Source organism: Burkholderia sp. Ac-20344 (assembly GCF_017104975.1).
Lineage (GTDB): Bacteria > Pseudomonadota > Gammaproteobacteria > Burkholderiales > Burkholderiaceae > Burkholderia.
This window is the reverse complement of sequence record NZ_JAAGPP010000063.1, coordinates 1-47,692: the sequence shown is the minus strand read 5'-3', so window position 1 is coordinate 47,692 and position 47,692 is coordinate 1. Positions and strand designations below refer to the sequence as shown.

The window sequence follows — 47,692 nt, the reverse complement described above, 5'->3', positions numbered from 1 at the left end:
CGGCCACTGGCACGCCGCCGGCCCGGCCCGATGCGCCGCCCGGCCCCCGCCCACCCGAGATGGCGACACCGATGCGCAAGAAGAAATCCCCCGTCAAAGACCTGCTGCTCACCCGCTATGCGCCGATCGCCGACGGTATCGCCGCGCTGTTCTTCCCGTATGCGGAAGTCGTGATCCACGACCTGCACGACCAGACCGTGCTGTATCTCGCGAACAACCTGTCGAAGCGCGAGGTCGGCGACGATTCCGCGCTCGAGGAAATCGATCATTCCGCGCGCGAGCGCGTGATCGGCCCGTACGAGAAGCTGAACTGGGACGGCCGGCGGATGCGCTGCGTGAGCAACGTGCTGTTCGACGACGAAGGCCGCCCGGCCGGGATGATGTGCATCAACTTCAACATCGCGGTGTTCGACGAGGTGCGCGCGACGCTCGACCTGTTCATCAAGGGGGCAGGCGTCGTCGCGCAGCCGGACGAGCTGTTCCGCGACGACTGGCAGGAGCGCATCAACACGTTCCTGCACGGCTGGCTGCGCGAGCGGCAGGTCGGGCTGAACGGGCTCACGCGCGAGCACCGACGCGAGCTCGTCGAAGCGCTTCACGCGGAGGGTGCGTTTCGCGGCAAGAGCGCGGCGAACTACGTCGCGAACGTGCTCGGGATGGGCCGCGCGACGGTCTACAAGCACCTCAAGCACCTGAAGGAAACGCAGGGCGACGCGTAAGCGAACCCGCCCGCGAGTCGGTTCGCCGATTCGCCGGGAAGCGCGGCGGCGCCGGCCGGCATCGGCAATCGCTATCGGGACGCTGCTTCCGTGTCTATGCTTCGTGATACGCCGGACGCCCGTTTCACACGGCCGCCCGGCCCAGACGAAGCGTCGAAGCACAAAATGATATAGTCCCGGTTACACTTTTTTCCTGCCCGGAACCGCCCATGACGACCGCTCCCGCCCCGACTGCCCGCCCGACCCTGACCGTCGAAATCTGGTCCGACCTGATCTGCCCGTGGTGCTGGATCGGCAAGCGCCGCTTCGACGAGGCGCTCGCCGCGTTCGCGCACGCGGACCGCGTCGACGTCGCGCTGCGCGCGTACCGGCTGATGCCCGGCCAGCCCGTCGAGCCGGTCGAGGCGATGCTCGCCGGCAAGTACCGGATGTCGCCCGCGCAGGTCGAGCAGATGCTGCGCCAGGTGACCGACGCGGCCGCGAGCGTCGGGCTGCGCTACGACCTGCCCGGCACGCTCGTCGGCGACACGCTCGACGGCCACCGGCTCGTGAAGCTCGCGGAAACGACGGGCCGCGCGCACGCGCTGACCGAGCGGCTGTACCGCGCGTACTTCTGCGAGCACGGCTCGCTGTTCGATCACGCCGCGCTGACCGAATTCGCGGTCGAGGCCGGGCTCGAGCGCTCGGCCGTCGAAGCCGTGCTGCGCAGCGACTCGTACCGCGACGAAGTCGAAGCCGACGCCGCCCGCGCCGCACAGATCGGCGGGCGCGGCGTGCCGCTGTTCGTGTTCGGCGGCCGCTACGCGGTGTCGGGCGCGCAGCCGGCCGACGCGTTCGCGCAGGCGCTCGACCAGGCATGGCGCGACGGCATCGTCGAACTCGATGGCAGCGATGCGGCCGCCTGCGGCCCCGACGGCTGCGAACTGCCGGCGCGCGCGTAACGCCCGTGGCATCCATCGCGCGCCTCCCGCCCGGGCGCGCGACTACGCTTCGCTGCTGCCACAAACCGGCAGGAAGCCCGCGCGGACGGGGTCTACAATGCATCCTTTCAAATAACTATCAGAAGGCTGCAAGCCCATGACCCACGGGATCCACGGCGAGAAGCGCTGGTACGCGCTGATCGTCCTCTGCCTCGGCGTGCTGATGATCGTGCTCGACAGCACGATCGTGAACGTTGCGCTGCCGTCGATCAGCACCGACCTCCAGTTCACCGAGACGGCCCTCGTGTGGGTCGTCAACGCGTACCTGCTGACGTTCGGCGGCTGCCTGCTGCTCGGCGGTCGGCTCGGCGACCTGTACGGCCAGCGGCGCATGTTCCTCGCCGGCCTCGTCGTCTTCACGCTCGCGTCGCTCGCGTGCGGCCTCGCACAATCGCAGACGATGCTGATCGCCGCGCGCGCGGTGCAGGGGCTCGGCGGCGCAATCGTATCGGCCGTGTCGCTGTCGCTGATCATGAATCTCTTCACCGAGCCCGGCGAACGCGCCCGCGCGATGGGCGTGTACGGCTTCGTCTGCGCGGGCGGCGGCAGCATCGGCGTGCTGCTCGGCGGGCTGCTGACGAGCTCGCTGTCGTGGCACTGGATCTTCCTCGTCAACCTGCCGATCGGCATCGCGGTCTATGCGATGTGCGTCGCGCTGCTGCCGCGCCTGCGCGCGCCGGCCGGCACCGCGCGGCTCGACGTCGCGGGCGCGATCACCGTGACCGCATCGCTGATGCTGGCCGTCTACGGGATCGTCGGCGGCAACGAGGCCGGCTGGCTGTCGACGCAGACCGTCGCGCTGATCGGCGCGGCCATCGCGCTGCTCGCGCTGTTCATCGCGATCGAGGCACGCGCCGCGCACCCGCTGATGCCGCTCACGCTGTTCGCCGCACGCAACGTCGCGCTCGCGAACGTGATCGGCGTGCTGTGGGCGGCCGCGATGTTCGCGTGGTTCTTCCTGTCCGCGCTGTACATGCAGCGCGTGCTCGGCTACGGGCCGCTGCAGGTCGGCCTCGCGTTCCTGCCGGCGAACCTGATCATGGCCGCGTTCTCGCTCGGGCTGTCCGCGCGCATCGTGATGCGCTTCGGGATCCGCGGCCCGATCGCGGCCGGCCTGCTGATCGCCGCCTGCGGCCTCGCGCTGTTCTCGCGCGCGCCGGTCGACGGCGGCTTCGTCTGGCACGTGCTGCCCGGCATGACGCTGCTCGGCATCGGCGCGGGCGTCGCGTTCAACCCGATGCTGCTCGCCGCGATGAACGACGTCGATCCGGCCGATTCCGGGCTCGCGTCGGGGATCGTCAACACCGCGTTCATGATGGGCGGCGCGCTCGGCCTCGCCGTGCTCGCGAGCCTCGCGGGCGCCCGCACCGACGCGCTCGCGGCAGCGAACGCCGCGCCGCGCGACGCGCTGAACGGCGGCTACCATGCGGCCTTCGCGTTCGGCGCGGCATTCGCTGCCGCCGCCGCACTGATCGGCCTCGCGCTGCGCATCCGGCGTCAGGGTGCGGTCGAAGGCGTCGGCCCCGCTATGCACTGACCGCGGGCCGGCGGCGTCCAGCGCCGCCATCGCACCGGGGCGCGCACCATCGTGCCCTTTATATATCCGCTGGGCCCGGCACGCGCGCCCGCTTCGCCGGGCCTGTCGGGCCGACCGCCGCGTTCGGGCCGCCACCGCGCCCCATCCCGCTCAAACGCCCGTTTTGCTGCCGCCGGGTTGCCCGCCGCCCGGTTTTTCGCGACCGATTTTTAACGCAGTCGTACAACGACGCGCCACTTTTGCGACAATGGCGGACTTTGACGCGCGCGCCGCGGCCACGCGCCGCCGCCTAACGCCGCATAACCGTCGCCGCACAACCGCCTGCTTCCGATGTCGCTTCCCCATATCGATCTGCTGTACTCGTTGTCCGGCCTGTTCGTCGGCATCCTCGTCGGCCTGACGGGCGTCGGCGGTGGTTCGTTGATGACGCCGATCCTCGTGCTGCTGTTCGGCGTCCACCCCGCAACGGCGGTCGGCACCGACCTGCTGTACGCGGCCGCGACCAAGGCCACCGGCACGCTCGTCCACGGCCTGAAGGGTTCGATCGACTGGCGCATCACGGGCCGGCTCGCGGCGGGCAGCGTCCCGGCCGCGGCCGTCACGCTGTGGTGGCTGCATACGCACGGGATGAATACGCCGGGCACCGCGCGGATGATCCAGCTCGTGCTCGGCGTCGCGCTGCTGCTCACGTCGCTCGCGCTGATCTTCCGGCCGCAGCTCACCGCGTTCGCCGCGCGCAACCCGCTCGCGCCGAGCCCTGCGCGCACGCTGTGGTCGACCGTGCTGACGGGCGCCGTGCTCGGCGTGCTCGTATCGATGACGTCGGTCGGCGCCGGCGCGATCGGCGTGACCGTGCTCCTGCTGCTGTATCCGATGCTCGCGACGACCCGCATCGTCGGCTCCGACATCGCGCACGCGGTGCCGCTCACGCTCGTCGCGGGCATGGGCCACTGGCTGCTCGGCTCGGTCGACTGGTCGATGCTGCTGTCGCTGCTGCTCGGCTCGCTGCCCGGCATCGTGCTCGGCAGCCTGCTGTCGGCGCGCGCGCCTGAGCGGCTGCTGCGCAACCTGCTCGCCGCGACGCTCGTCGCGGTCGGCGTGCGGCTCGTGCTGGCGTAGCACGCGGCGCGACCGCCCTGCCTTCGACGGCGTTACGCTCTTTCCCGGCCGGCGCATGACGCGCCGGCCCATCGCCCGCCCGCAATGAAAAACAGCCCGACCGGCCTGCGCCGATCGGGCTGTCGTCCATCCGGGGCGGCGCAAGCCGCCCACGCCGCTTACTGCCCCTGCTGCTGCAGTTTCTGCTGCTTGAGCTGCTGCGTGCGCGCCTGCAGCTTCAGCACCCGCTGCAGTGCGGTGCGGTTCGCGAGGATGCCGTCGTAGAAGTTGGCGAGGTCGCCCTTCAGCGCGGTCCGCGACGCGTCGTTCAGGTAGATCATGTGGCCCGACGGGTAGTTCTTGATCGTCAGGTTCTGCGCCTTGAGCGTCGGGTCGAGCGGCATCTGCGCGAGCGTCAGCTCCGTCTGGTGGAACGGCGTGACGGCGTCGAAATAGCCGTTTGCCGACAGCACCTTCAGGTCCGGGTTCACGCTCATCGTCGACGCCAGGTCGCCGGCCGTGTACAGCGTGTTGCCGCCGCCCTTGTTCGCGCCGGTCGGATCCGTGTGGCTGAAGTCCCAGTTGTTGAAGACCTGGTCGTTCAGGTCCACGAACGACGACGTCGACGTGTACTTGAGGTCGGTGTTGATGTAGCTGTTCCACAGCACCGTGTACGCGCCGCCGACGTTCGTGATCGACGGATCGTTGCTGCCCGAGTTCGGCAGGATGTACGGCGCGATGCCCTTGCCCGTGAAGTTCGCGCGGCCGTCGTACTGGCCGATCTGCGTGCCCGGCACGAGTGTCAGGAAAAACGTGTACGGCGGGTTGTCGTCCGACGACGGCACATTGCCGAGCGCGGCCGGGTTGCCGAACGTCTGGATCAGCGACGTCGGATCCGTGCCGATGTACGCCCCCATCTGCTGCGCGGTCTGCAGGTTCAGGTTCAGCCGCACGTTCACGAAGCCGCCGTCCTGCGGGTTCGGCTTCTGGGCAAGCGGCGCAAGCGTGTTGTCCGCGTAGTTGCGGGCCTGGACCATGTACGCGTCGAGGTCGGTCGGCGTCGGGTTGAGCGTCGTCTTCTTCCAGTAGAACGCATCGGCCGCGAGCGTCGGGAACGTGCCCGGCGCGGACAGCGCATTTGCGTAGTCGAGGATCGACGACTGCAGCGTGATCCCGTTCAGGTCGATGCCGTCCTCATGCAGCACCCACGATACGACGGCGCTGCGCGCGGTGCCGTACGACTCGCCGTACAGGAACTTCGGCGAATTCCAGCGCGAGTACTTGGTCAGGTAGCGCTGGATGAAGCGGTCGATCGAGCGGGCGTCCTGGTCGGTACCCCAGAAGTCCTTGTTCTTCGCCGGGGCGATCGCCGCCGAGTAACCGGTGCCGACCGGGTTGATGAACACGAGGTCGGTGCGGTCGAGCAGGCTGTCCGGGTTGTCGAGCAGCTTGTACGGCGCAGGCGGCGTGAAGTTCGGGAACGACGACTGCAGGCGCTTCGGCCCGTACGAGCCGAGCAGCAGGTAGACCGACGACGAACCGGGGCCGCCGTTGTAGAAGAACGTGACCGGGCGCGGCTTCGACGGATCCGGATTGTCCTGCGTGTACGCGACGTAGAACATCTTCGCGTTCGGCGCCGACGTGACCGGATCGATCGTCGTCAGGTGGCCCGTGGTGGCCGTGTACTTGATACTCTTGCCGCCGATCGTCACTGCACGGTGCACGACGGCCGCCCCTTCCGTGGAATCCGTGACCGCGTCGTTCGGCCCGGTGCCGTACACGTCGGTGTCGACGTACGGCTGGTCGGCCGCGGCGGCGGCCGTTGCGCTGGTGCTGGCCGATGTGCTGCCGCTGGACGTCGCGGCCGCGGCGGCGGCCGAAGCGGCCGGGCTCGGCCCGTCGTCGCCGCCGCACCCCGTGACGAGCAGTGCTGCGGCCGCGGCTGCGGCGAGCGGCATGCCCAGTGTCGTTCCGAATAGCGCGAAACCGTCTTTCAAGGACTTCCGTGTCGTCATTATTGCCTCTCGAACAGAACGATAAATACCGCCGGTTGCAAAGGATCATTTGCGCCGGCGCTCCGCACCAGGAATGCATTCGTTATGCGACGCACTCCGAGTTTTTTACCGGATCGGCGAATACCGACCGGCACGATTTACCCCACCCATATCTTTTTGCGACCGCACAATGAAATCAACCTCATTGCGAACGACAATTCAATAATCCGCAGCAATACGAATTCATTCCTCGAATTTTCATACGCACAAAATCGACGGCAAAAACATGCCCCGCAAGGCCCAACCGGCAAGGACGCCTCGCTTCAAAAGGACGAACGATCCCCCTCGGCGAGATGCCGATTAATCGCGAAGCAGCGATCAACCGCAACTCGAGCCGATTTAATAAAATCGAAAGACTCGATTAACTAAACGGAAAGGAATATCTCGTATCTGTAATTTATTAAATTAATTGAAAATACCGGCGCATATTAGAGTTCTGATTTACCGCCGTAAAGTAACAATTTGTTACGGCGATCGCCATTCGAATAAAAGGCGGCCCGGGACCGATTCCACGCCCCCCAAAGAAAAAGCCGGACGTCTGTCCGGCTTCGTGAGGGCGACGCGGCGGGCGCCGTCAGAGCGGCACGTCGATCGCGCCGGCGCCGGTCGTGATCGCATTCGCGCCCGGCGCGGCCGAGATCGGCGGCAGGTTCGCGCTCGTCAGCGCGGGCGCGGCGCCCGGCGTGCCGCCGCGCGGCACCGTGCGGATCACCTGCGACGGCGGCAACGGCGCGCCGTTCTTCAGGTGCCGCCACATCAGGTTCAGCGCCTGCAGGTTGTAGTAGTGAACCGGCACGAAGCGCGTGTCGAAGCCCGGCACCGGCAGGAACGCGTCGAAGTGCTGGCCGTTCGTCACCTCGTAGAACACGAGCTGGCTGCGCCCGCCTTCGCTGATGCCGTTCTGCGCGACGTACGCGCGCGATGCGTGGTTCACGGGCACGAGCGCGTCGCTGCGGCCCTGCACGATGATCGCCGGCTTGCCCTGCAGGTTCGCGTTCACACGCACCGCGTCGACGTTCGCGGGCATCCCGAGCATCCCGTTCGTCCAGAGCTGGCGCAGGCACAGCGCGCCCGCGAAGCTCGCATCGGGCGTCGCGAGCCGGTGGTCGACGCCCGCGCCCGTGTTGAACACGAGGTTGATGCCGGCCGTCGGCGGCACGCCGTTGCCGACGCCGAACACGGCCGGCATCGGCGACGCGGCGGGCGCGGCGACGGCGCCCGTCGCCGGGTTGGTCGTCGCGAAACTGAAATTGCACAGGTTGTCGGTGACGCGCGAGCGCGTGTACGCGTTCGCATACGTGACCGCGATCGCCGGAATCGCCTGCGAATCCCACATCGGCGCCTGCAGCAGGTCGGAATCGGCGAGGTAGCCGGCCGCGTGGAGCTGCTCGAGCGCGTCGGCGGCCTGGCTTTGCGTATCGGCACCCGACACGAGCCCGGCCGCGGCGAGCGTCGCGCAGCGCTGCGTGCGGATCGACTGCGTGGTCGCCAGCGGCAGCGCGCTCAGGTATGGCGCGCCGGCGAGCGACGCCGATGCGGCCGCGCACGGCTCCAGCAGGTTCGCGAGCGTCGCGTAGTCGGCCAGCGGCCGGCCGAACGACGGCACGGGCTGGCCGCCCGAGCGCACGACCGCATTCGGCGCCATCCGCACGTTGATCTGCGGCTCGCCGACCACGACCGCGGTGATCCAGTGGCGGTTGTCCTGCTCGGCTGCCGCGAGCGACGCGCCGCCGCCATTGCTGACCGACGCGGCGATCGTCGTGATGTCGCCCGCGCGATAGCGCACGCCGTGATGCGAACCGTCGATCAACGGTCCGAACTGCTCGTTGAGCGCCCAGTATGCGAACTCGACCGACTGCAGCGTCACGCGCCCCCAGTCCTGCTCGGGATTCTGCTGCGAATGCGCGTGCTTGAACGCATAGCGGTTCGGGAAGCGCGAATTGAACGCGGCGAGATCGCCGCTGGTGACGTTCGCGGTGAACAGGCTCGCGGTGCCGGCCAGCACCGCGTTGGCGAGCGTGCCGTCGATCAGCGTGACGGTATCGGAACCGAGTTCGTGCGCGCCGTTGCCGCCGCCCTTGTCGTTGTAGGCAACCGCGCAGCCGCGCTTGAGCGCCCATTCGCCGGCCGCGGAAATCGCGCCGTACACGCCGCGCGAGCCCGACGACGTCGCGGTGACGATGCACGGCTGCGCGGGATTGAAGCTGGCGGGCACCTGCACGAGCAGCGTGACGTTCTTGCTGCCGCTGCCGTCGTCGGAATACGCGAGATATTCGGTGCCGGGGATCTTGCCTTCGCCGAGCGTGTCGTTGCCGTCGAGGTCGACGTTCGGCCCCCAGAAGCGGCCGTAGCCGCCGTTCGCGCTCATGTCGACGATCGCGCGGTAGTTCGACCAGATCGCGAGGCGGCGCAGCTCGGCGCTCGTCGGCCGGGCGGCATTCGCGAAGCCGGGAGCGGTCGCCAAGCCAAGGCCCGTCTTGCCGAGGCCGGCCGTCAGCAGATCGTCGCTCGCGCCGTCATAGGCCGTCGTGCGCACGCTGCCGGACACGAAACCGGGCAACCGGTTGCGCTCGGCCGAATCGTCGCCGTTGCAGGCGCCGAGTATCGTGACCGCGGTCAGCGCCGCGCCGAAAACCATCCGCCTGCCCCACCCGAGCCTCGTCATCGCCGCCCTCTCGATATCGTTATCGGTCCGCCGCCGCTTCGTGCGGCTTGCGGCCTCTCAAGTGCAAACGGGCCCCGGCACGCCGGGGCCCGCCTGAAAACGGGCGCACGCGGCGCTCGCGCGCCGCCGCCCGGCGTTACTGCTGCTGGACCGTCAGCTTGTTGCTGACCGACGTCACGCCCTGCACGCCCTTCGCCGCCTCTTCCGCCTTGTCGATCTGAGCCTGGTCTGGCACCGTGCCCTCCAGCGTGATCGCGCCGCCCTTCGAACGCACGACGATGTTCGCCACGTCGATGCCGCCGGCCTTCGTAATGGCCTTGCGCACCGCATAGCCCAGCTTGCGGTTCGCCTTCTTCGCGGTTTTCGCGGCGGCCTTCGGCGCGCTGGTCGCAGCCGCGGGCGCTTCCGTTGCCGCTGCATCGCTCGACTGCGCATACACGCTGCCCGACAGACAGGCCGCCACGGCGGCGACGCCCAACGCTCTCAACACGATCGACTTCATGCTATCTCCTTATCACTCCGGAACGGCCGTGCACAGTACGGCCGGATACCCCCAAAAACAGCCGGCCCGCGCGCGAACGGGCGGGACAGCCGGTGTTTTCCACGGCGATACGAGAGAGGCGAGACGGGCTGGCGGTCGGCGCACGCGAGAGCGGGCCGGCCGGGCCGGACAGCCGCCGGCCGGACGCGCCCGGTCTCTTTGTGTGCCGGGTCGCGCGCGAATCGGGCGCGGCTGCGTCGCACAATGTAATCCAGCGCCCGCGGAAGCGCAAAGCTTTTGACGCGGGGCCGCCCGCCACTGTCGCCGCCGTGCCGCGCCAAGCCCCCCACTCGCGCACGCACGGCGAAACCGGGTACCATCGCCGCGAGCATCGGCATCGTCCACGACAACCGTCCGGCCGTCACCGATACGTCACGCCAGCGTCATCCGCCGCCCCCATGAAGCCAGTCCGCCCTCGCCCGCCCCGCCGCATCCTCGCCCGCTTCGTCGCGGTGTCGTGGCGCGACCTCGCGCTGTCGATCGGCCCCACCGTGCTGCTCGCCGTCGCGGCCGTCTGGCTCGCGGTCAAGCTGATCCAGCCGGCGCCGCCGTCCACGCTCGTGATCTCGTCCGGGCCGCCCGGCAGCACGTACTGGAACGCCGCGCAGAAATACAAGACGATCCTCGCGAAGAACGGCGTCACGCTCGACGTCCAGTCGTCCGAAGGGTCCGCCCAGAACCTCGCGCGGCTGTCGAACCCGAACGCGCCGGTCGACGTCGGCTTCGTGCAGAGCGGCATCGGCCCGAAGGAGCGCGACGAACACCTCGTGTCGCTCGGCAGCATCGGCTACGTGCCGCTCGCGATCATGTACCGCGGGCCGGTCGTCGCGCGCCTGTCCGACTTCAAGGGCAAGCGGCTCGCGCTCGGCGCCGAAGGCAGCGGCGCGCGCGAGCTGAGCCTCGCGTTGCTGAAGATGAACGGCATCGTGCCGGGCGGCTCCACCGAGCTGCTGCCGACCGCCGGCGAGGATGCGGCCACCGCGCTGCTCGACGGCAAGATCGACGCGGCCTTCCTGTCCGGCGACTCGACGCAGATCCCGGTGATGGCGAAGCTGTTCCGCGCACCGGGCGTGCACGTCTATTCGTTCACGCAGGCCGAGGCGTACGCGCGGCGCTTTCCGTACCTGACCGCGATCACGCTGCCGATGGGCGTCTACGATCTCGGCCGCAACCTGCCGCCCGCCGACATCCACACGGTCGCGCCGACCATCGAACTCGTCGCACGCGACTCGCTGCACCCCGCGCTGTCCGACCTGCTGATCGAGGCCGCACGCGAGGTGCACGGCCACGCGACGATCCTGCAGCACGCGGGCGAATTCCCGTCGCCCGTCACGCGCGGTTTCCCGCTGTCCGACGACGCGGCGCGCTACTACAAATCGGGCAAGACCTTCCTGTACCGGCGGCTGCCGTTCTGGGTCGCGAGCCTCGTCGACCGGCTGCTCGTGGTGGTCGTGCCGCTGATCGTCGTGCTGATCCCCGGGCTGCGGCTCGTGCCGTCGCTGTACGGCTGGCGCGTGCGCTCGCGCATCTACCGCTGGTACGGCGCGCTGATCGCGCTCGAACGCCGCGCGCTCGGCGAGCACACGGCCGCGGAGCGCGTGCAGTTGCTCGACGAGCTCGACGACATCGAGGAAGCCGTGAACCGGATGAAGATGCCGCTGGCCTATGCCGGGCAGTTCTACGTGCTGCGCGAGCACATCGGCTTCGTGCGCGAACGGCTCACCGCGCACGACCATGACACGCCGGCCAGCCCGCCGGGCGCCGGCGGACCGCCGCAGACACGTGCCGAGGCCGCACCGCCGGCCGGCACGCCCCCTCGGGCGACTCCCGGTTCCGCGTGAGCGGACGATCCGCGATCATTGCCGCATGCGCGCGCCACCGCGTAACATGAAGGCCGCCACCAGGCCCGCACGCCCTACCCTCTGGAGATCGCCATGACAACCGGCCTCGACACTGCCCAACCCGCCTGGTTCTACGACTTCGTGTCGCCGTTCTCCTACCTGTTGCTCGAACAGCTCGACAAATGGCCGGACGTGCCGTTCGAACCCGTCGCGGTGTCGCTGCCCGACCTGCAGCGCCACTGGGGGCAACGCTCGAGCGCCGACGTGCCGGCCAAGCGCGTGTTCACGTACCGTCACGCGCTGTTTCGCGCCGAGCAGCTCGGTATCCGGTTCAAGATGCCGCCCGCCCATCCGTTCGATTCCGACAAGGTGTTGCGCCTCGCGATCGCGCTGCGCGCCGACATCGCGACCGTGCTGGAAATGTTCCGCTTCATCTGGCACGACGGCAACGATCCGTCGACGCCGGACGGGTTTGCCGCGCTGTGCGAACGCGTCGGCGTCGGGCACGGCGACGAACTGATCGAATTCGAGGAGACGAGCGCACAGTTGCGCCGCAACACCGACGACGCGATCGCGCTCGGCGTGTTCGGCGTACCGACGTTCTGGATGAACCAGCAGCTGTTCTGGGGCGAGGACGCGCTGCCGATGGTGCTGTACTGCGCGCGCACGCCGAACTGGCTCGAATCGCGCGAGGTCAAGCGGATCAGCACGCTGCCGAAGGGCCGTGCGTGATGGCCGGTATCACGCACGCCAACGTGTGGCTGCGGTAAGGTTACGCTTCACCCGAATCCCCCCAACCGATGGAAGACGACGACCGTACCGCCTCGCTCGATATCTGGCTCGTGCGCGTGTTGCGCACGCTGCTGCTCGAGCGCAGCGTCACGCAGGCCGCGCTGCGGCTGAACCAGACCCAGCCCGCGATCAGCACCGCGCTGCGCAAGCTGCGCGAGACGCTGAACGACCCGATCCTCGTGCGCGGCAAATCCGGGATGGTGCCGACCGAATACGGCGCGTCGCTGCTCGAAGCCGCACAGCGCGCGCTGCGCGAGGTCGACTTCATCGCGACGCCGCACGGCGACTTCGATCCGTCGTCCGCACGGCGCACGTTCCGCGTCGCCGCGCCCGATTACCTGAACGATTTCTTCATGCCGACGCTGATCGAGCGCTTTCGCGATGCGGCGCCGCATGCCCATCTGGAAATCGATTCGCTGAATCCCGCACTCGATCACGCAGGCGCGCTCGAATCGGGCGCGCTCGACCTCGTGATCGGCAACTGGCCGAAGCCCGACCCGCACTTCGCGCGCCAGGACCTGTTCTCCGATACGATCGTGTGCCTGATGCGCGATGCGCACCCGCTCGCGCACGAGCCGCTCACGCGCGAAGCGTACGCGTCGGCCGCGCACGTCGCGCCGACGCCGTACACCGGCGACAAGCGCAACGCGATCGAGATCGGCCTTGCCCGCGCGCGCCTCACGCGGCGCATCGTGACGACGCTGCCGTACTTCGGGATCGTGCCGCAGGTGCTGCTGCAGTCGGACCTGATCTTCACGACGACGCGCCGCTTCGCGACGCATTATGCGCAGTTGCTGCCGCTCGTCGTCGTCACGCCGCCCGTGCCGTTTCCGCGCATCAAGAGCTACCTGCTCACCCATCCGCAGCCCGACCGCCCGACCGACATCGCGTGGCTGTGCGCGCTGATGCAGAGCGTGTCCGACGAGCTGACGGTCGCCCGCGGCCGCAAGCGCTGAGTCGCTGCACGCAACGCGGCGCGGCCGCTCAGCCCGTGCAGAAGGTTTCCTGCAGATGGGTCCAGCGCACGACGCCCGCCGCGTCGCGTTCGAACACGGCGGTTGCGCGGCGCGCGGGCAGTTCGCCCGAGGCCGCGTGCTGCGCTTCCAGATAGGTGACCGTCGCATGCGACGCGTCGGCCGCGAGCACGCGGGTGCCCGACAGCGTGATGCGCAGCCCCGGCTTCGCGCCGGCGAGCTTCGCGAACAGCGCGCGCGTACCGTCATGATCGACTACGCGGCCGTCGGTCAGGATCATCGTGAATTCGGCGGAAAACGCGGCGAGCAACGCGTCGAGCGCCGCGGGCGCGGTATCGACGCCGGACAGCCAGCGCTCGATGGCGACGAGGCTCGCATCGAGCGTGTCGAGATAAACCTGGTGATCGGACATGGCACATGCACGGTAAGGCGCGGCCCGATGCCGCGCGTCGTCGTGCAGTGTATGCAAAAACGCGCGGCCATGCGCTGGCCGCGCGGCGCTACCGCGCGCAGGACACGTCGTCGCGCGCACGCCCGGCCGCGGCCGCCTTCGCGTCGGCCACCGGCATGCCCGAGCGCGCCTGCAGCAGCTCCGCGCACACGGCCACCGCGATCGCGCCCGGCGCCTTGTCGACGATGCCCGCGATGCCGATCGGGCACACCATCTCCACGAGCCGCGCCGGATCGACGCCGCGCGCGGCGAGCCGGCGCTCGAACTTCACGCGCTTGGTGCGCGAGCCGATCATCCCGAAGTACGCGTAGTCGCGCCGCCGCATGATCTGCGCGGCGAGCGAGAAGTCGAGCGCGTGGTTGTGCGTCATCACGAGGAAGTACGCGCCGGGCGGCGCCGCGTCGACGACGGCCTCCGGCGTGTCGGTGGGCTCCGGCTGCACGTTCGGCGGACATTCGTCCGGGAACAGCTCGTCGCGCGTGTCGACCCACTGCACGACGCACGGCAGTGCGCCGAGCAGCGTGACGAGCGCGTGACCGACGTGCCCGGCGCCGAACAGCACGATGTGCATCGGCGCCGGCGTGCCGGTCGCGCGGTTGCGCTGGCCGGTGCCCGGCGCGAACGCCGGGGTCGACGCGGTGCGGAGCGAGCGGGCGGGGCCGTTCATGTCAGTCTCCGCCGGGCCGCCCCAAGGAGGCTGACCGCCCCCGTGGGGGGGCAGCGAACGCAGTGAGCGTGGGGGCCGTTCATGTCAGTCTCCGCCGGGCCGCCCCAAGGAGGCTGACCGCCCCCGTGGGGGGCAGCCGTGCATGGGACCGAAGTAAGCGCTGAAGCGCCCACTCCGGTCGACAGCGAACGAAGAGCGCGTGGGGGCCGTTTCATCTCAGACTGCCTGCGCGGCGCGCGCCGCACGCACCGCGCTGACCGCACGCAGGATCGATTCGCCGGTCGCCGGCGCGTCGAGCGGCGGGTTCACCTTGTAGTCGCCGACCGCGGCCACCGCATCGCGCACCGCGAAGAACACCGAGAACGGCAGCAGCAGCGGCGGCTCGCCGACGGCCTTCGAACGGTGGATGCTGTCCTCGACGTTGCGGTTCTCGAACAGCCGCACGTTGAATTCGGGCGGCGTGTCGTTCACCGTCGGGATCTTGTACGTGGACGGCGCGTGCGTCATCAGCTTGCCGCCCTTGTTCCACCACAGCTCCTCGGTCGTCAGCCAGCCCATCCCCTGGATGAACGCGCCTTCGACCTGGCCGATGTCGAGCGCCGGGTTCAGCGACGCACCCACGTCGTGCAGCGCATCGACGCGCAGCGTGCGCATCTCGCCCGTCAGCGTGTCGATCACGACTTCCGACACGGCCGCGCCGTACGAGTAGTAGTAGAACGGCCGGCCCTGCAGCTTCGACTGATCCCAGTACAGCTTCGGCGTCGCGTAGAAACCGTCGGACCACAGCTGCACGCGCGCGAGGTACGCCTTCGCGATCACTTCGCCGAACGGCACGCCGTTGCCGCCGACCCACACGACGTCGTTGCCGAACTTCACGTCCGCCGCGTCGACCGTGCCGTCGCCGAACTGCTTCGCCGCGAACACCGCGAGCCGCTCGCGCAACTGGCGCGCCGCATCCTGCGCGGCCTTGCCGTTCAGGTCCGAGCCCGTCGACGCAGCCGTCGCGGACGTGTTCGCGACCTTGCTGGTGTCGGTCGCCGTCACGCGGATCCGGCCGAAGCGAATGCCGAGCTCGTGCGCGACGACCTGCGCGACCTTCGTGTTGAGCCCCTGCCCCATCTCCGTGCCGCCGTGGTTCACGAGCACCGAACCGTCGGTGTAGATATGCACCAGCGCGCCGGCCTGGTTGAAGTGCGTGACGTTGAACGCGATGCCGAACTTCACCGGCGTGAGCGCGATGCCCTTCTTCAACACCGTGTTGCGTACGTTGAATTCGCGCACGCCCGCGCGCCGCGCACGGTAGTCGCTCGTCGCCTCGAGTTCGCCGAGCAGTTCCTGCAGCACGTTGTCCTCGACCGTCTGCCCGTACGGCGTGACGTTGCGCTCGGTCTTGCCGTACAGGTTCGCATAGCGGACGTCGAGCGGATCGCGATCGAGCGCGCGCGCGACGTCGTCGAGGATGTATTCGATCGCAAACGCGCCCTGCGGGCCGCCGAAGCCGCGGAACGCGGTGTTCGACTGCGTGTTGGTCTTGCCGCAGTAGCCGGCGATGCTCACGTCGCCCAGCCAGTACGCGTTGTCGAAGTGGCATACCGCGCGCGTCATCACCGGGCCCGACAGGTCGGCCGAGAAGCCGCAGCGCGACGTCATGTCGAGCGCCACGCCGTCGATGCGGCCGTCGTCGTCGTAGCCGACGTCGAAGCGGTAATGGAAGTCGTGCCGCTTGCCGGTGATCATCATGTCGTCGTCGCGGTCCGGACGCAGCTTCACCGGGCACAGCAGCTTCCATGCGGCGAGCGCCGCGCAGCATGCGAACAGGCCCGACTGCGATTCCTTGCCGCCGAACCCGCCGCCCATCCGGCGGCATTCGACGAGCACGTTGTGCGACGCGACGCCGAGCACGTGCGCGACGAGGTGCTGCATCTCGCTCGGGTGCTGCGTCGAGCAGTACACGTGCATTCCGTCGTCGTCCTTCGGCACCGCGTATGCGATCTGCCCTTCGAGGTAGAACTGCTCCTGGCCGCCGAGCAGCATTTCGCCCGACTCGCGGTGCGGCGCGACGGCGAGCCGTGCGGCCGCGTCGCCGCGCGCGAGCTTCAGCGGCGGGATCACGTAGGTTTCGGCCGCGCGCGCTTCCTGCGCGGTGAGGATCGCCGGCAGCTCCTCGTAGTCGACCTGTGCGCGGCGCGCAGCGAGCCGCGCGGTTTCATGCGACGTCGCGACGACGATGAACATCGGCTGGCCGACGAACTGCACGATGCCCTTCGCGAGCACCGGGTCGTCGTGGATGATCGGGCCGCAATCGTTGACGCCCGGGATGTCGTCGGCCGTAAACACGGCGACCACGCCCGGCGTCGCGCGCACCGCGTCGAAGTTCATCGACACGATCTTCGCGTGCGGCTTCGCCGACAACCCGAGCGCCGCGTGCAGCGTGCCCGCGACGATCGGGATGTCGTCGGTATAGGTGGCACGCCCGCTGACGTGCAGGTGCGCCGATTCGTGCGCGCGCGATACGTGGACCTGCGCGGCATCGGCTTGCGGGTCGAGGGTGCTCAGGAACGGTTCTGCTTGCTGGTTCATGTTCGGTGTTCTCCGTCTTCAGACGCGCGCCGCGTCGGTGCCGGATTCGGCGGCCACTTCACGCACATTCAGGGCTTGCGGCGGCAGCGGGTCGTGCGGGCGCGTCTCCAGCCAGAATCGATATATCAGGTTCTTCGCGGTATCGAGGCGATACGCGCTCGTCGCACGCATGTCGGTAAGCGGCTGGTAGTCGCGCTCGAGCGCCTGCATCGCGGCCTGCGCGGTGGCTTCGTGCCACTGCGCGCCATCGAGCACGGCTTCCGTGTGGGTCGCGCGCTTCGGCGTCGCGGCCATCCCGCCGAACGCGATGCGCGGCTCGCGGATCGTGTCGCCGTCCGCGATGAACGCGAACGCCGCGCACACGGCCGAGATGTCGGAGTCGAACCGCTTCGACAGCTTGTACGTGCGGAACTGCAACTTCTCGCGCGCGCCGGTGCGGGTCGGCACCTTCAGGCCGACGACGAATTCGTGCGGCGCCATGTCCTTCTGCTGGTAACCCGTGTACAGCGCCTCGAGCGGCAACTCGCGCACCGTGTCGCCGCCGCGCAGCACGACCCGCGCGCCGAGCGCGATCAGGCCCGGCATCGAATCGCCGATCGGCGAGCCGTTCGCGACGTTGCCGCCGATCGTCCCCGCGTTGCGGATCGGCAGCGACGCGAAGCGCTTCCACATCTCGGTCAGTTCCGGATAGGTGCCGGCGAGTGCCGCATACCCGTTCTCGACCGTCACGCCCGCGCCGATCTCGATCCAGTCGTCGCCGTGCACGACCTGCTGCAGTTCGGCGATCTGGCCGACGTAGATCAGGTCGTCGAGACGGCGCATCTGCTTGGTGACCCACAGGCCCATGTCGGTACTGCCAGCAAGGAGCAGCGCGTCCGGGCGCTCGACCTTCAGCGCGGCCAGCGCGTCGAGCGTGCGCGGCGCCGCGAAGCGCGCGCCGTCGAGCGTCGTGTAGTCGAACGTCTCGTCGCGCTTGAGCGACGCGAGCGTGCGGGCCAGCGCGGCCGTGTCGACCGGCGCCGACGGCGCCGGTGTACCTTCGCCGGCCGCGTCGAACATCTGCACGGCCGCATCGACGATCGGGCGATAGCCGGTGCAGCGGCACAGGTTGCCCGTCAACGCATCAGCGATCTCGGTCCGCGTCGGCACGTCCTTCGCCTTCGCGCACGCGCCGGCGCAGCCTTCGTGGCCGTGCTTCTCGTACAGCGCCCACATCGACATCACGAAGCCGGGCGTGCAGAACCCGCATTGCGAACCGTGGCAGTCGACCATCGCCTGCTGCACCGGATGCAGCGTGCCGTCCGGCTGGCGCAGGTCCTCGACCGTCAGCAGCGCCTTGCCGTCCAGCGTCGGCAGGAACTGGATGCATGCGTTGACGGCCTTGAACTCGACCGCGCCGGCGTCGGTCAGCTCGCCGACGACGACCGTGCACGCGCCGCAGTCGCCTTCCGCGCAGCCTTCCTTGGTGCCGGTGCAATGCGCGTCCTCGCGCAGGTATTGCAGCACGGTTCGGGTAACGTCCGCGCCGCTGACTTCGCGGATCGCGTGACGATGGTAGAAGCGGATCGGCTCACTCATGTGTCGATGGTTCTTCAAATGGGGGCAAGGCGGCCTGCGCAGTACGCTCGACCGACGTTTATCTGACAGTTTGCACGCTATCACCATCAAATTTCGCAACCCATAGCCCATCACGCATGCGGCCCATATAACTGCCGCGATATGAGCGCGGCGGCCGCCCGGCGGCCTTTCCGCACGGTGCTCCCCGCCCCTTCCCCACGCCCCGGCAACCGTCTGTCATCCTCGAAAACAGGTCGCGATTAACTAAATGGTACCTGCGTGAAAACCGGTTCCATGGGAAAATCCCGATTCCATTTTTCGCCGCCGTCCGTTTCGTCACGTTTCGCCCTTTCGTTCCGACCCCATGTCAACCGATTCCGCCACACCGCCGCGCAGCGGGTTCGCGGTCACGCTGCAAATCGTGTCCGTCGTCTGCTTCACGTTCATCTGCTACCTGACCATCGGCCTGCCGCTCGCGGTGCTGCCGGGCTTCGTCCATGACGACCTCGGCTTTTCCGCGATCGTCGCGGGCGGCGCGATCAGCGTCCAGTATTTCGCGACGCTCGCGTCGCGGCCGCTCGCCGGGCGCCTCGCCGATACGCTCGGCCCGAAGCAGACGGTGCTGCGCGGGCTGGTCGGTTGCGGCGTGTCGGGCGTGCTGCTGCTCGTCGCGCTGCTGCTCGCGCACTGGCCGGTCGCGAGCCTCGTGCTGCTGGTCGCGAGCCGGCTCGTGCTCGGCGTCGGCGAGAGCCTGTGCGGTACCGGCGCGATCCTGTGGGGCATCGGCCGGGTCGGCGTCGCGCACAACGCGAAGGTGATCTCGTGGAACGGCATCGCGACCTACGGCGCGCTCGCGCTCGGCGCGCCGGTCGGCGTCGCGATCGCGCACACGCTGAATCCGGCGCTGATCGGCGTGATCGTGATCGCGCTGGCCGCGACCGGCTTCTACCTCGCGCGCCTGATCGCTTCCGTGCCGCTCGTGCACGGCGAGCGGATGTCGTATGCGAGCGTATTCACGCGCGTGCTGCCGCACGGTCTCGGCCTCGCGCTCGGCTCGGCCGGCTTCGGCTCGATCGCGACCTTCGTCACGCTGTACTACGCGGCGCGCCACTGGCCGAACGCCGCGCTGTCGCTGACCGTGTTCGGCACGCTGTTCATCGGTGCGCGCCTGCTGTTCGCGAACACGATCAAGACCTACGGCGGCTTCCGCGTCGCGATCGTGTCGTTCGCGTTCGAATGCTCGGGCCTCGTGCTGCTGTGGCTCGCGCCCGTGCCGCACGTCGCGCTCGTCGGCGCCGCGCTGACGGGCTTCGGCTTCGCGCTGATCTTCCCGGCGCTCGGCGTCGAGGCCGTCGCGCTCGTGCCGCCCGCGAGCCGCGGCGCGGCGCTGTCCGCGTACTCGGTGTTCCTCGACCTGTCGCTCGGCATCACGGGCCCGCTCGCCGGCTACGTCGCGGGCGCGTTCGGCTATCCGCAGGTGTTCCTGTTCGCGGCGATGGCAGCTGCCGCGGGTGTCGCGCTGTCGATGGTGCTGTACCAGCGGCAAGCGCGGGTCGCGGGAAGCGGCGCGGCGGCCTGACGGAGCAAGGTTCGGCGGGCTCAGCCCGCCGGGCGCAAAGGGCGGGTACATCAGCCATCCGCCGGCCGCTGCGGCGCAGACTAGCGCGGCAGAACGTTGAATTCCCGCAGCACGCGGGCGGCTTCCGGATGATGGCGAAACGGCACTGCAGCCGCGCGTTCAAGCTTGAACGCGGCGCGATCGAACAGGACAAGCGCTTCCGACGTGTTGAGGTGCCTCGACATGTACAGGAAGCCGTCGACCCGCTGGTCGTGCCGGTGCACGGCGGCGGACCATTGTTGCGGGATGTCGTAGGGCACGACAGTCGACAGCGACCCGTCTCCGCCAAGATTCTTCAGCGGCAGACCGTGCAGGACGGCCACGTTCAGTGGCGAACCCGTAAAGGACAGCACGTAGCGCTCCAACTCCGCCGTCACGAGCGGGAACCCGCCGAGTTCGAGATCCGCGACTTCGTCGTGCAGCACCGTCTCGGCAAACGCGCAATGCAGGTCGAAGCCGAAATAGCAGGTGCCGAACCTGCCCCGCTTGCGCGGATCGTCGAACCGGTTGCCACCCGACCTGCCGAAGTAGGGCTCGCCGGTGTCGTAGCGTGAAATACGGAGCAGCGTGGCAGGCGCGACTTCTTTCGTCGTCAGCGTTGCATGCGCGAAATGCCTACCCGGCGCCGCCAGCGTCAACCGCGCGCTCCTAGCGTTCCGCGAAGGCTGCCGCCGCGCGCTCCACCCGCTCGACCTGCCCTTGCGACAATGCTTTCAGCGGCGTGACGTTACCGAGCGAAGCCTTCGGCGTCGTAAAAAACTGCCACTTGCTCCAGCCCGGCAGGCTGCCCAGTTGCTGCGTCACCTTGGCCAGCGTCTTGCGATCGACGTCGCCTGCCAGATAGAAGGCCGGATAGTATTGCGCGGCCCCGACGTCCACCGTGAAGATGCGCCCCGACACGAGCGCCTTGTTGAGCGCCTGCCGGCTAATGCCCAGCCCCGCCCAGAGTTCGGCGGCCGGCAACAACCTGCCGGCGGCAACCAGCGCCTGCCGCTCGGACAACGCAATCCGCTCGACCTCGGAAAGCACTGCCCCCTCGTACGCGGCCGGCTTCGGATTCGGCTTCGCGCGGCCGGGCGCTTTCCTGTCGCGGGTCGCCGCGGCGGCGATCCCGAAAGTGACGACACCGGCAAGATCGATGACCTGAGCGATACCGACCTTGAACAGATGGCCCAGTTGCGCGTCGGACAGCTCGAGCAATGCGCGTGCCTTGTCCGGCCCGAGCATGGTCGCTGCGCCGACGGCGCAGCGCAGCGCCACTTCGGTATCCACATCGAGGATGACATCGGCGCCCTCGAGCGCTTGCGCATGCCGACCCATCATCGCCTCCTTTCACGATCAGGATCAAGGATAGGTCAGCCGCGCAACCAAGTCAACCGCGTCAACTTTTCTGCGTACCCAAGACTGCCAGCACCGGGCGGACGACCGATGCATCGGGCCCCCGCAGACAACCGCCTTCCGGTCAGGCCGTCCGCAAAAACAACCGCCGCGTCAGGTCGAACGCGACCAGGTTGCCGGCCACCACCAGCAGCAGCCCCACCACCGCGAGCGGCGACCACTGGTAGCCCTCGAACACCGTCGATACGGCAAGCGCGACGATCGGGAACAGCACCGTGCAGTACGCGGCTCGCTCCGGCCCGATCCGGCCGACGAGGGTCAGGTACGCGGTAAAGCCGATCACCGAGCCGGGCACGGCCAGGTAGACCAGCGCGCCGAGATAGCGCGGGCTCGTATCGAGCGTGAACGGCAAGCCGGCCACTGCGCTGCCGACGGTCAGGATCGTTGCGCCGATCAGCATCGCCCAGCCGTTGGTCACGAGCGGGTGCAGCCCCATCGACTGCATCCGGCTCGACAGCAGGTTGCCGGCCGAGAAGCACATCGTGCCCGCGAACGCGATCGCGAGCCCGGTCCAGGTCGCTTGGTCGTCGAGATGGCCGGCCATCTGCTGCCAGAACAGGCACGCGATGCCGGCCAGCCCGAGCAGCGCGCCGGCGATCGCCGACGGCCGCAGCGGACGGCCCATGAACAGCCGGCCGTTGATCGAGTTCAACAGCGGCGCGGTCGAGAAGATCACCGCGACAAGGCCGCTCGGCACGACCTGCTCCGCGTAGTAGAAGCACAGGAAGTTCAGGCAGAACAGCGCGAAGCCCTGCGCCAGGAGAAAGCGCCATGCTTCGCGCGGCGGGCGCACCGGCCGGCGCATCACGCGCAGCAGCGCGAACAGCACGGCGGCCGCAAGCCAGAAGCGCCATGCGATCGACACGGGCGGCGGCACCGAGCCGAGCTGCCACTTGATCGCGATCCAGGTGGTGCCCCAGATCAGCACGGTGACGAAATAAAGCGACAGGTTCATGGCGGCAATCCGGAAAATCGGGTGAATCGGGATTCCGACTATGCCGCCGCGCGGCGCGGGCCGATTGTCCGGAATTGCGGTCTTTTTCGGGGCGCCGCACACGCTGCCGCGCGCCCGCTTATACTCGCCGCATCATGAGCCTCTCCCTCTCCGCCCCGCCCGTCGACCACGCCGCCGCCCTGGCTGGCGGCGATCTGCCGTTCGGCCTGCAGTCGGTCTGCCGCACGCTCGCCGACGCGAACGCGACGCTCCAGCGCTTCGCGTGGCTCGGCGACCACCTGGCGATCGCCGAATGGACGCGGATCACCGACGAAAGCGAGACGATCTACGAGCAGCCCGGCCACCACACGCTGTCGTGCTACCTCGACGGCGGCTACCGGACCGAGCGCCAGCGCGTGCCGCGCTACGGCGCGCCGAGCCTGCTGTGCGCGCTGCCGGGCGACCATGAGTCGCGCTGGTGGGTACGCGGCGAGATGCACTTCATCCACCTGTATTTCCTGCCCGAGCACTTCACGCAGCGCGCGATCCGCGAGCTCGACCGCGAGCCGCGCGAGCTGAAGCTCGCCGATCGCACCTATTTCGAGGATGCGCGCGTCGCCGCGCTGCTGCGCTCGCTCGCGCTGGACGGCTGGGACGATGCCGACGAACGGCTGCGCGTGAACGAGACCGCGCACGAGGTGCTGAGCCTGCTGCTGCGCGGGCAGAGCACGACCCGCACCGACACGTCGTTCCGCGGCGGGCTCGCGCCGGCCGTGCGCCGCCGCGTGCGCGACTACATCGACACGTACCTGACGCAACCGCTGACGCTCGGCGAACTCGCCGACGTCGCCGCGCTGTCCGAATACCACTTCTCGCGGATGTTCCGGCTGTCGTTCGGACGCGCGCCGCACGCGTGGGTGGCCGAGCAGCGTCTCGCACGGGCGCGCGAACTGCTGCGCACGACGGCACTGCCGCTCGCGCAGGTCGCAGCCGACTGCGGCTACGCGAACGCCGGCCACTTCAGCCACCGCTTTCGCGACGCGCACGGCACGACGCCGAATACGTACCGGCGCGCGATGCAGGGCCGCTGAGCGCGGCCCCTTCCCTCGCTGTCCCGCTTACGCGCCGCGCCGGGACAATTCCTGTTCGAGCGCAGCGACGCCGGCCGGCAGGTCGACCGGCACCTTCAGGTCGACCATCGTGCGGCCGAACGCATGCAGCGTGCGGAACAGGTTGTGTTCGCGGCACTGCTCGCCCATCTGCCCGATCCGCACGATCGGCAACCCGAACGAGCCCGAGATCTCGACCTGATATTGCTTCGAGATGTGGCCGCAGACCATCCCCGGCGTGAGCCCTTCCGGCGTCTCGATCCCGACCACTGAATTCAGCCGGCAGTCCTTCGGCGCATAGAGCTTGAGCCCCATCGACTCGACGCCCGCCTGCAGCGCGAGCGAGCAGCGCAGGTGGCGCGCGAAGCGGCTTTCGAGCGTCTCCGCGCAGACGAGCCGCAGTGCTTCGTGCAGCGCGAGCACGCCCGACACGGGCGCCGTGTAGTGATAGCCGGCGTTGTGCCAGAAGTTCTCCGCGAGCGCCATGTCGAGGCACCAGTGCGCGTTCGGCTCGGGGCGCTGCTTCATGCGGTCCCAGGCGGCGTCGGAGAACGCGATCAGCGACACGCCCGGGATCGACGACAGCCCCTTCTGGCCGCCGGTGATCACCGCGTCGATGCCCCACGCGTCCATCTCGAGCGGCATCGTCGACAGCGTGCACACCGCGTCGACCACGACCAGCGCACCGGCCGCCTTCGCGAGCGCCGCGATGTCGCGCAGGTCGCGGTTCCACACCGTGTTCGACGTCTCGCCCTGCACGATCGTGACGATTTCGGGCCGCTCGCGCGCGATCGCGTCCGCGATCTCGTCGAGGCTGGCGACCGCACGGTCGGCCACTTCGAGCGTCGCGACGTCGGCGCCGACGCGCGTGGCCATCTCGGCCATCCGCGCGCTGAAGAAGCCGTTGCGGATCGACAGCACGCGCGTGCCGCGCCACGCGAGGTTCGAGATCGCCATTTCCATCGCGGCCGAACCGGGGCCCGCGACGCCGAGCACCCACTTCGTGCGGGTCTGGAAGACGTAGCGCGCCATCTCCTTCACCTGCTCGATGATCTTCGCCATCGTCGCGCCGAGGTGGTTGATCACGATCGTGTTCGCCTTCGCGACGGCGGCCGGGATCGGAACCGGGCCGGCCCCCATCATCAGCAGCGGTTCTTCGGGCAGGATCGCGTCGAGCGGCACGACGACGGGACAGGGAATCGGCGAGTAATCGATGGACATGGCTGGTAAAAGGTGAGGAAAGGAAGTGCACGGACGCCCGCCGCGCAGCATGCGCGAACTGATCGATCATTCCGCGTTCCGCCGCCTCGCGCAAGAGGCACGCGCCACCGGACAGCGCGACGGTGGCCCGGTCGCCGGACCAGGCCAGCCGGCCGTGCACGGGCCGGACACCGGTCGTCCGGATTAAAAAAGGATTGCCGTCAGGTTGCGAAACGGTTCCATTCGTGCGTCAAGCGCACGATTTTCTCCGTCAATAACACCGCGATTCGCCGACGACACCGGTTCAGAACGACTTCTGTATCGAACGAAATAGACCGGATCCGCGATAAAAATCGTCGCATGGAATCCGACAAGCAAAGTCCCCGTCCGGGCAAAAAACATCTATTATTTCAGCATGTATTGGGGCGCGCTTCCTCACAATACCGGAACAAACCCGCTCGTACGGATCACAACCTATTGATTAACATAGCAAATATTTTCACCCGCCATACTTATTCGAATACCCTGCCGCCTTTGAACGGCAGGCATGAAAGACAGCGTATCGTTTAACGCGTTACTCCCGATTTCGATTTTCCGCAACCCGCCCCTTTTCTCAGGTTGACGATATCGCTTCTGTATTGAACAATCGTCTGCGGAATCGAAGAAAACGATTTTTCGATACGAGGGAGAACTGGGGTCGCGCGATGCGCTTTTCGGGGCTGCGCGGCGAAAAACCACAACCATAATCAATCAACCGGGCCAGAAATACGCAAGCCATGAACCAGATTCAGACCATGCGTGTATTCGTCTGCGTCGCCGAGCAGCAGAGCTTCCGGCGCGCGGCGCACCATCTCGGCGTGTCCAATGCACTCGTCACGCGTTCGATCGCGATGCTCGAGGGCCACCTGAACACCCGGCTGATCCACCGCACCACGCGCAACCTGTCGCTCACCGAGGCCGGCGTACGCTACCTCGACGGGTGCCGCGCGCTGCTCGAGGAATTCGACCACCTCGAATCGTCCGTCGCGCATGCCGTGCGCGAGCCGGCCGGCACGCTGCGCGTCGTCGCGTCGGGCCTGCTGTCGCCGCTTGCGCTGACGCCGCTCGTCAGCAGCTTCCGGCACCGCTACCCCGAGTTGCGCGTGCAGCTGACCGTCGCCGAGGGGCCGCTCGACGTGCTCGACTCGGGTTACGACGTCGGCATCGTCACGGGCAACCGGCTCGACGGCAATCCGACGCTGATCGGCCACGCGCTCGCGCCGAACCCGTTCGTCGCGTGCGCGGCGCCGGCCTATCTCGAGCGACGCGGCGAGCCGCGTGTGCCCGACGACCTGCCGGGCCACGACTGGGTCACGCTCGCGCCGCACCAGCATGCGCCCGCGTGGCAACTGGTCGGCCACGACGGCGTCGCGCATTCCGTCACGGTGCGCCCGGCCTGCACGGTCAACCAGCTCGCGCTGGTCCAGGCGGCCGCCGTGGCCGGCGCCGGGATCGCGGTGCTGCCCGAGCCGTGCGTCGCCGACGCGCTCGCCAACGGCACGCTCGTGCGGCTGATGGCCGGCTACCGGATCGACGATCCCGACACGCAGTTGTCGCTCGTCTACCCGAACCGCCAGTACGTGCCGGCCCGTACGCGCAGCTTCGTCGAACACGCGCTCGATCACTTCAGTGCGCAGCCGGCCCGGGAACGGACCGACTACGGCTTCCTGCGGCCGTCGCGCGGGCCCGACCGCTCCGACATCATCACGGGCCTGCAGTAAACTGCGCGCGTCAGCCTTCGGAGGTGCAGCGTGCGCGTGATCCTGTTCAGCAGCCGGCAGTACGACGACGATTCGTTCGCAGCCGCCAACCGGCAGTTCGGCTATCGGCTGCACTTCCAGCCGTCGCACCTCGACGCGGAAACCGCGATCCTCGCGCATGGCTATGACGTCGTCTGCCCGTTCGTCAACGACACCGTCGACGCGGCCGTGCTCGAACGGCTGGCTGACGGCGGCACGCGACTGATCGCGCTGCGCTCGGCGGGCTTCAACCACGTCGACCTGGCGGCCGCCGAGCGGCTCGGCATCACGGTCGTGCGCGTGCCCGCCTATTCGCCGCACGCGGTGGCCGAGCACGCGGTCGCGCTGATCCTCGCGCTCAACCGCCGCCTGCCGCGCGCCGTCGCGCGCACCCGCGAAGGCGACTTCTCGCTGAACGGCCTGCTCGGCTTCGACCTGCACGGCAAGACCGTCGGCGTGATCGGCACCGGCATCATCGGCAGCGTGTTCGCGAAGATCATGATGGGCTTCGGGATGCATGTGCTCGCGCACTCGGTGCCGCCGTACGACGACGAGCTGATCGCGTATGGCGCACGCTATGTCGAGCTCGACGAATTGCTGCACCACGCCGACATCGTCAGCCTGCACTGCCCGCTGCTGCCGTCGACGCACCATCTGATCAACGAACGGACACTCGCGCGGATGAAGCACGGCGCGATGCTGATCAACACCGGGCGCGGCGGCCTCGTCGATGCGCAGGCGCTGGTCGACGCGCTCAAGAGCGGCCAGCTCGGCCATCTCGGGCTCGACGTGTACGAAGAGGAAAGCGGGCTCTTCTTCGAGGATCACTCCGACCTGCCGCTGCAGGACGACGTGCTCGCGCGCCTGCTGACGTTCCCGAACGTGATCGTCACGTCGCACCAGGCTTTCTTCACGCGCGAGGCGCTCGCCGAGATCGCGCACACCACACTGCTGAACATCGAGGCGTGGCATGCGGGCACACCGCAGAACGTCGTGACGGCCAATCGCTGAGAAATCGACGAAACCGGCCCATTTCACGGTTGCTGACGCATCCGCAATCGTTTGCTTTTGTTCATCGCTGAAAACGCGAGCTTTTTCATCAACAATTTCTCGCTTTGTTTCGACGGATGTAACGAATCCGGCGCGCCGTCTGCTATCGTTGCGCCGACGTTACCCCGCCCCCTCCCGCTCATGCGTTTCGACGACCCCGACATCGCCGCCGTCTACCGCGCCATTTTCGAACGGCGCGACATGCGCCACTTCACGCCGGCGCCGGTCGATCCGGCCGTGCTCGCGCGCCTGCTGCGCGCGGCGCATCACGCGCCGAGCGTCGGCTTCATGCAGCCGTGGCGCTTCATCCGCATCACCGATCCCGCGCTGCGCACCGAGATCCACGCGCTGGTCGAGGCCGAGCGCCGCGCGACCGCCGACGCGCTCGGCGAGCGCCAGGACGAATTCATGCGGCTGAAGGTCGAAGGCGTGCGCGAATGCGGCGAGCTGCTGGTCGTCGCGCTCGCCGACGGCCGCGAGCGCCACGTATTCGGCCGCCGCACGCTGCCGGAGATGGATCTCGCGTCCGCCGCGTGCGCGATCCAGAACATGTGGCTCGCGGCCCGCGCCGAAGGGCTCGGGATGGGCTGGGTATCGCTGTTCGACGTCGATGCGCTGCGCGCGCTGCTGCGGATGCCCGACGGCGCGAAGCCGATCGCCGTGCTGTGCGTCGGGCACGTCGATGCGTTCTATGCGAAGCCGATGCTCGAGCAGGAGCGTTGGGCTGCGCGGATGCCGATCGAAGCGTGCCTGTTCGAAAACGGCTGGGATGATCCGGCCGCGGTCGATGCCGCCAGCTCGTTGCCTGCGGAAGCTGACGTCGACGCTGATGCCGAAGCTGACGCGGCAACGAACACCGGCGCCGATACGGCAAGCGCATCTCCAGCGAGCGTCGACGGTTCCCCCGAACGCATCGCCTGACGAGCACCCTGCCGCCGCCATCGTTCCGACCCCGGCAAATCCACCGTCGCGAACCGCGTCGAATCCCACACTGTGAGCTTCCCGCACACGACCCCGTCGCACGCCGGCAACAACCGTTTTGGCCCCAAGCATAGGGGTTTTCACTGAAGTAGAATCGCGGCTGTCGTCCGCCTTACCGTCCGCCCGTCCCGCGCATCCTGCGCCAGCCCGAGCGGCGGCTTTTCCCGAGCCTACCGCGATGCCCTTACCTCTTTTCGCCCTCGCCGTCGCCGCATTTGGAATCGGTACCACCGAGTTCGTGATCATGGGGCTGCTGCCCAATGTCGCACGCGACCTCGGCGTGTCGATCCCGGCCGCCGGCATGCTCGTGTCGGGCTATGCGCTCGGCGTGACGGTCGGTGCGCCGATCCTCGCGATCGTCACCGCGAAAATGCCGCGCAAGCGCGCACTGATGGGCCTGATCGGGCTGTTCATCGCGGGCAACCTGTTCTGCGCGATCGCGCCGGGCTATGCGGTACTGATGGCCGCGCGCGTCGTCACCGCGTTCTGCCACGGCGCGTTCTTCGGGATCGGCTCGGTGGTCGCGAGCAACCTCGTCGCACCGAACCGTCGCGCGCAGGCGATCGCACTGATGTTCACCGGCCTCACCCTTGCGAACGTGCTCGGCGTGCCGCTCGGCACCGCGCTCGGCCAGGCGTTCGGCTGGCGCGCGACGTTCTGGGCCGTCACCGGGATCGGCATCGCCGCGGCCGCCGCGCTCGCCGTGTGCCTGCCGAAGAACCTCGCGATGCCCGACACCAGCATCACGCGCGAATTCAGCGTGCTGAAGCACCCGCAGGTGCTGATGGTGCTCGGCATCAGCGTGCTCGCATCGGCAAGCCTGTTCAGCGTGTTCACGTACATCACGCCGATCCTCGAGGACGTGACGGGCTTCTCGCCGCGCCAGGTCACCTACGTGCTGCTGCTGTTCGGCCTCGGGCTGACGGTCGGCGGCACGCTCGGCGGCAAGCTCGCCGACTGGCGCCGGATGCCGTCGCTGATCGCGACGCTCGCGCTGATCGGCGTGATCCTCGCGCTGTTCGCGGGCACGATGCACCTGCCGTTCGCCGCGCTCGCGACGATCTTCGTGTGGGGCATCCTCGCGTTCGCGATCGTGCCGCCGCTGCAGATCCTGATCGTCGATCGCGCAAGCGACGCGCCGAACCTCGCGTCGACGCTGAACCAGGGCGCATTCAACCTCGGCAACGCGACCGGTGCATGGCTCGGCGGGATGGCGATCGGCTCCGGCGTGTCGCTCGTGAACCTGCCGTGGGTCGGCGTCGCGATGGCCGTTGCGGCGCTCGCGCTCACGCTGTGGTCGGCATCGCTCGAACGCCGCCCGATGGCCGTGCCGACCGAATACGTGTAACGCAACCCCGCGCGCATTCGTTGCGCGCGCAACGCTGATTCAACGCGAATCTGATGGCCTTCATGGACCTTTCAAGGTCCGCGGTGTAGCATCGCGGCCGATGAAAGCCATTCTCAATCGCGATTTCCTCGCACTCATTCTGAGCGTCGCGGTCGTCGGTCTCGGCACCGGCGCCACGCTGCCGCTCACCGCGCTCGCACTGACCGAGGCCGGACACGGCACCAACGTCGTCGGCATGCTGACGGCCGCGCAGGCCCTCGGCGGCCTCGCGATCGTCCCGTTCGTCACCGCGCTCGCGCGGCACATCGGCTCGCGCCGCGCGATCGTCGTGTCGGTCGTGCTGCTCGCGGCCGCCACCGCGCTGATGCAGTTCACGTCGAACCTGATCCTGTGGGGCGTGCTGCGCGTGCTGTGCGGCGCCGCGCTGATGCTGCTGTTCACGATCGGCGAGGCGTGGGTCAACCAGCTCGCCGACGATTCGACGCGCGGCCGCGTCGTCGCGATCTACGCGACCAATTTCACGCTGTTCCAGATGGCGGGCCCCGTGCTCGTGAGCCAGATCGCCGGCGCGACCAGCATCCGCTTCGCGCTGTGCGGCGCGCTGTTCCTGCTCGCGCTGCCGACGCTCGCGACGATCCGGCGCGCACCGCTCGCCGGCGACGACGCGCATCACGAAGCGCACGGCCGCTGGCTCGACGTGCTGCCGCGCATGCCCGCGCTGATCATCGGCACCGGGTTCTTCGCGCTGTTCGATACGCTCGCGCTGTCGCTGCTGCCGCTCTACGCGATGGATCACGGCGTCGCGAGCGCGACGGCCGTGCTGCTCGCATCGATCATGCTGTTCGGCGATACCGCGATGCAGTTCCCGATCGGCTGGCTCGCAGACAAGCTCGGTCGCGAACGCGTGCACCTCGGCGCAGGCTGGATCGTGCTCGCCGGCCTGCCGCTGCTGCCGCTCGTCATCGCGAATCCGTGGCTGTGCTGGCCGCTGCTGTTCGTGCTCGGCGCGGCGGCCGGCAGCATCTACACGCTGTCGCTCGTCGCATGCGGCGAACGCTTCCGCGGCGCGGCGCTCGTCACCGCGAGCTCGCTCGTATCGGCATCGTGGAGCGCCGCGAGCTTCGGCGGCCCGCTGGTCGCCGGAGCGTTGATGGAGCAACTGGGCAGCAACGCGCTGGTCGGCGTGCTGGTGGCCTGCGTCGCGGCGTTCGTCGCGGCCGCGCTGTGGGAGCGCCGCGCCGCGTTGCAGCGCGCGGTCTGATGCCGGCAGCGCGCGGTCTGATGCCGGCGCGCGAGCACACCGCAGCGCGCCGCCCGGACGACGACGGCGCGAACACACGCCGCCCGGCCACGGATACGCCGGTCACCCTGCAAAAACGACGACGGCCCGCGCAATGCGGGCCGTCGTGCTCATGGTCGCGCGACGTCGCGCGTTACGCCGTCGATGCCGGCAGGATCTTGCCGACACACGTGCCGAAGCCGACGCGATAGCCGTCGCCCTGGCACCATCCGGCGAGCGTGAGCTCGTCGCCGTCCTCGATGAACGCGCGGCTGCCGCCGCCGTTCAGCGCAACCGGCTCCTTGCCGTTCCACGTCAGTTCGAGCAGGCTGCCGAACGAATCCTTGGTCGGCCCGCTGATCGTGCCCGAACCCATCAGGTCGCCGACCCGCGTGTTGCAGCCCGCGACCGTGTGATGCGCGAGCTGTTGCGCCATCGTCCAGTACATGTGCCTGAAGTTCGTGCGGCTGATCGACGTTGCTTCGGCCGCCCCTTCCGCGCGCAGCGTCACTTCGAGCGCGATGTCGAACGCATGCTTGCCGGCGTGCTGCAGGTACGCGAGCGGCTGCGGCGACTGCTCGGGCTGCGCAACGCGGAACGGATCGAGCGCGTCGAGCGTGACGATCCACGGCGAGATCGTCGTCGCGAAGGTCTTCGCGTTGAACGGCCCGAGCGGCACGTATTCCCACTGCTGGATGTCGCGCGCGCTCCAGTCGTTCAGCAGCACCATCCCGAAGATATGCGCTTCCGCGTCCTCACACGCGATCGGCTCGCCGAGCGCATTGCCCCGGCCGACGATGAAGCCCGTCTCCAGTTCGATGTCGAGCTTGCGGCATGCACCGAACACCGGGCGCTCCTGGTCGGGCAGCTTCAACTGCCCGTTCGGGCGCCGCACCGGCGTGCCGCTCACGATCACCGACGACGCGCGGCCGTTGTAGCCGATCGGCATCTCCGACCAGTTCGGCAGCAGGGCATTCTTCGGATCACGGAACATCGAGCCGACGTTGGTCGCATGCTCCTTCGACGAATAGAAATCGGTGTAGCCGGGAATGTCGACCGGCAGATGCAACGTTGCATCACGCTGCGCGACGAGCACTTGTGCACGCAGCGAAGCATCGTCGCGCAACCGCGAGTTGTCGCGCGAGAACAGGTCCGACAGCTGCACGCGCACGCTGCGCCACGCATCGCGGCCGAGCGCGATGAACGCGTTGAGCGTCGGCGCGGCGAACACATCGGCGCCGGCCGGCAGCGTCACGAGACCCGCGCGCACGAGCGCCGCGAGGTCGACGATCTGGTCGCCGAGCGCCGCGCCCGCGCGGCGCGATGCCTGCTTCGCATCGCTGAAGATCCCGAACGGCAGGTTCTGGATCGGGAAATCGCAGGCGGGATCGTTCGCCGTCTCGACCCAGCTCTTGCGGGCCGGGTCGAGCGTCGCGCGCCAGTCTTGGGTATCGCTCATCTTTGCTCCGGATTGAAGTGTTTCCTGATGCCTTGCCAGCATTCGAAGTAGTCGGCCTGCAGCTGCGCGGTGTCGAGCGCGTAGCGCGTCGGCCGGATCAGCGTGCGGGTTTCGAACATGAACGCCATCGTCGCGTCGACCTTGTGCGGCTTCGTCGTGTCGCTCGCGGAGGCCTTCTCGAACGTATCCGCGTCGGGGCCATGGCCCGACATGCAGTTGTGCAGGCTCGCGCCGCCCGGCACGAAGCCTTCGGCCTTCGCGTCGTACGCGCCGTGCACGAGCCCCATGAATTCGCTTGCGACGTTGCGGTGGAACCAGGGCGGGCGGAACGTATCCTCGGCCGCGAGCCAGCGCGGCGGGAAGATCACGAAGTCGATCGTGTCGACGCCCGGCGTGTCGCTCTGCGACTGCAGCACCAGGAAGATCGACGGATCGGGATGGTCGTAGCTGATCGAGCCGATCGTGTTGAACAGGCGCAGGTCGTACTTGACCGGCGCGTAGTTGCCGTGCCACGCGACCACGTCGAGCGGCGAATGACCGATGTCCGCACGCCACAGGCGGCCGTTCAGCTTCGCAATCAGCTCGAACGCCCCTTCGCGGTCTTCGTACGCGGCCTGCGGCGTCAGGAAGTCGCGCGGGTTCGCGAGACCGTTCGAGCCGATCGGGCCGAGGTCCGGCAGGCGCAGTTGCGCGCCGAAGTTTTCGCAGATGTAGCCGCGTGCGTCGCCATCCGGCAGCACGACGGAAAAACGCACGCCGCGCGGGATCACCGCGATCTCGAACGGCTCGACGTCGACCCGGCCGAACTCGGTCGCGATGAACAGGCGCCCCTGCTGCGGCACGATCAGCAGTTCGCCGTCCGCGCTGTAGAAGAAGCGGTCCTGCATCGAGCGGTTCGCCGCGTACAGGTGGATCGCGCAGCCGTTCATCGCGGCGGCCGAGCCGTTGCCGGCCATCGTCACCAGCCCGTCGACGAAATCGGTCGGCTCGACCGGCATCGGCAGCGGATCCCAGCGCAGCTGGTTCGGCGGCGTCGGCGGCACGTCGGCCGAGTCGGCGAATTCCGACACGAGGCGCTGCGTGCCCGCGTACGGTTCGAACGGCCGGTGCACGGCCGCCGGGCGGATGCGGTACAGCCACGAGCGGCGGTTGTGGCCGCGCGGCGCGGTGAACGCGGTGCCCGACAGCTGCTCCGCATACAGCCCGTACGGCACGCGCTGCGGCGAGTTGCGGCCATGCGGCAGCGCGCCGGGCAGTGCCTCGGTCGCGAATTCGTTCGCGAAACCGCTCAGGTAGCCGGCGGTCGCCGGTTTCGACAGGTCAAGCGTCATCGTTTCCTTTCTCCATCAATTCAGGCGGCGTTCGGCGCCTGTGCACCGCTGCGCCGCGTTACGCCGGCAAGCCCGAGGACGAACAGCGCCGAGCACAGCACGGGCACCGCGGCCGCGTGGAACAGCGCACCGTTCGACCAGTTGAGCGCAATCAGCTGTCCGCCGACGAGCGGCCCGAGCACCGAGCCGATCCGGCCGATGCCGAGGCTCCAGCCGATGCCCGTCGAGCGCAGCGACGTCGGGTAATACTGGCCCGCGAGCGCGTTGACGGCCGGCTGCCCGCCGACCACGCAGAACCCACCCGCGAACACGACCACCAGCAGCCACGGCAGCGCATGTGCGACCGAACCGATCAGCCCCACCGACACGGCCGCGCACGCGAAGCACGCGAACAGCACGCGCACGAAGCCGTGGCGTTCGATGAACCAGCCGAGCGACAGCGTGCCGATCACGCCGCCCGTCTGCAGCACCGTGCCGACGATCACGGCCGTGCCCGGCGAATAGCCCGCTTCGCGCATCACGGTCGGCAGCCAGTTCGACAGGAAGTACAGATCGATCAGGTTCATGAAGCTGATCGCCCACAGCAGCAGCGTGACCGGCAGGCGGCCGTGGCTGAACAGCTCGGCGACCGGCGCACCGGTCGCGGCGCGCTCGCGCACGACGAGCCGCGTGTTCGCATCGATGCCGGCCTGCGGCGCGAAGCGCGCAAGCCAGTCGCGCGCCTGCGCGATGCGCCCTTTCAGCACGAGGAACTGCAGCGATTCGGGCAGCCGCGCGACCATCGCGAGCGTCAGCACGAGCGGCACCGCGCCGCCGACGAAGAACACCGAGCGCCAGCCGAGCGCCGGAATCAGCGCGGCGCTGATGAAGCCGCCGAGCGCCGCGCCGAGCGTGAAGCCGCACGACACGATCATCATCCGCTTCACGCGATGCGCGGCCGGGCTGAACTCGCCGACCAGCGCCATCGCGTTCGGCATGATGCAGCCGAGGCCAAGGCCCGTGACGAAGCGCAGCGCCATCAGCACCGGGATCGAACCCGCGAACGGCGTCGCGAGCATCGTCACCGAGAAGAACAGCGTCGAGCCGATCAGCACCGGGCGCCGCCCGATCCGGTCGGCCAGCACCGACAGCCCGAGCGCACCGAGCAGCATCCCGAACAGGCTCGCGCTGAACACGGGCCCAAGCGCCTGCTTCGGCACGCCCCATTCGGCGATCACGCTCGGTGCGACGTAGCCCATCGCCTGCGCATCGAAACCGTCGATCACGAGGCACAGCCCGCACAGCACCAGCAGCATCCAGTGAAAGCCCGGGCGATGGGTCTCGTCGATCACGCGCTCGACTTCGAGCACGCGCGCGTCGGCCGGCGCCGCGCTCATTGCGCCACCTCGGCCGCCGGATGCACGAGCGGCGTCACGCCCTGCCGCGCGAGCGCCATCGCTTCGCGCAGCACGTCGGCGTCGCCGATCTGGTTCGCGAGCAGCAGGATCAGCTTCGCGTTGACGAGCTGGCTGTCGGCATCGGACAGGTCGCGATGCATGTCGATCAGCGCTTCGTAGAACGCGTCCGGGTCAACCAGGCGCGGACGGGTGTCGAGTGAGGGCATGACGGTGTCTCCGGTGTCTTTATCGTATTCAGCGTGCGCAGGTCGCGCGCGCCAGTGCGTCGGCAAGCGCCTGACGGTCGAGCGTGCGCGTGCGGGCACAGACATGCTGGTCGGGGCGCAGCAGGTAGAACGTGCCGGGCTGCGCGTCGTAGCGTTGCGCGGCGAAGCCGTCGACGTCCTCCACGACGTCGACACCCGCGACCGGCCGCGCCTGCCCGGCCGGCACGACGAGCACCGGCCGCACCGGCAGCGCGTGGCCGTCGAGCGCCTGCGCAAGCGCGGCCGCATCGCCCGGCAACCCGAACAGCACGCCGGTGAAGCCGCTGCCCAGATGCTGCAGCAGCCAGCCCGACGCGCCCTGCACACGCACCGGCGCATCGGCCGCCGCGGCACCCGGCCGCATCGCGCCCGCGAAGGCGTCGCCGTTGCTGTCCGGCGTGTTCAGCGGCGAACCGGCCAGCACCGCCGGCACCGACAGGCGGCCGCTGTTCACGAGCTTGCGCGCAAACTCGCAGTCGCGCGCAAGCTTCAGCGTCGCGTCGCGGAACACGCGCGACACCGGGCTCTTCGGCGTGATGAAGTCGGTCGAGCGCGTCGAGTTGCGGATATTCTCGTCGGCCGCGAACTCGCGCTCGCTCGCATACGTATCGAGCAGGCGGTCGGCAGAACGGCCGTCGAGCACGAGCTTCAGCTTCCACGCGAGGTTGTCGGCATCCTGCACGCCGCTGTTCGCGCCGCGCGCGCCGAACGGCGACACGCCGTGTGCGGAATCGCCCGCGAACAGCACGCGGCCGTGCCGGAACGACTCCATCCGTTGGCAGCGGAACGTATAGACGCTCACCCATTCGAGCTCGAACTCGACGTCCGGCCCGAGCAGCGCGCGCACGCGCGGGATCACGCGCTCCGGCTGCTTCTCGGCGACCGGGTCGGCATCCCAGCCGAGCTGGAAGTCGATGCGCCACACGTTGTCGGGCTGGCGATGCAGCAGCACCGACTGATTGGGGTGGAACGGCGGGTCGAACCAGAACCAGCGCTCGGTCGGAAACTCCGCCTTCATCTTCACGTCGGCGATCAGGAAGCGATCCTTGAACGTGCGGCCGTGGCTTTCGAGGCCCATCATCGTGCGCATCGGGCTGCGCGAGCCGTCGGCCGCGATCACGTACTGCGCGCGCAGCGTCGCGACGCCTTCCGGCGTCTCGATCGTCAGCACCGCGTGTTCGGCCGACTGGTCGATGCCCGTCACCTTGTGCTTCCAGCGGATGTCGATGTTCGGCAGTTCGAACGCGCGGTCGGCCAGATAGCCTTCGACGTAGTACTGCTGCAGGTTGATGAACGCGGGGCGCGCATGCCCTTCCTCGGGCAGCAGGTCGAACGCATACAGCTGCTCGTCCTGCAGGAACACCTTGCCGACGTGCCAGCTCACGCCCTTGTCGACGAAGCGCTCGCCGCAGCCGAGCCGGTCGAAGATCTCGAGCGTGCGCTTCGCGAAGCAGATCGCACGCGAGCCGGTCGACAGCGTGTCGTCGTCGTCGAGCAGCACGACGCTCACGCCCTGCTGCGCGAGGTCGATCGCGGCCGCGAGGCCCACCGGGCCCGCGCCGACGACGATCACCGGGTGAACGGTCGTGTCCTGCGCACGCGGACGGTATTCGAACTTCAGCGTCTGGTAATCGATGCTCATGGTCGCCATCCGCGCCTCAACCCTGCCGGGCGCGCGCCGGCACCCCCGTCATCCCGCCTATCGCCTGCCGGCGCGCCGCGCCGCCGTCCCGCGTGCAATTCCTGTCAACCGCCACGTCTCGCTCCTTGCTTCCTGTTGATTCGTGAACGGCGCCGTTTCGCGGCGCCCGCATGCCGCATGTCTTGATCGGCGACAAACCCTGGATTTACGAATAGTAAAACCAATTACGAATAGTGAAAACAACGTAAACCCTAGGTGAAGCTTCCGGGACGGGATAACCATATGAGCGAAACGCCAAGCCGAGCTTGGCCGGCGCTGCTAATATCAAGCTACGAGGCGGCCCGTTCGGCCGCCGTTTTTCCTTCTTACGCCGATGATTCCGCCCACCATTCCCGAGCTGGTCGCCCGTGCCGGGCAACTGCCGTATCTGCGGGATCACCTCGCGCTCGCCGATGGCGGCACCGCAAGCGCGAACCTGCCCGAGCGCACGCTCGGCAGCGCCTACGAACCGATCTACGACGTGACGATGCCGGGCGCACCGCAATCGACGTCGTTCGCCGACGCAATCGAGCGCTACGGCGACGAGCTCGGCTTCCAGGCCGTCACCGTCGTCACGGGCGCGCCGCACGATCCGGTCGACTCGGCCGTCGACGACCAGACGCTCGTCGCGATCGACCGCCTGTCGCGCACGCTGCACGCGATCAACTTCTTTGGCGCACAGCGCCACGGGCTGCTGTTCCTGCGCGTGCACGAACGGCTGCTGAAGAGCGTGAAGTACGACCACGGCAAGCATTTCTCGTCGGTGCTGCAGCGCTTCGGGCTGCCGGCCGAGCGGGTCGTGATCGAGCTGCCGGCGGTCGCGGTCGCGCACAAGACCTTCCTCGGCTACCTGACGCGCAGCTACCAGCACCACGGCTTCAAGGTCGCGGACAAGCTGCCCGACCCGGGCCGCATCCTCGCGGTCGAATCGGACATGGCGCGCCCCGACTACATCAAGATGGATGCGGGTATCGCGTTGCGCGACGGGATGGTCAAGGCGCTCGTCGCGTATGCGCAGCGCGTGCGGATTCCGCTGATCTTCGACGGCGTCGTCGACGAGACGCAGTGCGAACTGCTGCGCCAGCACGACGTGCGGTTCATGCAGGGGCCCGTATTCGCGAAGGTCGTGACGGCGTGAGTGGATGAAGTGGCCGGCACAAGCGGGGCGTCGCACGCTGGATGGGGAATGCGGGTGATGTGACGGGAGGATCGGGCCGCCTGGTGCGACCCGCCGTCCGATGTCCGGCGATTTGTTGCCGGCCTCGTGGAAAGACCGGCTTCCCGGGAGCGTGCGCTCCTCGTTTTCGGCACGGTCAGTGCCGGCGGTTAGCGCTTACGCCCTTCCACCATCGTCGTACTTGGGCAGGCCATCGTCGATCTCGATGCCCGGGAAGCGATCCCCATACCAGACATGCCAGGCCGGGCGCAGCCGCGACGGCTCGTCGAGCGTCGCGTAATTGATCTCGACCGTCTTGGGTGCGTCGCTGAGCCGGTATTCGAGCTGCGCGCCGCACCGGCCGCAGAAGCGCCGCTCGCCCCACGCGCTCGACGCATAGACCGTCGGCTCACCTTGCAGGTATTCGAACGCGTCGATCGGCACCGATGCCGATGCGACGACCGCGGCGCCGGTCGTGCGCTGGCAGAGCCGGCAGTGGCAAAACCCGGCGTCGGCCGGAACGCGGGCGATCCGGTACCGGATCGCGCCGCATGCGCATCCGCCTTCCATCGGTTCTGCGTGAGACATGGCAAGCCTTTTCGTCGGTGAGCTGGCGAACGATCATGCGCGCGGTTCGCCTGCGGCACAACCGGCGGCGATGCTGCGCTCATCCGTTACCGCCCGCCCCGGCGACGGAACCCGTACCGCTCGCCGCCCGGCTCAGGCCGTCTGCCCGAGCCGCTGCGCAAGCGCCTTCAGCTTCGGCCCGACCTGCGTACGGAACACGTCCTCGTCCATCGACGATGCGGGACCGCTGCAGCTCAGGATCAGCCAGCGCCCCTCGCGCGGCTCGCGAAACGGCACGGCCGCCGCGTTGACGTCCATGTGCCACGCCCGGAACGAATAACAGCAACCGCCCGCCGAGAACTCGGCCACCGCGTGTTGCGCGGCGTCGACGAGCGCATCGGCGTCGGCCGCGCCGCCCGCCGCGCGGTGCAGTTCCGCATAGAGCGCGCGGCGCACGTCCTCCGGTTGCACGGCCAGGTACGCGCGCCCCATCGAACTCGTCAGCATCGACAGCCGCGAACCGGGTGCAAGCCCGAGCGTCAGCGCGGTCTCGCTGCGGATCGTCTCCAGATAGATCATGTCGAGCCCGTCGCGGCAGCCGAGCGACACGGCCGCGCCGATGTCGCGCGCGAGCGCCTGCATGTGCGGCCGCGCGAGGTCGATCGTCCCCGAACCCGACAGCAGCGCGTAGCCGAGCGACAGCACGCCGGCGTCGAGCGCATACTTTCCGAGCGTCTCGTCGTAGCGCAGGTAGCCGAGCACGGTCAGCGTATAGGCGAGCCGGTTCACGGTCGCCTTCGGCAGCCCCGTGCGCTCGGCGAAGTCGCGGTTGCCGAGCATCGTCTCGCCGGGCCGGAATGCGCGCAGCAGGTCGAGCCCGCGTGCGAGCGCGACGACGAACTTGCGTTCGTCGATCGTGGTTTCGTCGATGGTTGAAAGTGTCATCTGGTGCTACACTGGGTTCGATTTGCAAAACATTGTTCCGCACAGCGGAACTTCAGTCAAGCAAACTCTCAGGCATGGAATCCGGCTGAATCAGGGACCGACCGCGAAGCATGGGCTCGAGTGAGCACTGAAACGCCAGCTTGGGCCGACCGCGAAGCATGGGACCCGAGTAAGCGCTGAAGCACCAACTCGGGCCGACCGCGAAGCATGGGACCCGAGTAAGCGCTGAAGCGCTAACTCGGGTCGACCGCGAAGCATGGGACCCGAGTAAGCGCTGAAGCGCTAACTCGGGTCGACAGGAGATGAGACGATGAGTGATGCAACTTTTCATTGGGACGATCCGCTGCTGCTCAACCAGCAACTGACCGAAGAAGAGCGGATGGTGCGCGACGCCGCCCAGGCTTACGCGCAGGACAAGCTCGCGCCGCGCGTGACCGAGGCATTCCGCCACGAGCGCACCGACACCGAAATCTTCCGCGAGATGGGCGAAGTCGGCCTGCTCGGCCCGACGATTCCCGAGGAATACGGCGGCCCCGGTCTCAATTACGTGAGCTACGGGCTGATCGCGCGCGAAGTCGAGCGCGTCGACTCGGGCTACCGGTCGATGATGTCCGTGCAGTCGTCGCTCGTGATGGTCCCGATCCACGAATTCGGCTCCGACGCGCAGAAGCAGAAATACCTGCCGAAGCTCGCGACCGGCGAATGGATCGGCTGCTTCGGGCTGACCGAGCCGAACCACGGCTCCGACCCGGGCAGCATGGTCACCCGCGCGAAGAAGGTGCCCGGCGGCTACTCGCTATCCGGCGCGAAGATGTGGATCACGAACTCGCCGATCGCCGACGTGTTCGTCGTGTGGGCAAAGCTGGAAGAAAACGGCAAGGACGCGATCCGCGGCTTCATCCTCGAGAAAGGCTGGAAGGGCCTGTCGGCGCCCGCGATCCACGGCAAGGTCGGGCTGCGCGCATCGATCACCGGCGAGATCGTCCTCGACGAGGTGTTCGTCCCCGAAGAGAACCTGATGCCGAACGTGAGCGGCCTGCGCGGCCCGTTCACGTGCCTGAACTCCGCACGCTACGGGATCGCATGGGGCGCACTCGGCGCCGCCGAGTCGTGCTGGCACACCGCGCGCCAGTACGTGCTCGACCGCCAGCAGTTCGGCCGGCCGCTCGCCGCGAACCAGTTGATCCAGAAGAAACTCGCCGACATGCAGACCGAAATCACGCTCGGCCTCCAAGGCGTGCTGCGCCTCGGCCGGATGAAGGATGAAGGCACGGCGGCCGTCGAGATCACGTCGATCATGAAGCGCAACTCGTGCGGCAAGGCACTCGACATCGCACGGCTCGCGCGCGACATGCTCGGCGGCAACGGCATCTCCGACGAATTCGGCGTCGCCCGCCACCTCGTGAACCTCGAAGTGGTCAACACGTACGAAGGCACGCACGACATCCACGCGCTGATCCTCGGCCGCGCGCAGACGGGCATCCAGGCGTTCTTCTGATCGTCCGGATGCGGCGCGCGCGGCAGCCAGGCCGCGCTGCGCACGCGCAAATGACACGGCCCGCCCGGCATGACTGCCGGGCGGGCCGTTTTTCATCGAGTCCGCGCACCGGGCCGCCGGCCCGGTATCGCGCTCACGCTCAGCCGATGCTTACTTGTTCGGCTGCGGCGTCAGGCGCAGATACGGACGCACCGCGTTGAAACCCTTCGGGAAACGCTTCTTCAGCTCTTCCGGATCCTGCAGCGACGGCACGATCACGACGTCGTCGCCATCCTTCCAGTTGCCGGGCGTCGCAACCTTGTAGTTGTCGGTCAGCTGCAGCGAGTCGATCACGCGCAACACTTCGTCAAAGTTGCGCCCCGTGCTGGCCGGGTACGTGATGGTGAGCCGCACCTTCTTGTTCGGGTCGATCACGAACAGCGAACGCACCGTCAGCGTTTCGTTCGCGTTCGGGTGAATCATGTCGTACAGCTGCGAAACCTTGCGGTCGGCGTCGGCGATGATCGGGAAACCGACGACCGTCGACTGCGTTTCGTTGATGTCGTTGATCCAGCCCTTGTGCGATTCGACACCGTCGACCGACAGCGCGATCACCTTCACGTTGCGCTTTTCGAATTCACCCTTCAGCTTCGAGGTCAGCCCGAGCTCGGTCGTGCACACCGGCGTGTAGTCGGCCGGGTGCGAGAACAGGACACCCCAGCCGTCGCCCAGCCACTCGTGAAACTTGATCGGGCCCAGGCTCGATTCCTGCTCGAAATCCGGTGCGATATCGCCAAGACGCAGACTCATGATGTTCCCTCCTCGAACGGTGCTGGTTGAAACCGCGCCCGGGTCGGCGCGGGAAAGTCTGTCAGCTTACGGGAAGCAATGGGGCGTGCGAACGATTATTCCGTTTGATATTCATACTTTTTTGTCATTTTTGCCCGGTGTCGGTGCAGGACGTGCGGCCACACGGGAAACTTTTCACGCCGTTTGCCGCTCTGTTGATGATTACAAATCGTTTACCATGCGATCTTGCACGGCCGTCGTGTGTCTTCCCGGCTCGCCAGCAGGCAGGCGTTTCGCTACGATGTGAACCTGCAGCATGACAGCACGAAGGGAGTTGCAATGTCGGAAATCAACAAGGAGAAACTGATGTCGGATATCAAAACCGTTCTCTCGGACGCCGAAGACCTGCTCAAGCAAGCGGCGAGCAGCACGGGCGACCGTGCGGCCGAGCTGCGCGAGAAAGCCATGTCGCGCCTGAAGCAGGCCAAGGAAAAGGCGGCCGACGTCCAGGTCGTGGTGGTCGAGAAAGGCAAGAAGGCCGCACGCGCGACCGACGATTACGTGCACGAGCATCCGTGGACGTCGATCGGCGTCGCCGCCGGCGTCGGCGTGCTGATCGGCCTGCTGATCAACCGCAAGTAACGCGCTCTGCGCCGTTTCGTCCCGTTGGCCGCGTCGCGCGGCCTGCGGGCGTCGAAGCCAGCCGGCGGTTTCCGCCGGCCGGCTTTGTCCTAGCTGCACACTGCACGCGCACGCACCTCACCCATGACGACAGACACCACCTCGCAGCCGTCCGGCCAAGGACCGCTGCGCCGCCTCGTCGGCTCCGCGATCGGACTGCTGCAAACGCGCCTCGAACTGGTAGGCATCGAACTCGCCGAGGAGAAGGAGCGCCTGATGGGCGTGCTGTTCCTCGGGCTCGCCGCAATGATGCTCGCGACGATGGCACTCATCAGCCTGACCGTACTCGTCGCGATCGCGTTCTGGGATACCTACCGCTGGCAGTCGCTCGCGGCGATCACCGCGCTGTATGCCGCAGGCGGTATCGCGTGCGCACTGAAGGCCCGCTCGGGCCTGCGCGATGCGCCGACCGTATTCGAGGCGACGCTCGCCGAACTCGAGAAAGACCGCGAACTGTTCCGCGGCAAGCCGTGAACGCAGTCGCGCTCACCCCTCCCACCTACTTCGCCGACGCGCCATGAGCCAGAACATCACGGGCAATTCACCCCGCTCCCATTCGTCGCGATCGAACTGGAGCGCGTCGCAGCATCGCGCGCTCCGCAAGGAACTGCTGATCCTGCGATCCGAAGTCGAGCGGCTCGAACTCGCGGAAGCCGCCGGCGAAATGCGCCAGGCCGTCACGCGCTTCAGCTGGCTCAAGGTGTTCATCCCCGGCCTGTCCAGCAACAAGTTCAGCCAGTCCGCCAGGAACCTGAACGCGAGCCTCGGCCAGCTCGTCAACCAGTATCCGATGCTGAGTTCGCTCGCGTCGCTCGTGCTCGCCAAACCCGTTCGCTCGCTGCTGCGTGCGAGCGCCGGGCCCGCGCTGAAGTGGGGCACCCTCGGTTTCGCCGCATGGGAGGTCTACCGGATCTGGAAGCAGTCCCGCGACGAGCGCGGACTCGACACGCACGACGACTGACCGCCGGCATCCCGCGCGCACGGCCATGCGCCGTGGCGCGCCTTCCCGACGAACTCAACGCACGCCCCAGCACGCCGCGACCTGTTCAACGGCGCCATCACTCCGCACATTGCCTTTCGTCCCGTCCGAGCGCAGCGTGAATGCACCGCAGGCATCGTCGCGCATCGGGCTCGCGTCGAGCGGCGTTGCGTCCAGTTCATAGTTCACCGGCGAACCGTCGCCGTCCGGCCGCCTGAGCGCCAATCGATAGACCGCGCGCCCGTCCGGCGGCGCTTGCGTGAGCGCCGTCGGCAATGCCGAAGGCGGCACACCGTCCAATGTTTCGAGATACTGGGCCGCACGGTACAGCGCGGCGACCGCCGACGCGCGATGAACGCGCACGACATGCTCGCGATACGACGGGATGCCCCATCCGGCCAGCACCGCGACGATCGCGAGCACGATCATCAGCTCGATCAGCGTGAATCCCGCCGGGCGAGACATGGACACGCGACCGTTCATCGCAGCACCGCCGCGACGCGACGCCAGTGCAAGGCGACGATGTGTCCGTCGCGGATCGCGACCTGATGCTGCAGCCAGACGGCGCTCGATGCATGCGCACCGACGCCACGTGCGGTAACGACGTAAGCGCGGGCGCCGTCCGGCCCGGCCCCGCGCCACGCTTCGATCAGGCATCGCGGCGGTTGCGCGGCCATTGGCCATCCGGCGAACGGCGCGAATGCCTCGGCGGCTGCCAGCGCCGGCATGCGCCGCCACGCGTCGGGCTCCGCGTGCGACTCGCCTTCGCTCACATAAGGCGCCGAGCCTCTACGCAATCGCGCGGTGCACGCAGCAAGCGCGGCATCGGCCGCGTGGAATGCGACCAGCCGATCGGACAACGCGCGCGTGCGGCGCGATTCCGTCAGCGCGGCTTCGAACCACGTGCCCGTCAGCGCCGCGACCGCCGCGCCAACGGCGATCACCGCGGGCAGTGCGAAGCCCGCGTCGCGACGCCAATCACGGCTGGCTGACCGCAAGCGTATGTGCGGCGCTCGCCGGCTCGTTGCCCGGGCTTCCGCACCCGCAGCCGGCCGCAGCGCGTCGCCGTGTGTCGCGATACGCTCATGCGTGTTGCCCGCCGCGACGCATCGCGACCGCTCCCGCGTGTACTGCTCCGCTCCGTTCATCGCAGCCCCTCGCGTTCATCCGTTGCATCGCGCGACGTATCGCCGAATGCGCGCGCGGAATTCCTCAACGCGACGATGCGATCGAGCGTCAGACGCGCGCGGCCGTCTGGCGCAACGACAGTGCGGCCGTCGCAGTCGACGTGCCGCGCCGGCTCGCCCGTCGGTTCGCCCCGCGCCCGCACGCACACATGCACGGCCACGACATCGCGCCAGTCGTCGCCGCGCATTGCACCGGCATCGACGAACGGCATGCCGCCGCGACGAAGATAGCGCACCCGCAACTGATCGATTCCCGACACGACCGGCTGTGGCGTGCCCGGACGGCCGTTTCCTTCGCAATACAGTTCGGGCTCGCCCGTCGACGGACTGGTGTGCACATCGAAGCGGTTCTCCACCGGCGCACGTTCGCCCGACACGCCGACACCCTGCCCAAGGCAATCCGACACCTGGCCGCTCACGGTGAACCACGTCGACACGGCATCGCCGACATACCGGATCAGCAACGCGTCCGACGCAGCGCGCACGGGCTCGCACCGTACCTGCGCGCCATTCCCCCTCACACGCGCCGTCGAACAACCGAACACAGGCGGCAATGACGGCACCCGCTCCGCATCGAGCGGCCGGAATCCTGCCATCTGGATCTGCTGGCCGATCAGCATCAGTGCAGTACCGGCCGCATCGCGCATCCGGAACCCGTCGTCCGCACGCCACTGTGCGACGCGCTGCGCGTGGTACAGCGCACCGGCCGCCACGAGCACGAGCAGACCGACGGTCATCGCAATCAACACTTCAAGCAGCGTATGCGCGCGCATGCGGCGATCAGCGTTCATCGGCGTCGGTCTCCCGATATGGAATCCGGACGCACGACGGCGGCTGCGCCGAGCTGCCCGCCGCTTCGCATCGCGGCCCGGTAGCCGCAATGCCGCCGCGCCAGCCGACAACCGCGTAGCGGACGCCACCCGGCCCGTCACCGCGCGTCATCGCACCGCCGGGCCGCGACGCCGCGGCCCGCGCCGCGAGGCCATCGTCAGCCTCCGCGGCGACGTGCAAGCGCTCGATACGCGCATCGGCCAGCCACAGCGCGCGTTCGCGCCAGATCGTCGCGCGCTGCGCACGCGCCATCGCAAGCTGGCTACCCGCCACGGCCAGCATCACGGCCGCGAGCAGCGCAACGGCCAGCATCGCTTCGATCAGCGACGTGCCGCGCATTGCGTTGCGCATCGCGCTCACGCTGCCTCGCAGCGGCCGGCGACAACCCGCGCCCGGCCGCCTGCCGCGATCCGCACGCAACGCGAGGCACGCGCGTCGTCAGCCCCCGGCACGTCGCGTCGCGGACGCAATTCGAAACGCCGGATGCCACCGATTGCCTGACCGACCGGCGGTGCGAATGCGAGATCGTGCGCGGCCCCCGTGACGGCCACTTCGGCATCGCGCGGATAACGACGCAGCACGCGCGAGCGCCCATCGACCTGCCCGCTGACGATCCAGTCGCACGACCATTCGGCCGGATCGCATCGCTCACCGGCACGCAGACACGTGCCGCCGCTCGCGGCCCGGCACAGCGTGACGCGCACGCCGAGACGCGTCGCCTCGGTACGTGCAAACGACAGCGCACCGAGCAACGCGCGCGAGCGTGCGTCCACGCGTTCGCGCATGCGCCACTGGTCGAACGCCGGCGCCGCATAGAGCGCGAGCCCGGCCGCCAGCGAGATGGCGACCATCAGCTCGACGAGCGTGAACCCGCCCGAGCGTCGCAACACATTTTTCAGGGGTTGAGCGTGCAGTCCCATCGCAGCCGTCCTTCGCCAAGGTGATGCGACGACTGTAGCGATGCGTGCGGACGCACGCCATTTGCCGAATGGCCGACTGGCGGCATGCGATCGCGACCGACACAATCGGCGCGAACTGACCCAACGGAGAAGACGATGAACGGACGCAGCGCGTCAGCGCTTACGCGGAGTCTTGGCGGGAGAGGCGCGACGGAACTCTTCGATCACGTCGGCAAATTCGGAAACGTCCTCGAACTGGCGATACACCGATGCGAAGCGGACATAAGCGATCGTATCGAGGCCGCGCAACTCGTTCATCACGAGTTCGCCGAGCTTCTCGCTACGCACTTCGCGCTCGCCAGTCGCGAGCAGTTGATACTCGATGCGAGCGACCGCCGCATCGATCGCGTCGGCAGCAACCGGCCGCTTGCGCAGCGCGAGTTGCATGCTGGCGACGATCTTGCGACGGTCGAATTCCGTGCGGCTGCCGTCCTTCTTCACGACGAACGGCAGGGACAGCTCGACCCGCTCGTACGTCGTGAAGCGCTTGTCGCAAGCCGAGCAGCGACGGCGCCGCCGGATCGCGGCGCCATCTTCGGACACGCGCGAGTCCACGACCTGCGTGTCGTCGTGCCGGCAGAACGGGCAGCGCATCGTCGATCAGCGATAGACCGGGAAACGCTTGGTCAGCTCGGCGACCTGCGCGCGCACACGCTCGATCGTCGCTGCATCTTCCGGGTTGTCCAGCACGTCCGCGATCAGGTTGCCCACCTGTTCCGCTTCCGCCGGACCGAAGCCGCGCGTCGTCATCGCCGGCGAGCCCAGGCGCACGCCGCTCGTCACGAACGGCTTTTCCGGATCGTTCGGAATCGCGTTCTTGTTCACCGTGATGTGCGCAGCACCCAGCGCCGCTTCCG

At 68.3% G+C, this 47,692-nt stretch carries 44 protein-coding genes and 1 pseudogene; 19 read left to right on the top strand and 26 right to left on the bottom strand.

Features of this window, described 5'->3' with window-relative positions:
* The 4 genes from G3N64_RS20340 to G3N64_RS20325 form a co-directional block, all read left to right on the top strand.
* Nucleotides 1-719: PAS domain-containing protein (locus G3N64_RS20340; protein ID WP_277399122.1), on the top strand; the 719-nt coding region annotated here is incomplete at its 5' end.
* A 209-nt stretch (nucleotides 720-928) separates the two neighbouring features.
* A complete protein-coding gene (locus tag G3N64_RS20335; protein WP_205785530.1) occupies nucleotides 929-1,660 on the top strand; it encodes a DsbA family oxidoreductase in 732 nt (243 codons plus the stop codon).
* A 136-nt stretch (nucleotides 1,661-1,796) separates the two neighbouring features.
* Nucleotides 1,797-3,236, top strand: a complete 1,440-nt coding sequence (locus G3N64_RS20330; RefSeq protein ID WP_205785529.1) for a DHA2 family efflux MFS transporter permease subunit — start codon at nucleotides 1,797-1,799, stop codon at nucleotides 3,234-3,236.
* 330 nt (nucleotides 3,237-3,566) lie between these two features.
* Nucleotides 3,567-4,355, top strand: a complete 789-nt coding sequence (locus G3N64_RS20325; protein ID WP_085039590.1) for a sulfite exporter TauE/SafE family protein — start codon at nucleotides 3,567-3,569, stop codon at nucleotides 4,353-4,355.
* Nucleotides 4,356-4,513: 158 nt separating this feature from the next.
* On the opposite strand, the gene G3N64_RS20320 is transcribed toward G3N64_RS20325, so the two are convergent.
* The 3 genes from G3N64_RS20320 to G3N64_RS20310 all read right to left on the bottom strand — a co-directional run bounded on the left by G3N64_RS20320 (nucleotide 4,514) and on the right by G3N64_RS20310 (nucleotide 9,555).
* Entirely contained in the window at nucleotides 4,514-6,349 is a 1,836-nt protein-coding gene (locus tag G3N64_RS20320; RefSeq protein WP_205785528.1) for a peptidase S1, read from the bottom strand.
* Nucleotides 6,350-6,962: 613 nt separating this feature from the next.
* A complete protein-coding gene (locus G3N64_RS20315; RefSeq protein ID WP_205785527.1) occupies nucleotides 6,963-9,053 on the bottom strand; it encodes a D-(-)-3-hydroxybutyrate oligomer hydrolase in 2,091 nt (696 codons plus the stop codon).
* A gap of 136 nt (nucleotides 9,054-9,189) precedes the next feature.
* Nucleotides 9,190-9,555 carry a BON domain-containing protein gene (locus G3N64_RS20310; protein ID WP_039361202.1) on the bottom strand — a complete coding sequence of 122 codons (366 nt, stop codon included), beginning with the start codon at nucleotides 9,553-9,555 and terminating at the stop codon, nucleotides 9,190-9,192.
* A gap of 437 nt (nucleotides 9,556-9,992) precedes the next feature.
* On the opposite strand from G3N64_RS20310, the gene G3N64_RS20305 reads away from it, so the two are divergent.
* The 3 genes from G3N64_RS20305 (at nucleotide 9,993) to G3N64_RS20295 (ending at nucleotide 13,183) form a co-directional block, all read left to right on the top strand.
* A complete protein-coding gene (locus tag G3N64_RS20305; protein ID WP_241021115.1) occupies nucleotides 9,993-11,435 on the top strand; it encodes a TAXI family TRAP transporter solute-binding subunit in 1,443 nt (480 codons plus the stop codon).
* Between the two features lie 93 nt (nucleotides 11,436-11,528).
* Nucleotides 11,529-12,167, top strand: a complete 639-nt coding sequence (locus G3N64_RS20300; RefSeq protein ID WP_205785526.1) for a 2-hydroxychromene-2-carboxylate isomerase — start codon at nucleotides 11,529-11,531, stop codon at nucleotides 12,165-12,167.
* Between the two features lie 68 nt (nucleotides 12,168-12,235).
* On the top strand, nucleotides 12,236-13,183 hold the full coding sequence (locus tag G3N64_RS20295; protein ID WP_205785525.1) for a LysR family transcriptional regulator: 948 nt from the start codon (nucleotides 12,236-12,238) through the stop codon (nucleotides 13,181-13,183).
* A 28-nt stretch (nucleotides 13,184-13,211) separates the two neighbouring features.
* Here G3N64_RS20295 and G3N64_RS20290 read toward each other — a convergent pair whose 3' ends face one another.
* From G3N64_RS20290 to xdhA, 4 genes are all read right to left on the bottom strand, one after another.
* Nucleotides 13,212-13,613 (bottom strand): polyketide cyclase, encoded by a 402-nt coding sequence (locus G3N64_RS20290; RefSeq protein WP_205785524.1) that lies wholly within the window; start codon nucleotides 13,611-13,613, stop codon nucleotides 13,212-13,214.
* Nucleotides 13,614-13,701: 88 nt separating this feature from the next.
* Nucleotides 13,702-14,319, bottom strand: a complete 618-nt coding sequence (gene xdhC / locus G3N64_RS20285) for a xanthine dehydrogenase accessory protein XdhC (protein ID WP_205785523.1) — start codon at nucleotides 14,317-14,319, stop codon at nucleotides 13,702-13,704.
* Between the two features lie 216 nt (nucleotides 14,320-14,535).
* Nucleotides 14,536-16,899, bottom strand: coding sequence for a xanthine dehydrogenase molybdopterin binding subunit (xdhB, locus tag G3N64_RS20280; RefSeq protein ID WP_205785522.1), 2,364 nt, complete (start codon nucleotides 16,897-16,899; stop codon nucleotides 14,536-14,538).
* 18 nt (nucleotides 16,900-16,917) lie between these two features.
* A complete protein-coding gene (gene xdhA, locus G3N64_RS20275) occupies nucleotides 16,918-18,477 on the bottom strand; it encodes a xanthine dehydrogenase small subunit (protein WP_205785521.1) in 1,560 nt (519 codons plus the stop codon).
* Between the two features lie 343 nt (nucleotides 18,478-18,820).
* Here xdhA and G3N64_RS20270 point away from each other — a divergent pair, with 343 nt between their 5' ends.
* On the top strand, nucleotides 18,821-20,035 hold the full coding sequence (locus G3N64_RS20270; protein WP_205785520.1) for an MFS transporter: 1,215 nt from the start codon (nucleotides 18,821-18,823) through the stop codon (nucleotides 20,033-20,035).
* A gap of 80 nt (nucleotides 20,036-20,115) precedes the next feature.
* Here G3N64_RS20270 and G3N64_RS20265 read toward each other — a convergent pair whose 3' ends face one another.
* The 3 genes from G3N64_RS20265 to G3N64_RS20255 form a co-directional block, all read right to left on the bottom strand.
* Complete coding sequence (locus G3N64_RS20265) at nucleotides 20,116-20,712, bottom strand: RES family NAD+ phosphorylase (RefSeq protein WP_089445028.1); 597 nt, start codon at nucleotides 20,710-20,712, stop codon at nucleotides 20,116-20,118.
* Nucleotides 20,713-20,722: 10 nt separating this feature from the next.
* Nucleotides 20,723-21,394 carry a hypothetical protein gene (locus tag G3N64_RS20260; protein WP_205785519.1) on the bottom strand — a complete coding sequence of 224 codons (672 nt, stop codon included), beginning with the start codon at nucleotides 21,392-21,394 and terminating at the stop codon, nucleotides 20,723-20,725.
* 142 nt (nucleotides 21,395-21,536) lie between these two features.
* Nucleotides 21,537-22,427: an EamA family transporter gene (locus G3N64_RS20255; protein ID WP_205785518.1), complete on the bottom strand. Its 891-nt coding sequence runs from the start codon at nucleotides 22,425-22,427 to the stop codon at nucleotides 21,537-21,539.
* 134 nt (nucleotides 22,428-22,561) lie between these two features.
* Between G3N64_RS20255 and G3N64_RS20250 the strand changes: the two genes are divergently transcribed.
* Entirely contained in the window at nucleotides 22,562-23,497 is a 936-nt protein-coding gene (locus tag G3N64_RS20250; RefSeq protein ID WP_205785517.1) for an AraC family transcriptional regulator, read from the top strand.
* A 27-nt stretch (nucleotides 23,498-23,524) separates the two neighbouring features.
* Here the strand turns inward: G3N64_RS20250 and G3N64_RS20245 are convergent, their stop codons facing one another.
* Nucleotides 23,525-24,736 carry an alanine--glyoxylate aminotransferase family protein gene (locus tag G3N64_RS20245; protein WP_059487241.1) on the bottom strand — a complete coding sequence of 404 codons (1,212 nt, stop codon included), beginning with the start codon at nucleotides 24,734-24,736 and terminating at the stop codon, nucleotides 23,525-23,527.
* Between the two features lie 755 nt (nucleotides 24,737-25,491).
* Here G3N64_RS20245 and G3N64_RS20240 point away from each other — a divergent pair.
* From G3N64_RS20240 to G3N64_RS20220, 5 genes are all read left to right on the top strand, one after another.
* On the top strand, nucleotides 25,492-26,475 hold the full coding sequence (locus G3N64_RS20240; protein ID WP_205785516.1) for a LysR family transcriptional regulator: 984 nt from the start codon (nucleotides 25,492-25,494) through the stop codon (nucleotides 26,473-26,475).
* A 30-nt stretch (nucleotides 26,476-26,505) separates the two neighbouring features.
* Nucleotides 26,506-27,504 (top strand): 2-hydroxyacid dehydrogenase, encoded by a 999-nt coding sequence (locus G3N64_RS20235; protein WP_205785515.1) that lies wholly within the window; start codon nucleotides 26,506-26,508, stop codon nucleotides 27,502-27,504.
* 180 nt (nucleotides 27,505-27,684) lie between these two features.
* Complete coding sequence (bluB, locus tag G3N64_RS20230) at nucleotides 27,685-28,464, top strand: 5,6-dimethylbenzimidazole synthase (protein WP_205785514.1); 780 nt, start codon at nucleotides 27,685-27,687, stop codon at nucleotides 28,462-28,464.
* A gap of 238 nt (nucleotides 28,465-28,702) precedes the next feature.
* Nucleotides 28,703-29,872, top strand: coding sequence for an MFS transporter (locus G3N64_RS20225; protein WP_205785513.1), 1,170 nt, complete (start codon nucleotides 28,703-28,705; stop codon nucleotides 29,870-29,872).
* 100 nt (nucleotides 29,873-29,972) lie between these two features.
* Nucleotides 29,973-31,133: an MFS transporter gene (locus G3N64_RS20220; protein ID WP_205785512.1), complete on the top strand. Its 1,161-nt coding sequence runs from the start codon at nucleotides 29,973-29,975 to the stop codon at nucleotides 31,131-31,133.
* A 172-nt stretch (nucleotides 31,134-31,305) separates the two neighbouring features.
* Here G3N64_RS20220 and fahA read toward each other — a convergent pair whose 3' ends face one another.
* The 5 genes from fahA to G3N64_RS20195 are packed head-to-tail and all read right to left on the bottom strand — an operon-like array spanning nucleotide 31,306 to nucleotide 37,234.
* Nucleotides 31,306-32,610 carry a fumarylacetoacetase gene (gene fahA / locus G3N64_RS20215; protein WP_205785511.1) on the bottom strand — a complete coding sequence of 435 codons (1,305 nt, stop codon included), beginning with the start codon at nucleotides 32,608-32,610 and terminating at the stop codon, nucleotides 31,306-31,308.
* Nucleotides 32,607-33,941: a homogentisate 1,2-dioxygenase gene (hmgA, locus tag G3N64_RS20210; protein ID WP_205785510.1), complete on the bottom strand. Its 1,335-nt coding sequence runs from the start codon at nucleotides 33,939-33,941 to the stop codon at nucleotides 32,607-32,609. The genes fahA and hmgA overlap by 4 nt, the downstream gene beginning before the upstream one ends.
* Nucleotides 33,942-33,961: 20 nt before the next feature.
* Nucleotides 33,962-35,317 (bottom strand): MFS transporter, encoded by a 1,356-nt coding sequence (locus G3N64_RS20205; protein WP_205785509.1) that lies wholly within the window; start codon nucleotides 35,315-35,317, stop codon nucleotides 33,962-33,964.
* Nucleotides 35,314-35,544: a DUF2783 domain-containing protein gene (locus G3N64_RS20200; protein ID WP_205785508.1), complete on the bottom strand. Its 231-nt coding sequence runs from the start codon at nucleotides 35,542-35,544 to the stop codon at nucleotides 35,314-35,316. Before G3N64_RS20200 ends, G3N64_RS20205 begins: the two co-directional genes overlap by 4 nt.
* Nucleotides 35,545-35,572: 28 nt before the next feature.
* A complete protein-coding gene (locus G3N64_RS20195) occupies nucleotides 35,573-37,234 on the bottom strand; it encodes an FAD-dependent oxidoreductase (protein WP_205785507.1) in 1,662 nt (553 codons plus the stop codon).
* Between the two features lie 364 nt (nucleotides 37,235-37,598).
* On the opposite strand from G3N64_RS20195, the gene G3N64_RS20190 reads away from it, so the two are divergent.
* A complete protein-coding gene (locus G3N64_RS20190) occupies nucleotides 37,599-38,402 on the top strand; it encodes an EAL domain-containing protein (protein WP_205785506.1) in 804 nt (267 codons plus the stop codon).
* 195 nt (nucleotides 38,403-38,597) lie between these two features.
* Here the strand turns inward: G3N64_RS20190 and G3N64_RS20185 are convergent, their stop codons facing one another.
* Nucleotides 38,598-39,008, bottom strand: coding sequence for a GFA family protein (locus G3N64_RS20185; RefSeq protein ID WP_205785505.1), 411 nt, complete (start codon nucleotides 39,006-39,008; stop codon nucleotides 38,598-38,600).
* Nucleotides 39,009-39,140: 132 nt separating this feature from the next.
* Nucleotides 39,141-39,932, bottom strand: coding sequence for an IclR family transcriptional regulator (locus G3N64_RS20180; protein ID WP_205785504.1), 792 nt, complete (start codon nucleotides 39,930-39,932; stop codon nucleotides 39,141-39,143).
* 310 nt (nucleotides 39,933-40,242) lie between these two features.
* Here G3N64_RS20180 and G3N64_RS20175 point away from each other — a divergent pair, with 310 nt between their 5' ends.
* Nucleotides 40,243-41,430, top strand: coding sequence for an acyl-CoA dehydrogenase (locus G3N64_RS20175; protein ID WP_205785503.1), 1,188 nt, complete (start codon nucleotides 40,243-40,245; stop codon nucleotides 41,428-41,430).
* A gap of 150 nt (nucleotides 41,431-41,580) precedes the next feature.
* Here the strand turns inward: G3N64_RS20175 and G3N64_RS20170 are convergent, their stop codons facing one another.
* Nucleotides 41,581-42,219 carry a peroxiredoxin gene (locus tag G3N64_RS20170; protein WP_011351087.1) on the bottom strand — a complete coding sequence of 213 codons (639 nt, stop codon included), beginning with the start codon at nucleotides 42,217-42,219 and terminating at the stop codon, nucleotides 41,581-41,583.
* Between the two features lie 318 nt (nucleotides 42,220-42,537).
* Here G3N64_RS20170 and G3N64_RS20165 point away from each other — a divergent pair, with 318 nt between their 5' ends.
* The 3 genes from G3N64_RS20165 to G3N64_RS20155 all read left to right on the top strand — a co-directional run bounded on the left by G3N64_RS20165 (nucleotide 42,538) and on the right by G3N64_RS20155 (nucleotide 43,840).
* Nucleotides 42,538-42,840 carry a YqjD family protein gene (locus G3N64_RS20165; RefSeq protein ID WP_006494044.1) on the top strand — a complete coding sequence of 101 codons (303 nt, stop codon included), beginning with the start codon at nucleotides 42,538-42,540 and terminating at the stop codon, nucleotides 42,838-42,840.
* Between the two features lie 123 nt (nucleotides 42,841-42,963).
* Nucleotides 42,964-43,353: a phage holin family protein gene (locus tag G3N64_RS20160; protein ID WP_021157159.1), complete on the top strand. Its 390-nt coding sequence runs from the start codon at nucleotides 42,964-42,966 to the stop codon at nucleotides 43,351-43,353.
* 43 nt (nucleotides 43,354-43,396) lie between these two features.
* The gene (locus G3N64_RS20155) at nucleotides 43,397-43,840 is read left to right on the top strand and encodes a DUF3318 domain-containing protein (protein WP_205785502.1); all 444 of its coding nucleotides are present in this window, start codon (nucleotides 43,397-43,399) and stop codon (nucleotides 43,838-43,840) included.
* Nucleotides 43,841-43,894: 54 nt separating this feature from the next.
* Here the strand turns inward: G3N64_RS20155 and G3N64_RS20150 are convergent, their stop codons facing one another.
* The 7 genes and pseudogenes from G3N64_RS20150 to glyA all read right to left on the bottom strand — a co-directional run.
* On the bottom strand, nucleotides 43,895-44,323 hold the full coding sequence (locus tag G3N64_RS20150) for a type IV pilin protein (RefSeq protein ID WP_241021117.1): 429 nt from the start codon (nucleotides 44,321-44,323) through the stop codon (nucleotides 43,895-43,897).
* A 14-nt stretch (nucleotides 44,324-44,337) separates the two neighbouring features.
* A complete protein-coding gene (locus G3N64_RS20145) occupies nucleotides 44,338-44,799 on the bottom strand; it encodes a hypothetical protein (protein WP_346778828.1) in 462 nt (153 codons plus the stop codon).
* Nucleotides 44,800-45,002: 203 nt separating this feature from the next.
* Nucleotides 45,003-45,836, bottom strand: coding sequence for a PilW family protein (locus tag G3N64_RS20140; protein ID WP_205785499.1), 834 nt, complete (start codon nucleotides 45,834-45,836; stop codon nucleotides 45,003-45,005).
* Nucleotides 45,826-46,227 carry a hypothetical protein gene (locus G3N64_RS20135; RefSeq protein WP_241021116.1) on the bottom strand — a complete coding sequence of 134 codons (402 nt, stop codon included), beginning with the start codon at nucleotides 46,225-46,227 and terminating at the stop codon, nucleotides 45,826-45,828. The genes G3N64_RS20140 and G3N64_RS20135 overlap by 11 nt, the downstream gene beginning before the upstream one ends.
* A gap of 5 nt (nucleotides 46,228-46,232) precedes the next feature.
* Nucleotides 46,233-46,796 carry a GspH/FimT family pseudopilin gene (locus G3N64_RS20130; protein ID WP_205785498.1) on the bottom strand — a complete coding sequence of 188 codons (564 nt, stop codon included), beginning with the start codon at nucleotides 46,794-46,796 and terminating at the stop codon, nucleotides 46,233-46,235.
* A 153-nt stretch (nucleotides 46,797-46,949) separates the two neighbouring features.
* On the bottom strand, nucleotides 46,950-47,429 hold the full coding sequence (gene nrdR / locus G3N64_RS20125; protein WP_050011738.1) for a transcriptional regulator NrdR: 480 nt from the start codon (nucleotides 47,427-47,429) through the stop codon (nucleotides 46,950-46,952).
* A gap of 6 nt (nucleotides 47,430-47,435) precedes the next feature.
* A pseudogene (gene glyA, locus G3N64_RS20120) lies at nucleotides 47,436-47,692 on the bottom strand (serine hydroxymethyltransferase); the annotation flags it as partial.

What these genes read in the sequence shown, in the direction of transcription:
- G3N64_RS20335 (WP_205785530.1), top strand. Translation starts at nt 929, where the DNA reads ATGACGACCGCTCCCGCCCCGACTGCCCGCCCGACCCTGACCGTCGAA.
- G3N64_RS20330 (WP_205785529.1), top strand. Translation starts at nt 1,797, where the DNA reads ATGACCCACGGGATCCACGGCGAGAAGCGCTGGTACGCGCTGATCGTC.
- G3N64_RS20325 (WP_085039590.1), top strand. Translation starts at nt 3,567, where the DNA reads ATGTCGCTTCCCCATATCGATCTGCTGTACTCGTTGTCCGGCCTGTTC.
- G3N64_RS20320 (WP_205785528.1), bottom strand. Translation starts at nt 6,349, where the DNA reads ATGACGACACGGAAGTCCTTGAAAGACGGTTTCGCGCTATTCGGAACG.
- G3N64_RS20315 (WP_205785527.1), bottom strand. Translation starts at nt 9,053, where the DNA reads ATGACGAGGCTCGGGTGGGGCAGGCGGATGGTTTTCGGCGCGGCGCTG.
- G3N64_RS20310 (WP_039361202.1), bottom strand. Translation starts at nt 9,555, where the DNA reads ATGAAGTCGATCGTGTTGAGAGCGTTGGGCGTCGCCGCCGTGGCGGCC.
- G3N64_RS20305 (WP_241021115.1), top strand. Translation starts at nt 9,993, where the DNA reads ATGAAGCCAGTCCGCCCTCGCCCGCCCCGCCGCATCCTCGCCCGCTTC.
- G3N64_RS20300 (WP_205785526.1), top strand. Translation starts at nt 11,529, where the DNA reads ATGACAACCGGCCTCGACACTGCCCAACCCGCCTGGTTCTACGACTTC.
- G3N64_RS20295 (WP_205785525.1), top strand. Translation starts at nt 12,236, where the DNA reads ATGGAAGACGACGACCGTACCGCCTCGCTCGATATCTGGCTCGTGCGC.
- G3N64_RS20290 (WP_205785524.1), bottom strand. Translation starts at nt 13,613, where the DNA reads ATGTCCGATCACCAGGTTTATCTCGACACGCTCGATGCGAGCCTCGTC.
- xdhC (WP_205785523.1), bottom strand. Translation starts at nt 14,319, where the DNA reads ATGAACGGCCCCGCCCGCTCGCTCCGCACCGCGTCGACCCCGGCGTTC.
- xdhB (WP_205785522.1), bottom strand. Translation starts at nt 16,899, where the DNA reads ATGAACCAGCAAGCAGAACCGTTCCTGAGCACCCTCGACCCGCAAGCC.
- xdhA (WP_205785521.1), bottom strand. Translation starts at nt 18,477, where the DNA reads ATGAGTGAGCCGATCCGCTTCTACCATCGTCACGCGATCCGCGAAGTC.
- G3N64_RS20270 (WP_205785520.1), top strand. Translation starts at nt 18,821, where the DNA reads ATGTCAACCGATTCCGCCACACCGCCGCGCAGCGGGTTCGCGGTCACG.
- G3N64_RS20260 (WP_205785519.1), bottom strand. Translation starts at nt 21,394, where the DNA reads ATGGGTCGGCATGCGCAAGCGCTCGAGGGCGCCGATGTCATCCTCGAT.
- G3N64_RS20255 (WP_205785518.1), bottom strand. Translation starts at nt 22,427, where the DNA reads ATGAACCTGTCGCTTTATTTCGTCACCGTGCTGATCTGGGGCACCACC.
- G3N64_RS20250 (WP_205785517.1), top strand. Translation starts at nt 22,562, where the DNA reads ATGAGCCTCTCCCTCTCCGCCCCGCCCGTCGACCACGCCGCCGCCCTG.
- G3N64_RS20245 (WP_059487241.1), bottom strand. Translation starts at nt 24,736, where the DNA reads ATGTCCATCGATTACTCGCCGATTCCCTGTCCCGTCGTCGTGCCGCTC.
- G3N64_RS20240 (WP_205785516.1), top strand. Translation starts at nt 25,492, where the DNA reads ATGAACCAGATTCAGACCATGCGTGTATTCGTCTGCGTCGCCGAGCAG.
- bluB (WP_205785514.1), top strand. Translation starts at nt 27,685, where the DNA reads ATGCGTTTCGACGACCCCGACATCGCCGCCGTCTACCGCGCCATTTTC.
- G3N64_RS20225 (WP_205785513.1), top strand. Translation starts at nt 28,703, where the DNA reads ATGCCCTTACCTCTTTTCGCCCTCGCCGTCGCCGCATTTGGAATCGGT.
- G3N64_RS20220 (WP_205785512.1), top strand. Translation starts at nt 29,973, where the DNA reads ATGAAAGCCATTCTCAATCGCGATTTCCTCGCACTCATTCTGAGCGTC.
- fahA (WP_205785511.1), bottom strand. Translation starts at nt 32,610, where the DNA reads ATGAGCGATACCCAAGACTGGCGCGCGACGCTCGACCCGGCCCGCAAG.
- hmgA (WP_205785510.1), bottom strand. Translation starts at nt 33,941, where the DNA reads ATGACGCTTGACCTGTCGAAACCGGCGACCGCCGGCTACCTGAGCGGT.
- G3N64_RS20205 (WP_205785509.1), bottom strand. Translation starts at nt 35,317, where the DNA reads ATGAGCGCGGCGCCGGCCGACGCGCGCGTGCTCGAAGTCGAGCGCGTG.
- G3N64_RS20200 (WP_205785508.1), bottom strand. Translation starts at nt 35,544, where the DNA reads ATGCCCTCACTCGACACCCGTCCGCGCCTGGTTGACCCGGACGCGTTC.
- G3N64_RS20195 (WP_205785507.1), bottom strand. Translation starts at nt 37,234, where the DNA reads ATGGCGACCATGAGCATCGATTACCAGACGCTGAAGTTCGAATACCGT.
- G3N64_RS20190 (WP_205785506.1), top strand. Translation starts at nt 37,599, where the DNA reads ATGATTCCGCCCACCATTCCCGAGCTGGTCGCCCGTGCCGGGCAACTG.
- G3N64_RS20185 (WP_205785505.1), bottom strand. Translation starts at nt 39,008, where the DNA reads ATGTCTCACGCAGAACCGATGGAAGGCGGATGCGCATGCGGCGCGATC.
- G3N64_RS20180 (WP_205785504.1), bottom strand. Translation starts at nt 39,932, where the DNA reads ATGACACTTTCAACCATCGACGAAACCACGATCGACGAACGCAAGTTC.
- G3N64_RS20175 (WP_205785503.1), top strand. Translation starts at nt 40,243, where the DNA reads ATGAGTGATGCAACTTTTCATTGGGACGATCCGCTGCTGCTCAACCAG.
- G3N64_RS20170 (WP_011351087.1), bottom strand. Translation starts at nt 42,219, where the DNA reads ATGAGTCTGCGTCTTGGCGATATCGCACCGGATTTCGAGCAGGAATCG.
- G3N64_RS20165 (WP_006494044.1), top strand. Translation starts at nt 42,538, where the DNA reads ATGTCGGAAATCAACAAGGAGAAACTGATGTCGGATATCAAAACCGTT.
- G3N64_RS20160 (WP_021157159.1), top strand. Translation starts at nt 42,964, where the DNA reads ATGACGACAGACACCACCTCGCAGCCGTCCGGCCAAGGACCGCTGCGC.
- G3N64_RS20155 (WP_205785502.1), top strand. Translation starts at nt 43,397, where the DNA reads ATGAGCCAGAACATCACGGGCAATTCACCCCGCTCCCATTCGTCGCGA.
- G3N64_RS20150 (WP_241021117.1), bottom strand. Translation starts at nt 44,323, where the DNA reads ATGTCTCGCCCGGCGGGATTCACGCTGATCGAGCTGATGATCGTGCTC.
- G3N64_RS20140 (WP_205785499.1), bottom strand. Translation starts at nt 45,836, where the DNA reads ATGAACGCTGATCGCCGCATGCGCGCGCATACGCTGCTTGAAGTGTTG.
- G3N64_RS20135 (WP_241021116.1), bottom strand. Translation starts at nt 46,227, where the DNA reads ATGCGCAACGCAATGCGCGGCACGTCGCTGATCGAAGCGATGCTGGCC.
- G3N64_RS20130 (WP_205785498.1), bottom strand. Translation starts at nt 46,796, where the DNA reads ATGGGACTGCACGCTCAACCCCTGAAAAATGTGTTGCGACGCTCGGGC.
- nrdR (WP_050011738.1), bottom strand. Translation starts at nt 47,429, where the DNA reads ATGCGCTGCCCGTTCTGCCGGCACGACGACACGCAGGTCGTGGACTCG.